Below are 54509 nucleotides of genomic sequence, written 5' to 3'. Positions count from 1 at the left end.
GTCTTCATCCCGGGTGGTGTAGGTTGCCGCCACATCGCCGGCCTTGGCGCTGTTCTCGACGAAGCTCTTGGCGACCACGTCGATGGTGGGCGCGTCGTTCACCGGCTTGACGCTAATGTTCACCTTGGCACTGTCGGTATCGCCGTCAACGTCTTCGGCCACATAGTCAAAACTGATATCGCCGTTGAAGTTCTCGTTCGGCTTGAAGGTCATGCTGCCATCGGCCGCAATCTCCACAACACCGTCCTTGACCGCGATGCTCTGCGCACCGCCCGTCAGCATGACGCCGTTGATGGAAACAATCTTCAGCCCGCCATCCGGAGCATTGTCGTTGGCCAGCAGATCCAGGCTCACCGAACCATCTTCGTTGACCTCGTACTGGTCGTTCACCGCATCGACCGACTCATCAATGTCCACGCTGCCATCGTCGGTCGCGGTGCCGGTGTTGCCGGCCGGATCGGTGACGCTGGCCGTTACTTGATAGCTGCCTTCCGCCAACGGAGTGGTGACATCCACGCTGTAACCACCACCCGGTTGCACGGTGGTAGTCAGGGTTTGCTGAGTGCCATTGGCATCGGTCACCACAAGAGTGACCGTGCTGCCTGGAACCGCATTGCTAGTACCAGTGATAGTCGGTGTGGTGTCATTGGTATTGTCAGGCGCATCGACGGTGATCGCTGGAGCCGTTACATCCACACTCCCTGAATCAGTCGCACTACCTGTATTCCCCGCAGGATCGGTCACTGTGGCGGTGACTGTATAAGAGCCTTCGGCCAAGGGGGTCACCACATCCACGGTGAAGGTGCCAGCGGGTGTGACGGTAGTGGTCAGGGTTTGTTGATTACCGTTTGCATCAGTGACCAGAAGGGTGACGATGCTGCCAACGGGAGCATCCGTGGTTCCAGTCAGGGTCGGAGTGGTGTCATTGGTGTTATCTGGCGCAACAACGGAAATGGTAGGAGGCGTAAGGTCAAATACTTCATCCTCGCCAGCAGCACCCAACGGTGGCTCACCATTGGCGTTGTAGGTGGTATCGAAGGTGGCTTCAGCAATGGTTGCGGAACCGGTACGGTCGATGGTGACAAAACCGCCGTTGCCACTGGCACCGGCGACGCCCCCAATACCGCCACCACCGGCGGCAGGTGCACCGCCAGCAGCAGAGGCTTCAAAGGCCTGGGTCGGGTCAGCGCCACCCAAAATGGCCTGTTGCAGGGCATTGATATCATCAGGAGTACCTGCAGCGCCGTTTTGCGCCAGCTGGGGAGCATCTCCCTCTTCGGCAGGCTCACTCTGCTCGCTGGCTGGTTGCACATTGAATGACTGTCCGCCGCCCATGAAACTGGCGCCATCCGGCGACATGATCACCGCCCCTTTCGGCAGCACATCACCTTCAGCCAACAGCTTCCGGCTGCCATCTGCGGCAACCAGATAAATTTGTCCTTTAAGTTGGGTTACGGTTACGCCCTGTTCCAAGGTAACGGCATTGGTGATCATGTTCTCTCCTGAATCCTGATTTGAATGCAATAAGCCACAGCCTACTTTGCAGACTGAGGGAAAAAATAACCAGCTCGAAAATTCGAAAGGATAGACCGATTTGAGGCTGAACTGTTCAGCCAGACAGAAGTGTATAAAACGAGGTTGCGAGAATGGCAAAAACCAAAATTATCAATAAATTACAGAATGATAACGGGAGCATGACAAAGCATGCTCCCGTCAGGATTAACCCTAGGCCCCCGCCCAGAGGATGATAGCCAGCAGCTGTGGCGAGATGATCCGCAGGAACATAACCAGCGGGTAGACAGTGGCGTATGAGAGCGCACTGGCGCCACTGGTCGGGTGCATGGCGTTGGCAAAGGCCAGCGCGGGAGGATCTGTCATGGAGCCGGCCAGCAAGCCGCACAGGGTCAGATAGTTCATCTTGCCGTAGAGGCGCGCCAGCACACCGACTACCAGCAGCGGGATCAGGGTAATCGCCATACCGTAGAGCATCCAGGCTGGGCCATCACCGTTGATCAGGGTATCGACGAAGCCGGCACCGGACTTGAAGCCGACCACCGCCAGAAACAGCACGATCCCGATCTCCCGCAGCGCCAGGTTGGCGCTGGGTGGCATGAACCAGTAGAGCTTGCCGATGCTGCCGATCCGCGACAGGATCAGCGCCACCACCAGCGGCCCACCCGCCAGACCCAATTTGAGAGCGGCCGGGAAGCCGGGCAGGTAGAAGGGGATGGAGCCGAGCAATACGCCTAGGCCAATCCCGATAAATACCGGCAACATCTGCACCTGTTGCAGTTTTTGCTGCACGTTGCCGACCACATTGGTCACGGCCTCGATGGCATCGAGACGACCCACCAGGTTGAGGATGTCGCCAAACTGCAGACTGGTCTGACTGGTCGGTACCAGCTCGATACCGGCCCGGTTGAGGCGGGAGATCACCACGTCATAACGCTGTTTGATATCGAGATCGCGGATCTTCTTGCCAAGAACCTGTTCGTTGGTCACCACTACCCGCTCGACGCGCAGATCGGTGCCACGGGTCGAGAGCGAGGTCTCCACCTCCTCCCCCAATACCAGCAACACCTTGTGCAGCGCGTGACGCTCTCCGACCAGGTGCAGCAAGTCACCCAATTCGATACGGGATTCCGGCCGTGGCACCATCAGCTCGTCGCCCCGTTTGAGCCGTGAACAGATGACATCAGACTCGTCGAGACTCGGGATCTCGCTCAGCATCAGGCCGTGCATATTGGGGTTGCGCACCGCGATGTTGATGGTCTGCAAGCTCTCCTTGGTTTTACCGGTTTGTAGCTCGAACTGGGCAGCTTCATCGTCGATCTTGATGCGAAAGAAGACCCTAACCAGCCACATGGTGAGCAAAATGCCACAGATACCAAACGGATAGGCAACCGCATATCCCATCCCCATCAGGCCGGTAGAACCGGGCGCGGCGCCCAGCTCGGCCAGGATCTGCTGGCCCGCACCGAGGGATGGCGTATTGGTGACGGCACCGGAGAAGACCCCCAGAATGACCGGCAACGGCACATCGAAAAATTGATGCAAGCCAGCGGCCACCACGCAGCCAAGGATGACCAGCAAAGCGGCAAAGGCGTTGAGTTTGAGACCCGAACTGCGCAATGACGAGAAGAAACCCGGCCCAACCTGGATGCCGATGGTATAGACAAACAGGATCAGGCCAAATTCTTGAATAAAGTGAAGCGTTTGTGCATCCAGCGCGAGATCGGAGGCGCCTGCAAAGTGACCCACTATGATGCCGCCGAACAGCACCCCCCCTATTCCCAAGCCAACGCCATAGACTCGCCAGTTTCCCAGCCAGAGTCCTAGCACTGCCACCAGCGACAACATGCTGATGGAAAGCGCGATTTCACTCATTTCGTGCATCCTTTGCGAATTGAACTGGCCCTAGCTTGTCAGCAAACGCTGATGCCAACTGTGTGATACCGCACGAATTTATCCTTTTACGCGCTAAAAATACCAATTAAGGGCTAGTTGCAAGACGTTAGGCGACGTAGCCGTAAATGGCCATAAAGTGACAAACGCTGCCACCCAGCACAAAGAGATGCCAGATGGCGTGGTTATAGGGGATCTGCTTGGCCACATAGAAGATGACCCCGAGGCTGTAGATAAGGCCACCGAGCCCGAGCAGCAGCAGCCCCTCACCAGCCAGATGGATATAGAGCTGATAGATGACCACCAGCGACAGCCAGCCCAACATCAGGTAGGTAAAGAGCGACAACTTCTTGAAGCGGTTGATAAACACCAGCTTGAACACCACGCCAGCCAGCGCCAGGGCCCAGATCACCACCATCAACCCCTTCGCCAGCGGCGTGTCGAGCGCCACCAGCAGGAAGGGGGTATAGGTGCCGGCAATCAGCAGATAGATGGCGCAGTGATCAAACACCTTGCACCAACGTCGGGCTCGCCCTGACCCCATGCTGTGATAGAGGGTCGAGGCGAGATAGAGCAGCACCAGACTGCCACCATAAAGGCTGTAACTCACCAGCGCCTGCATGCCCTGCCCCCATCCCTTGATGAGCAACAACACCAGCCCGACAATCCCCAGCAACAATCCCGCACCGTGACTCAGCCGGTTTGCCAGCTCCTCCCGGGGGGAGTAATCCATCACACCACTCATAACATCGACTCCACCATAACTGTGGCTCACTCTACCCAGCGCCATTTCAGAGTACAAGTGTTCGCTTAAAAAATGGAGTGGCTGTCACCTGCCAACCTTTGGTGTATGCTCTGCCGCCGATGCCCGAGACAAGCGGCATAGACACTAACACCGGTGACCTGGTCTGGAGAACCTGATGAAGTTGACTGAGCTGTTTGCACAAGCGCATCCCGCCTTTGGCGAGGCGATGAACACCTTGCTGGAGAGCTTCCACCACTCCGACGACAGTCAGGCCCCCTATCAGCGCGACCTGTTCACCCACCAGCTCGATCAATCCCGCATGCCCACCTGCGGCTGCTCGACCGAGGCCTATCTCGCCCGGCTGGCTACTCTGGTACCCGGCGCCTCGCACCTCACCTCGCCACGCTACATGGGCCATATGACGGCGCCACTGCCGGCCTATACCGCCGAGCTGTCGCGCCTGCTGGTGATGCTCAACCAGAATCCGATGAAGATGGAGTCCTCCCGCCTGCTCAGCTTTCTGGAGCGGGAGGTGCTGGGCAAGCTGCACCGCCTCATCTATGGCAGGGACGATGCCTTCTACGGCGAGCAGATGCATGCCAAGGATGCCGCTCTCGGTGTCATGACCAGCGGCGGCACCATCGCCAACGTCACGGCACTGTGGCTGGCTCGCAACCGCGCCTGTGGCGATAACCTGTTCGCCCTCTATGAGCAGGGCTATCGGGGCGCCGTCATTCTGGGCTCCCGTCTGATGCACTACTCCTTCGACAAGGGGATGGATCTGCTGGGACTGGACGCTCGCAGCGTCTGGCGCCTCGAGACCGACGAGCAGAACCGGCTCAGTCTGGCTGCGTTGGAGCGGGCGCTGCTCCAGTGCAAGGAACAGAAATTGAAAGTGCTGGCATTGGTCGGCGTGGCAGGCAGTACCGACTTTGGCTCCATCGACCCCCTGCCGGAGCTGGCCGCCATCGCCGAGCGCGAGCAGATCCACTTCCACGTGGATGCCGCCTGGGGAGGCCCGACCCTCTTCTCCCCCCGCTATCAAAACCTGCTGGCCGGGATCGAGCGCGCAGATACCGTCACTCTGGATGGCCACAAACAGCTGCTGGTGCCACTCGGTACCGGCATGCTGCTCTGCCGCCAGCCCGACATGATGATGGCGGTCAAGCGGGAGGCACCCTACGCTATTCGCGCCACCTCATTCGATCAGGGCCGCTTTACCCTGGAGGGCACCCGCCCGGCCAATGCCCTCTATCTGGATGCCGCCTTCCAGCTCTTCGGCCAGCAAGGCTATGCCGAGCTTATCGAAGCCAACTACGACCGCGCCCGGCTGATGGCAGATCTCATCGAAAGTGACCCCGCCTTCGAGCTGATGTCGGCACCGGTGATGAACCTGCTCTCCTACCGCTGCATTCCACCCCACCTGCAGGGCAAGGTGCTGGATGAAGCGGCCAATGCACAGATCAACGACTTCAACGTGGCACTGCAAAAAGCCCAGCGGGCCGAGGGGCACAGCTTTGTCTCCCGCACCCAACGAGCGGTGGTACGCTACGGTGCCCAACCGCTCACCCTGCTGCGCGCCGTGCTGCTCAACCCTCTGATTGAAGAGCGCCATATCCGCGACCTGCTGGCCGATCAGCAGCGACTGGGGATCTCCATTGCACGCCAACTGTTTGGCGACAGCGCGGAACCGGCGTAAAAATGAGCGGTCTTATTCATTTGCCGTTGTCCGCCATGCAGGTAGACTGGGCGAAATTTGCAGGCCATTTTTGAGGACTAGGCGCCAACAATGAAGCAATTTATTGAATTTATTCCACTTATCGTTTTCTTCGCGGTCTACAAGTTCTACGACATCTACATGGCTACCGGCGCACTGGTAGTGGTCACCGGTCTGCAGCTCGCCTATAGCTGGATCCGCTATCGCAAAGTCGAGAAGATGCAGCTCTTTACCTTCCTGCTGGTCGGCTTCTTTGGCGGCCTCACCGTCTTCTTCCACGATGACACCTTCATCAAGTGGAAAGTGACTGTCATCAACGTACTGTTCGCACTGGGTCTGCTCATCAGCCGCTACGGCTTTGGCAAGAATCTGATCAAACAGATGCTGGCCAAGGAGCTGCTGGCACCCGATGCAGTCTGGGACAAGGTCAATCTCGGCTGGGTCGGCTTCTTTACCGTCTGTGGCCTGCTCAACCTCTACGTGGCATTCAACATGCCGCAGGAGATGTGGGTCAACTTCAAGGTGTTCGGCCTGCTGGGGATGACGCTGGTCTTTACCCTGCTGAGCGGCGTCTACCTCTACCGCCACATCCCTGCCGAGCAGTTGTCCCAGCAAAAAGACGAACCCAAAAAGTAACCCTCATCAGAAAAGGATCCTCTCATGTGGTATCTCATCTACTCCGAAGATGTCCCCGATAGCCTGCCACTGCGCAAGCAGGTTCGCCCTGCCCATCTGGCTCGCCTGCAAGCCCTGCAGGATGAAGGTCGCCTGCTGACCGCCGGTCCCAACCCGGCCATCGATGCCGAGGATCCGGCCGATGCAGGCTTTACCGGCAGCACCGTCATCGCCGAGTTTGCCTCGCAAGCGGATGCCAAAGCCTGGGCCGATGCCGATCCCTATGTGGCAGCTGGCGTCTATGCCAAAGTGACCATCAAGCCGTTCAAGAAAGTCTTCTGACCCAAAGCGCATAGCTAAATAAAAAGGCCGGACTGGAAGTTCATTCCAGTCCGGCCTTTTTGCATCCCGATATCTCGTTTATGCCTTGGCGACAAACCAGGGATTGAGGATATCGGGCTTGTTGTAGGCAAGGGGTGAGCCATCGAGCTGGGTGACGCTGCCACCGGCCCCCTCCAGCACAGCCTGCGCCGCGCCGGTATCCCACTCGCAGGTGGGGGCGAGGCGCGGATAGAGCTCGGCGCCCCCCTCGGCGATGATGCAGAACTTGAGGGAGCTGCCCATAGAGACCAGCTCGATCTCGCCAAAAGGTGCCAAGAAATCGAGGGTCGCCTGCGACAGGTGGTTGCGACTGCCCACCACTCGCCACGCCTCGCCTTCACGATGAGCCCGGGTCTGGATGGACTCGCGCTTGCCATCGGCGATGCGCCAGGCACCGAGCCCCTTTCCGCCATACCAGAGCTTGTCCAGCACTGGGGCATAGACCAGCCCCCAGCGCGGCGCCCCCTCTTCAATCAGCGCGATATTGACGGTGAACTCGCCGTTGCGGGAGACAAACTCCTTGGTTCCGTCGAGGGGATCCACCAGCCAGTAGCGGGACCAGCCGTGGCGCGCCGCCATCACCTCGGACCCAGACTCCTCGGACAATACAGGGATGTCGGGAGTCAGTCGTGCCAACCCCAGAACGATCACCTCATGAGCCCCCTTGTCGGCCGCCGTGAGCGGGCTCTCGTCGCTCTTGTACTCCACCGCGAAGGGCTGGCTGTAGATGGCCATGATGGCCGCTCCCGCCGCGCGGGCGACAGGTTCAAGGTCGGTGATATCGGGGTGGTACAAGGGATGATCCATAACAATCTCGTCCAGCTTACAGGGTCAACCAGTGTAACCCTTTTGACATCAACTGCTTATAGCCGATTGTGCTGGGTTATTACTGCGCGGGTGCCGCCCTCGCTTGAACAGGGCCTGAAATAACAAAGGACGCCGCGGCGTCCCTTGTTATTTCTAGCGGCCGGTCTCAGGCCGCGGGCCTATTTTGCAACTCAGATCCCCTGACGGGCTTCCTGCATCAGCAGGCGCATATCGCTCACGGCTTTGGCCAGACCATCGAAGGCGGCGCGGCCGATGATGGCGTGGCCGATATTGAGCTCATAGAGCTCGGGGATGGCGGCGATGGCCTTGACGTTGTGGTAGTGTAGGCCATGGCCGGCATTGACCTTGAGCCCCTTGCCAGCGGCATAGGAGGCACCGGCGGCGATGCGCTTGAACTCGGCGTTGCGCTCGGCATCTGTGGTGGCATCGGCGTAACGGCCAGTGTGGATCTCGATAAAGGGGGCACCACTCTCGGCAGCTGCATCGATCTGGATTGGGTCGGCATCGATAAAGAGGGATACCTGCGCCCCCACCGCGGAGAGACGGGCAACGGCATCAGTCACCTTGTCCAGCTGACCGGCCACGTCCAGACCGCCTTCAGTGGTCACCTCGGTGCGCTTCTCCGGCACCAGACAGACGAAGTGTGGCTTGATGCGGCAGGCGATGCCGATCATCTCTTCTGTCACTGCCATCTCCAGGTTCATTCTGGTCTGGATAGTCTGGCGCAGGATCTCCACATCGCGGTCGGTGATATGGCGGCGATCTTCCCGCAGATGCACGGTAATGCCATCGGCCCCAGCCTGCTCGGCCACGAACGCGGCCTGTACCGGATCCGGATACTGGGTGCCACGGGCGTTGCGCAGAGTCGCGATATGGTCGATGTTCACACCCAGATAGATTTCACTCATTGAGAACTCCTTGAAAGGCTTCATCTGTTGACTGCGCGGTCAGCGAATCACACCGCGCCAATATCCGTATGTCTGTAATCTGTGTCAGCCTTGCATACTGGCCTTGCGTTTTAAAAACAGCTCCCGGCTCTTTAGCTGGCGCTTGCCCAGATAGGGTTGCAGTGCCAGTCGGCTGAAACGTTTGGCCGCCTGCAGCAAGGGAGGGGTATCGAAACGTCCCTCGGCAAAGGCGAGCAGGTGGGCACCGAGAAACAGGGTACGGGGATCCGGCGCCCGCTCGCAAGCAACAAAGCCCAATTCACGCTCGAAGCCATAGAGCAGGGTCGGCTCGATGGGCGACTCGTCGTCCGCCGTGTATTCGAAATCCACCGCATAGCCGAGCGCCTGCAACAGCAGGAACTCGAAGCGACGCAGCGGCAGCTCCGGCGTCTCGCCGTCGGCCAGCGCCATGATGGCACGGGCATAGGCATCGAACACTTCGGGGAACGGGGTGTGCGCTTCCAGCAGGTAGTAGACCAGCTCGTTGAGATAGAGGCCGTAGAAGAGGCGATCGCCGCCGAGACGCAGGGAGTGATCCGGGCATTCGACCTGGGTGAGGTTCTTGAGATCGCCCTTGCCGCGCCAGGCGATGGTGAGCAGGGTAAAGGGTTGCAGCAGCCCCTTGAGAGGGGAGCGTGGCCCGCGAGAACCGCGAGCCACCAGAGTAAATCGGCCACTATCCTGGGTGAAGACCTCGACCAGCTGGCTGGTTTCCCGATAGGGCCGACTGTGGATGACGAAAGCCGGGGTCAGCAATCAGTCGTCGCCATACCCGAGGCTGCGCAGGGCGCGCTCATCGTCAGCCCAGCCCGACTTGACCTTGACCCACAGCTCGAGGTGCACCTTGTTCTGGAACAGACGTTCCATGTCGAGGCGCGCCTCGGTGCCGATGGTCTTGATCTTCTCGCCCTTGTTGCCGATGACCATCTTCTTCTGGCCATCGCGCTCGACCAGGATCAGGCCGTGGATGTGATAGAGGCCGTTCTCTTCCACCTTGAATCGCTCGATCTCCACCGTCACCGAGTAGGGCAGCTCCTCACCGGTGAAGCGCATCAGCTTCTCGCGGATGATTTCGGAGGCCATAAAGCGGGACGAGCGGTCGGTCACGTAATCTTCCGGGAAGAAGTGGACGTTTTCCGGCAGCAGATCCTTGGCCCACTCGCGGATCTTCTCCACGTTGGTGCCCTTTTCGGCACTGATGGGCAGAATATGGGCGAAGTTCATCTGTTGGCCCAGCCACTCGAGGTGGGGCAGCAGATCTTCTTTCTCTTTGACGTTGTCAATCTTGTTGACCGCCAGCACCACGGGGCACTTGAGATTGCGCAGCTTGCCCAGCACCATCTCGTCATCTTTGGTCCAGTGGGTACCGTCGACCATGAACACCACCATGGCCACATCACCCAGCGAACTGGTGGCGGCACGGTTCATCAGGCGGTTGATGGCCCGTTTCTCTTCAATGTGCAGACCCGGGGTGTCGACATAGATGGTCTGGTAGTTATCCTCGGTGTCGATCCCCAAAATCCGGTGACGGGTGGTCTGGGGCTTCTTCGAGGTGATGCTGACCTTCTGGCCAAGCAGCTTGTTGAGCAGGGTGGACTTGCCCACATTCGGTCGGCCCACGATGGCGACAAAGCCGCAGTAGGTGGTATCTGTCATGACAGTTTTTCCAATGCTTGCTGCGCAGCGGCCTGTTCGGCCTTGCGACGGCTGGTGCCGACCCCGACGAGGGGACCATCCAGACCTTCCACGTCACACTGGACGGTGAACTCCTGGTTGTGGGCCTCGCCCTTGACGTTGGTCACAGTGTAGGTCGGCAGGGATTTGCGGCTTCCCTGCAAAATTTCTTGCAGACGGGTCTTGGGATCTTTCTGCTCGATGCCCGGCTTGATCTCTTCCAGGCGGCTGGCATACCAGCTCAGCAGCAGTGTCCGCACCGTCTCAAGATTGGTATCCAGATAGACGGCACCGATCACCGCCTCGACCGTGTCGGCCAGAATGGATTCGCGGCGAAAACCGCCGCTCTTGAGTTCGCCGGGGCCGAGGATCAGGTGATCACCAAGGTCAAACTCCCGGCCCAGTTCGGCCAAGGTCTTCTCGCGCACCAAGGTGGCGCGCATCCGGCTGAGATCCCCTTCCGCCGCTTGCGGGAAGCGGTGGAACAGATCGTCGGCAATCACCAGACTCAAAATCGAGTCACCCAGAAATTCCAGTCTTTCATTGTGACGGGAACCGGCGCTGCGGTGAGTCAGCGCCCGGGTCAGTAGTTCCAGATCCGCAAAGACATGCCCGAGACGGGACTGCAGTCTGTTCATCTTGATATTCATTTACTTGATTCCGCCAATGCGGTTGAAGCGCACACCTGTCGGTACCCAACTTGGCAGCAGGGAGCCTTCTTCGCGCTCGAATTCAAAACTTATCCAGATAGCGACCGCCTTGCCGACCAGATTCTGCTCGGGCACAAAGCCCCAGAAGCGGCTGTCGGTGCTGTTGTCGCGGTTGTCGCCCATCACGAAATACTGGCCTTCCGGTACCACCCACTCGTCGGGGTAGGTGCCGGGCTGGCGATAGTAACGACCAACCATGTCGGGCATCAGCGGATTGCGCAGGGTCTCGTGGGAGACATCACCCAACTGCTCGGTATAGCGGTCAAGGGGGATCCCCATCTGGGTAAATTCGCCTCTTTGTTCAAACTTGACGTCGAGCTTCTTGAAGCCCGGGCACGTTTTCCCTTCCTGCTCCTCGCACTTGGGCCGGATCATCAGCTCCTTGTTGCGATAGATGACCCGATCACCCGGCATGCCGACCACCCGCTTGATGTAGTCAACGCGCGGTTCAAGGGGATACTTGAACACCACCACGTCGCCACGCTTGGGCTCGCCAGTCTCGAGGAACTTGGTGTTGGTCACCGGGTCCCGCAGACCATAGGCAAATTTTTCCACCAGGATGAAGTCGCCCACCAGCAGGGTGGGCATCATGGAACCTGACGGGATCTGGAACGGTTCAAAAATGAACGAACGCAGGATCAGCACAAAGGTGATGACCGGGAAGACCCCGGCGGTCTGCTCAATCCAGACCGGCACGGGGGCGACCTTGGCCAGAGTCTTCTCATCCAGGTGGGCACCGCCATGGGCACGAGCCACGGCAATCTTGGCGGCGCGCTGCTTGGACCAAATCATCTTGTCCAGACACCAGATAACACCGGTGATCGCGCAGACCACCACCAGGATCAGGGAAAACGTGCTTGCCATCTATTAATCCTTTCCGACGTGGAGAATCGCGAGGAAGGCTTCCTGCGGCACGTCGACACGGCCGAGGGACTTCATCCGCTTCTTACCTTCTTTCTGCTTGTTCAGCAGTTTCTTCTTACGACTCACGTCACCACCGTAGCACTTGGCGGTTACGTCTTTACGCAGTGCCTTGACGGTGCTGCGAGCGATGATCTGGTTGCCGATGGCCGCCTGAATGGCGATATCGAACATCTGGCGCGGGATCAGCTCGCGCATCTTCTCCACCACCTGACGACCGCGATACTGGGCGTTGTCCTTGTGGGTGATGATAGCCAGGGCATCGACGCGCTCACCGTTGATCATGATATCCAGACGGACCATGTCGGAGGTTTCGAAACGCTTGAAGCCGTAATCCAGCGAGGCGTAACCGCGACTGGTGGACTTCAGACGGTCGAAGAAGTCGAGCACCACTTCCGCCATCGGGATTTCATAGGTCAGTGCCACCTGCTTGCCGTGGTAGACCATGTTGGTCTGCACGCCACGCTTCTCGATACAGAGGGTGATCACGTTGCCCATGTACTCCTGCGGCAGCAGGATATGACACTCGGCGATCGGCTCGCGCATCTCCTTGATGCTGGTGATGGCAGGCATCTGGGCCGGGCTGTCGATGTGGATGGTGGAACCGTCGGTCAGCTCGATCTCGTACACTACGGTCGGCGCCGTGGTGATCAGATCCAGATCGTATTCACGCTCCAGACGCTCCTGAATGATCTCCATGTGCAGCATGCCGAGGAAGCCACAACGGAAGCCGAAGCCCAGCGCCGTGGAGCTCTCCGGTTCGAAGAACAGGGAGGCATCGTTCAGGGAGAGCTTGTCGAGGGCGTCACGGAACGACTCATAGTCATCGCTGGAGATGGGGAACAGACCCGCATAAACCTGCGGCTTCACCTTCTTGAAGCCAGCCAGCGCCTTGTCGGCACCGTTCTTGGCCTGAGTCAGGGTATCGCCCACCGGCGCGCCGTGGATGTCCTTGATACCGCAGACAACCCAACCTACCTCGCCACAGCCCAGACCCTGGGTATCCACCTGCTTGGGCGTGAAGATACCGATACGATCGACACCCCACACCTGACCGGTGCTCATCACCTTGATCTTGTCGTTCTTCTTCAGGGAACCGTTCTTGATCCGCACCAAAGAGACAACGCCCAGATAGGAGTCGAACCAGGAGTCGATGATCAGCGCCTGCAGCGGGGCATCCGGATCACCTTCCGGCGCCGGGATCTTGGCGACGATCTCTTCCAGCACTAGGTCAACACCCAGGCCGGTCTTGGCAGAGCAGCGCACCGCATCGACTGCGTCGATACCGACGATGTCTTCGATCTCCTCGGCAACCCGCTCGGGTTCTGCGGCCGGCAGGTCAATCTTGTTCAGCACCGGCACCACTTCCAGATCCATTTCCATGGCGGTATAGCAGTTGGCCAGAGTCTGTGCCTCAACCCCCTGGCCGGCATCCACCACCAGCAGCGCCCCTTCACAGGCCGCCAAAGAGCGGGAGACCTCGTAGGAGAAATCCACGTGGCCCGGGGTGTCGATAAAGTTCAGCTGGTAGGTGTTACCGTCTTGTGCCTGGTAGTTCAGGGTCACACTCTGTGCTTTGATGGTAATGCCGCGCTCGCGCTCCAGATCCATGGAGTCAAGCACCTGAGCCTGCATCTCGCGGTCGGACAAGCCACCGCAAGTCTGGATCAGACGGTCCGACAGGGTCGATTTACCGTGGTCGATGTGCGCAATAATCGAAAAGTTACGAATGTGTTTCATCGAGCAAGAGTCACTCAAAATTAGTTAAGGTCAGTTATGGAGGCGCGATTTTACTGGATAACCCGGCTGACGGCCATTCTTTAGTCGCCAGCGCCAGTGAAATAGCGCCTGTTCGGTCAGGGGAGGATGCGGACAGGGACTACCACGCCGAGCATCTGCGGGCCGTAGCGCCCCTGATCCAGGCGGTTGGAAAAGTAACGAACCAGTAAAAAGCCCAGCACGCCCCCCAGCAGGCAGCAGAGAATGGTAATTCCCTCCCCGCCCGAGAGCAGCGGCGCCAGCCAGAGCTGCCCCAGCAAGGCGCCGGCCAACAGGCAGAAAAGCGGCAGCACATAGACCAGCGCAGCCCCGCGCAGCAGACTCTCCTGCGGGATACCGAGCCTCACTTGCTGGCCAACCCGCACCTCGGCGGTCAGCCTGACCCGCAAGCGGGGAGCTTTCAGGGGAAACGCCTTGGCCACGGTGCCGGTACCGCAGTTGGATTGCTGCTGACAACCACTGCAGGCGGAGCGACGCTCGCACTCCACCCAGGCATGGGCACCCTCAATGGCCACCACGGTCGCCAGCTCTTCACTCATCTCATTCACGGCAACACCTCGGGTTCACACAGTCAGGGGATCTGACCACGACTCGCCACGCTCGGCAAGCGGGGGACAACCCCACATCCCCCGTTACTGCACCGCTTCGTTGCGGGCCAGCGGCTGGACCGACTCGGCGATGCGCTTGGCGGTTTCGGCAGGCACCTCGCCGACCACGGTGATCTCGACCCCCACCTCGTTGACATAGCTCACCAGCGAGGTCGCCCCCTGGCGGATCAGCTGCTGGCGCACCGCCTGTTTGGGATCGACCCGGGAGACGTAGACCGAGAGATCCACCAGCCCGTCGGAGAGCATCATGTAATCCACCGGCATACTGGTGGTCACCAGCTGGTGCCGGTCTTGCGACAGCACCTTGAAGCCATCGGGCAACCAGGTGATCTGCCAGTTCAACTGCTGTTGCGGCGCCGGGTAGGCATCCTCCAACGCCAGCGCCGGAGGCTGCTTACTGTTGGCCAGCTTCACCAGCCAGGGGGCCGGTTTGCTCTGCAGATCCAGCTCGACACCGAGTACCTGCTCCACCAGATTGCCTTCCCGCTCGACCATGTCGATCCGCAGCAGCAAGTGGCTCTGCTCGTCAATCCAGAGCACGAAACCATATTTATCGGCCTCTTTAGGCACCAGCCTCACCACCTGTGCCACCACACCGGCAACCCGGCTGCGGCCGGCCAGCACAGGATCATAGCTCTCCAGCACCTGCGCCAGCGGCATCTTCACCAGGGTCGACCAGATGCCGGGGAAGCGGGCATCCTTCAGGGTGTAGGGATCGTGGCTGTTTTCAAAGAAGGTGTATTCGTTCTGGCGCTGGAGATACTCGATCGCCTTGCCGTCGAGGTAACTGAGGTGGGCAACTTCCTTGCCGTTGATGACGGCATGGCTGATCCGGATCGGTTCAAGACGCCCCTGACGGGCCTTGACCATGGACAACTCGAAATTCTGTTGCTGCACGGCACTCTGCATCTGCTGCAACAAGGCCTCGGCCGACTTATCGTCGGCCGAGGCCTTGGCACTGATCAGCAGGAGAGAGGCCAGCAAAATACGGCTGGACTGGCGCACGTTTGTATCCCTGACAATTCGTTATTGTTGGATCTGTCTGTCTTGCAACAGGCGCTGCTGCAACTGGTGGTCACGCAGGAAGGCATTGATCCGCTCCCGCTGCTCCTGCATCTGCTGTTCGGTCAGCCCCTGCTGACGGGCGCGGGCACCATCCTGTTGCGGATAATGAACACTCACCGGTGCCGCACTGCCACCGATTGGAATGGTATTGAGCACCGGATTGGCCGGAACGCCATCATGCCCCTGATACTGCTGCACCCCGAAGATAACGGCAGCGGCCACGGATGCCGCAATGGCATATTGACCCAGTTGCTGACCGACCCGGCGGAACAACGGAACCACATTGGCATCTGTCTTGACCGGTGCAACGACAGGTTTCAGCACAGGCAGAACCTCAACCGGCTTGGGTGCCAGTATGGTGGGCTCATCCTCCAGCGCAGCCATGATGCTGTCACTGAGATCCAGTTGCAGATTGACCGGCAGGTCACCCCGCATGGCATCGCCGATCAGGTGGTAACGACCCCAGGTATCTTGCAAGTCGGAGTCCATCTCCAGCTCGTTCAGTACCTCTGCGTCACTCAGGTCACCATCCATCAGGGCAGAGATTTGCTCTTTATTTGCCATAAGTTAACCCGTCTTTCCCCAGTTAATTCTCGATCAGAGGTTGCAGCTTTTTATCGATTGCTTCCCTCGCCCGGAAGATACGGGATCTGACCGTACCCACAGGGCAATCCATGATTTCGGCAATCTCTTCGTAGCTCAGCCCTTCCAGTTCGCGAAGGGTGATAGCTGTCCTCAGGTCTTCCGGCAATGCCTCTATGGCTGAAAACACGGTGCGTTTGATCTCGTCAGTCAGCGCCAGGTTTTCGGGGGTTGAGACCTCTTGCAAGGCTTCACCACCGCCATAAGACTCCGCTTCGTCAGCCTCCACATCACTGCTGGGCGGCCTGCGCCCCTGGGAGGTGAGATAATTCTTCGCCGTGTTCACGGCAATTCGGTACAACCAGGTGTAAAAAGCACTTTCGCCACGGAATGTCGGCAATGCACGGTAGGCTTTTATAAAGGCCTCTTGCGCCACATCGGGCACATCACCGGGATTGTTGACATACCTGGCAACCAGGTTGACCACCTTATGCTGGTATTTTTTTACCAACAGGTTGAAAGCTGCTTTATCGCCGCGCTGGACCCGTTCAACCAGCTGTTCGTCCAGTAGATTCTGGTCGCTCATCAGAGCCGTAAAACCCCCATCAGGTTATCGTTTTTCTTTTCCGGCCCTTCCTAAGCGCACAAGTTCAGACAGGGAGAATCAGAGAAAGTTCGCTTCAATTGAAAAAAATGTGATGCAGGCTGCATCCTCGCCCTCGCTTGGGCTACCATGGTGCCAGTTCTTAATCCAGGCCAATGATACTTATGAAAGCAAGTGTTGAATACCTTTGCGATGTACTGATCATTGGCAGCGGTGCCGCTGGTTTGTCCCTCGCGTTGCGATTGGCAGACCACGCCAAAGTCCTGGTTCTGAGCAAGGGGCCCATCAGTGAAGGGGCCACTTTCTATGCGCAAGGAGGCATCGCTGCCGTTTTCGACGAAACCGACAGCATCGAATCCCACGTGAGCGACACGCTCAACGCGGGCGCCGGGTTGTGTGACCCGGCAGTGGTCGAGTTCACCGCACGCCACGCCCGCGAGTCCATCCAGTGGCTCATTCAGCAAGGGGTTCCCTTCGATCAGGAGGAGAACGCCGACGGCGAGTCTCAGTACCACCTCACCCGGGAAGGGGGCCACAGCCATCGCCGCATCTTCCACGCGGCCGACGCCACCGGCAAGGCGGTGCAACTGACCCTGATCGATCAGGTGCGCGCTCACCCCAATATCCAGTTGATGGAGCGCTTCAACGCGGTCGACCTCATCACCACCCGCAAGCTCAACCTGCCGGGCAACAAGGTGCTGGGGGCCTACGTCTGGAACCGCAACGCCGAGCAGGTCGAGGTGATCCGCGCCCGTTTCGTGGCACTGGCCACCGGTGGTGCCTCCAAGGTCTACCAGTACACCTCCAACCCGGATGTGAGCTCTGGCGATGGCATCGCCATGGCATGGCGGGCCGGTTGCCGGGTGGCGAACCTGGAGTTCAACCAGTTCCACCCCACCAGCCTGTTCCACCCGGACGACCCCAACTTCCTGCTGACCGAAGCGCTGCGTGGCGAGGGGGCCTATCTGCGCCGCCCGGACGGCAGCCGCTTTATGCCGGAGTTTGACGAGCGGGCCGAGCTGGCGCCGCGCGACATCGTCGCCCGCGCCATCGACCACGAGATGAAGCGGCTCGGGGCGGATTGCATGTATCTGGATATCAGCCACAAACCGGCCGATTTCATCATCAAGCACTTCCCGACCATTTATGAACGCTGCCTCGCGGTTGGCATCGACATCACCAAGGAGCCGATGCCCATAGTGCCGGCCGCCCACTACACCTGTGGCGGCGTGATGATCGACAACAACGGCCAGACCGATATTCCCGGCCTCTACGCCATCGGTGAAGTGACCTACACCGGTCTGCACGGCGCCAACCGCATGGCCTCCAACTCCCTGCTGGAATGCGTGGTCTATGCCCATCAGGCGGGGGCCGACATTCTGGCCAAGCTGCCGATGAGCGTGGAGCCGCCGCGCCTGCCGGTGTGGGACGAGAGCAAGGTGGAAGATTCCGACGAACTGGTGGTGATCCAGCATAACTGGCACGAGCTGCGGCTGATGATGTGGGACTACGTGGGGATAGTGCGTACCAACAAACGCCTGGCCCGCGCCAAGCGCCGCATCGACCTGCTCAAGCAGGAGGTGCAGGAGTACTACGCCAACTTCCGCGTCTCCAACAACCTGCTGGAGCTGCGTAACCTGCTGCAGGTGGCCGAACTTATCGTCAACTGCGCCCTGCAGCGCAAGGAGTCGCGCGGCCTGCACTACAACCTGGATCATCCAGATATGCTGCCGGACTCCAAACCGACCGTGCTGACCCCGGAGCGGGATTAATCCCTTTCCCGCAAAGCGTTGCAGCAATCAGTGACCCCGCCCCGGCGGGGTCACTTGTTTTCAACCGCTTTTCAGCCACAAAAAGAGTACCTTCAACCACATAGCTGCGGCTTATCGCGATAACTCAGCACACGGTCATCACGGGGAAAACTCCGTCAGTACCGGGACGGCAGAAAGTGGATGGCTCGTGCCAGCAGGCGGTAATGTTCGGGGGGAAGGGCGTCGGAGAAGAGCCACAGTTGCCGTGGCGACACAGCTCCACTCTCTTGCTGCTCGGGACAAAGCGTCAGCCTGAGCGCGCCGGGCAGAATGCGGCTTTTCTTGTCGAGCTGATAGCGACGACCTTGCCACTGCAGCCACTGGCCATCCCAGACGAGCTCGAACGGGGGCGCGGCGAGCGCCCGCCAGCTCAGCCAGAGCGCCACCAGCCAGACGGGCAGCAACAGCGCCCACTGCCAACCGGCAATCAGGCCAGCCACCGGCCAGAGCAGGAACAGAAAGAGGGCCACCAGCAAATATTGCTGATGGCGGGAGGGGTGAACCGTCATGATCACCCGCTCCACGGTATTACCCCTGGCGGTCGTGGCGCGCCTGATTGCGCTCCAGGATCATCGGGATCATGGCGGCAAATGCGGGATCGGCAGGGACACCATGACCCATGCACCATTTGAACAGATCCGGATCGTCGCTCGCCAGCAGGCGGATAAAGGTCTGCTGATCGGCTTCGCTCAGGGAGTCGAACTCGTGTTCGAAAAAGGGCATAAAGATCACATCCAGCTCGAGCATACCGCGACGGCAGGCCCACTTCAGGCGGGATTTTTCAACTGGGCTCAACATGGCACTCTCCTTACAAAGACCGGGGGATGGTACCAGCTGGATTTTCCGGCTGACAAACATTAGTTACGTCTTTACCATGCAGCTCACATACTTTCTCTCTGGAATACCATCGTGAGCCTGCAACCACCTGTTTTTCCTGCCGAGCCGACCCGCTTCCCCCTGACCAAGCTGGCCATCACCCGTATCAGCGGCCAGGATCGCGCCAAATATCTGCAAGGTCAGGTCACCTGTGATGTCAACGCCCTGCAACCGGGGCAACAGACCCCGGGCGGCCACTGTGATCCCAAGGGCAAGCTGTGGAGCAATTTCCGCCTGCTCTGCCTCGACGACAGCCTGCTGCTGCTGACCAGCCCTTCAGTGTTGGAACGTCAGCTGCCGGAGCTGAAGAAATTTGCCGTCTTCTCCAAGGTCGAGATCGCCGCAGACGAACGCCACGCCACCGGGATCGCCGGTACGGGCAGCGATGGCTGGATCACTGCCCAGTTCGGCCTTGAGCAGAGCGGTCTCATCGACGGCGGCATAGCGGTGAAGATTGAACAGGATCGCTGGCTGCTGGTGAGCAATCAGCACGCCGACGCCCTGCCGCAAGGTGACGAGTCACTCTGGTGGGGGCTCGAGATCAAGGCAGGCCTGCCACACATGGAAGCGGTACATCAGGGGGAGTTCATCCCGCAGATGCTCAACCTGCAGGCACTGGACGGCATCAGCTTCAACAAGGGCTGCTACATGGGGCAGGAGACGGTGGCCCGCGCCAAGTATCGCGGCGCCAACAACCGCGCCCTGTTCCTGCTGGCGGGCACTACCGGCGAGCCGGTTGCCAGCGGCGATACTCTGGAGCTGCAACTGGGTGACAACTGGCGCCGCAGCGGCATGGTGCTCAACGCCTGGCAACAGGCCGGGCAGGTGTGGCTCACCGCCGTACTGCCGAAAGATACCGAGGCTGACGCCCAATTCCGCCTCAAGCAGGACGAAGGCTCCCGCCTCACCCTGCAACCCCTGCCTTACGCCCTGACCGAGTAAGGTCGGCTAGCGAGGCACGCGCGCCAGCAGTGCCTCCTTCAGCCAGCGCCCCGCCTGCCCCAGCGGGCGGGCGCGATGCCACTGCAGCTCCAGCGCCAGCGCGTGGCTGGCGATAAAGTCCGGCTCCAGCACCACCACTTCACCCCGCGCCAACGGTTGATGCAGCAGAAATTCCGGAATGGCGGACCAGCCAAGGCCCCGCTTGACCAGCTCCAGCACCCCGAGATCCCCCTCGACCCACCACACCTGAGCCGAGATGCGAAAACGCTGGCGCTCGCTCCCTTCCCGTCGGCCGGTCACCATCAGCTGACGTGCCCCCTGCAGGTCGACCTCCCGCAGCGGCCGCTTGCGAGCCAACGGATGATCCGGTGACACCACCAGCGGCATGGTCACCTCCCCCAGTGAACGGGCGACTATCTCCCGCTGGGGATGCACCTTCTGATAGCTGATGCCGAGCTGGGCCCGGCCGGTCACCAGCATCTCGGTCACATCCTCCATCAGCGGGAAGAGCAGCTCCAGCTCCACGGTCGGGTAACGAGTGGCGAACTCCTCCAGCAGGGTGCCGAGCCAGGGGAGGTGGGAGTCATCATCGATGGCCAGAGTGAGCCGCGTCTCCACCCCGGCCGCCAGCTCCCCGGCAATGGATTGCAATCGTTCACTCTGCGCCAGCAGGATCCCCGCCTCCTGCACCATGCGGGCCCCCGCCTCCGTCAGCTGCGGATAGCGGCCGCTGCGGTCAAACAGGGTGAGCGCCAGATCGATCTCCAGATTGGCGATGGCGCTGCTCACCACCGACTGCGCCTTGCCCAGCTTGCGGGCGGCAGCGGAAAACGAGCCGGTTTCGGCGGCCGCCAGCAAGATCCTCAGTTGTTCCAGTGATAGCGTCATCTTATGGCCCTCCGGCAAGCTCTCTCATCCATCTATTTTAGCGATGGATACCAACATGAATCTATCGCTAAAGATCTATAGATTAACCAGCAATCCGTGAATAAATCTGATTGAGAGAGTGACTTATGCGTACCCGTAACGATCGCCTGCGCCATGCCATTGGCTTTGAATTCATTGGCCTGCTGATTGCCGCCCCGCTGGCCAGCTGGGTTACCGGGGTCGGGCTCAACCATATGGGCCCGCTGGCACTGTTCTTCTCGGTGCTGGCCACGGTCTGGAACTACATCTACAACATCGGGGTCGACAAGCTGCTGCTGAAATATCAGGGCCATACCCACAAGACCCTGTGGCAACGGGTGCTGCATACCTTCGGCTTTGAGGGCGGTCTGCTGATCGTCGCGCTGCCGGTCATGTCCTGGTGGCTGAGCGTCAGCATGCTGGAGGCGCTGGTGCTGGATCTGGGCTTCGTCGTCTTCTACCTGATCTATGCCTTCGTCTACAACTGGGGCTATGACAAGGTGTTCCCCATCCCCCGCGAAGTGCCGCACGGCATGCCCCAAGAGGCGCGCTAAGGCACGAATCCGTTGGATTGAAACCGAGAAGTGAAGGTCAACGAGGGAAGGCAACAGAAGAAACGATACGGCCCCACCATGGCAGACATGATGGGGCCGCAACAGGGATCAGCGCTGGCAGGCCGGCTGATTCAGAGGTAAGGATTCAGGCCTGCCCGTCGCTCAAGCCTGGGCCTTGAGCTCTTCGCCGCTCTCGTCGGCAGCGGCAGCCTCTTCAGGCTGGGCCTGGGCAGCCTGCAGCGCTTCCAACTCGCTCTGATAATCGCTCAGGATCTGCTGGGCAACCGCCATATCTCCCTTGTGTTTGCGCTCGAACAGATGGTGCTGCACCACGCCGTTGAGATACTCCACCGTGATGGGCTGCTCCAGGGTGGCCATCAGCTCCTCTTTCTCCAGCTCGGCATTGATTTCATCGGCGGTCGTGCGCAGCAGCCCGGCCAATTGAACCAACATGCGGCGCTCACCTTCGCGCAGCAGGCTCAACATGCGGTTTCTCTGCTGCTCATTCTGTTGGGTCATACATTTCCTTACGTCAATTGGGAACAAGCCCGCTCATTCTGCCCTGTCCCCATGACAGCGTCTATCTCATGCCCCCCACAAATTTTTGGCGCTGGCTCACAAATGGCTACAGATGCTATTTGAAGCGCCTCTGGGGTATAGTAGCCGCTGATTTTCGGGCGCTTTTTTCACCTTCATCCGCAGACAGGGATGACACGGCAAGGGCGCCTGCCCGGTTTACCCCAACGAGGTGAAGATCCGCTTTATGACCGACGCCATTGTGGTGCTCTGCACCTGCCCAGATCAAACCAGTGCCGACCTTCTCTGCGAACAGCTGCTGAACCAGCGACTGGCCGCCTGCATCAATCAACTGCCGGGCATTACCTCCGTCTATCGTTGGCAAGGCAAGGTAGAGCGCGCCACCGAGATCCAGCTCATCATCAAATCCCGCCAGCCACTCTTTGCCGAGCTGCAGGCATGTATTCAAGCCAATCACCCCTATGAGGTGCCCGAGCTGCTGGCCCTGCCGGTGAGTGCCGGACTACCTGCCTATCTCGACTGGATCAATGGGGAGACCTCATGACGTTCACCCGCTTGCTCTCCCCCCTGCTGCTGCTCTGTGCCCTGTTGATGACAGCGGTGGGCAGCGCCCCAGCCCACGCCAGTGGCGCCGATCTGCTCAGCTCGCTGGGCATTGAGGCCAATGCCAAACCCAAATTTTTGCAGGTCGATGAGGCCTTTCAGATCGAGAGCGAACAGCGTGGCGATCAGCTGCTGCTAACCCTCCACATCGCCGACGACTACTACCTCTATCGCCATAGCCTGCGCTTCAAGGGGAACAACCTCACCTTCAGCGAGCCGACCCTGCCAGAAGGCACCGAGCACGAGGATGACTTCTTCGGCAAGACCCGGGTCTACTACCAGCAGGTGAGCATCGCGGTGCCGCTAAAGGAGGTGGGGGAAAATGCCACCCTGCGGGTGCGCTATCAGGGCTGTACCGACGGCCTCTGCTACCCGCCGACCGACAAGCTGATCGATGTGGCCCCGCTGGTCACGGCAACCACAGCGTCCACTGCTGAAACGGCACAAAGCGTCGCACCGGTTAGCCAGCAAGATCAGCTGGCCGCAGCCCTCGGCAATCAGGGGTTCTGGCTCAGCATCGTCGCCTTCTTCGCACTGGGGCTGGGGCTCGCCTTCACCCCCTGCGTCTTCCCCATGTACCCAATCCTGACCGGCATCATCGCCGGTGCCGGCCATCGCCTCTCCACCGGTCGCGCCTTCCTGCTCTCCTTTGTCTATGTGCAGGGGATGGCGGTCACCTACACCTTGCTGGGGCTGGTAGTGGCCTCGGCGGGTCTGAAATTCCAGGCGGCGCTGCAACATCCCTATGTGCTGATCGCCCTCTCGGTGATGTTCGTGCTGCTGGCCCTCTCCATGTTCGGGCTCTACACCCTGCAACTGCCGAGCAGTTTGCAAACCCGGCTCTCCGGTCTCTCCAACCGCCAGCAGGGCGGCTCTGTAGTCGGGGTCGCCATCATGGGGATGATCTCCGGGCTGGTCTGCTCCCCCTGCACCACGGCGCCGCTCTCGGGGGCACTGATTTATGTTGCACAGAGCGGTGACCTCTGGCTCGGCGGGGCTGCGCTCTATGCGCTGTCACTGGGGATGGGTCTGCCGTTGCTGCTGCTCGGCACCTCGGGTGGCAAGCTGCTGCCCAAGGCGGGCGCCTGGATGGATGTGATCAAGCAGCTGTTTGGTTTTGCCCTGCTGGCAGTGCCGATCCTGCTGCTGTCACGGCTCTGGAGCGATCAGATTGCCACTCTCGCCTGGCTCGGCTGGGGGCTGCTGTTGTGCGGCTACCTCTATCACCACAACCAGCACCAACCCCACTCGGTGGCCAAAAGCGTGCGCGGCTTCGTGCTGTTGCTGGCGATGATCAGCGCCGTGGTAGTGGGCAAGGATCTACTGCAACCGGCCCCCCCTGCTGCCATCACGACGGATGCCAGTCAAACGGCGCCGCAGTTTATCCGCGTCAAGACGCTGGATGATCTCAAGGTGCAGCTGGCCGCCGCCCGCGGCAAGCCGGTGCTGCTCGACCTCTACGCCGACTGGTGCGTCGCCTGCAAGGAGTTCGAGCACAAGACCTTCAGCGATCCAGCTGTGCGGGAGCGCTTCGGCCAGATGGTGCTGCTGCAGGCGGATGTTACCGCCAACGACGATGCCGATATCGAGCTGCTCAACGGCCTCAATGTGCTGGGGCTGCCGACCCTCATCTTCTTCGACCGCGAGGGCAAGGAGCTGACAGGCCAGCGGGTCACCGGTTTTATGGGGCCGGCGGAGTTTCTGGGCAGGCTCGATCAGCTACGCTGACCAACGGCGCCCCTGTAGACAGACAGGGGGCAGCCTTATACGTTACGCACTGATTTTTCTGGCAATCCCTTGTATATGACCGGCAGCATGGCAGAATTTGCCCTTCGATTGTCTCGCCCGTCCGGAGTTTTGATGAAAAAGTGGTTCATCCCCCTGCTAGCCCTCTGGCTTTATGGCTGCAGTGCAGGGCCCGGTGAAGAGGATATCCGCCAGCAGGTCACCGCCAAGCTGCTGGCCGAGACAGACGCCAACCTGTTCGATATCAGCGACTTCACCATCCTCGGCAAGGAGGAGCGGATGGAGGGGGTCTATCTGGTCAAGGTGAGTTACCAGCTCCACTTCAAGCAGGGGCTCGATCAGTTGCAGGTGTTGCACGACGAGGATCTGGTCTACGACCGGGTTGGCCCCTTCCAGCAGGAGATGGAATTGATGGAGCTCGAGCGCAAATATGGCGAGTTCGAGGCGGGCCAGGTGCTGCCGCAAGAGGCGGAGGTGTGGATGATGAAGGGCGAACAGGGGTGGCGACTGGCTGAACCGGCGCAATAAAGGGCTCCCCGCCCCTTACTCTCTGCAAGCTCTGCCGTGATTGACCAGCTCAGACTTGGGTATCGACCCGATACCCTTTTTGGTCTGCGGGTTCACCCGGCAGCTTGCTGGCCAACCCTGACAGCACATCCTTGAGGGTGATCCCGCTATCTGCCGCACCGCTGCTCTCCAGCAGCTTGGTCAGCTGGCTCTGCAAGGGGTCAATCGCGTCGTTCTGCCCCCCTTGGCTGCTCTCTTTGTCCTTCCCGTCTTGCTGAGCCAGCGTCTCCAGCAGACGCGCCAGATCCCGTTTCAGCGGGCTCTCGCTGTTGTCGGCGAGCGAAATCTTTCGCTGTTCCTGTTCTTGCCGCTGTTGTTGCTGCAATGCCAACTGTTGCTCCTGCTGCTGTTGCAGGGAGCCCATCATGGTGTTGATGAACGCTTCCAGCGAATCCCTGATTGAAACAGTGCCACCGCCGCTGCTCTCCCCTTGCGGTGACAGCCCCAGCTCATCCAGCACAGCGCCAAGGTCGCGCACCAGGCTGTCACTGCCCGTTGATGGTGAAGTCGCAGCCCGCTCCTGTGCCTGCACGGCGGGAGAACCCTGCCGTTGCGCCAGCGGGCTGAGCCCGCCTGACGCGACCACATTTATCTCCATCTTGGCCCTCCTCTCCCCGTCCTCAGCTCTTTCTCGGCAAGTATTCCGGCAAGCAGACACACCCTCGTCCCCTTGGCAGATAACCGCTCTCACACCTAAAAGATAGCGCCAACTGGACGAGATTGGCGCGAACGCATCTTTTGGTCTATCAGGCGGAACGATAGTGCTAACCCGCTATAAACAAGAGGTTGGCAAGGGGGCTGGCGTTCAGCCATCACTGCGCAGGCTGACAATGGGGGTCAGAAGATATCCTTCATCCGGTGCCACAGCATACCCAGTGCCAACAGCGGGGAGCGCAACGCCGGGCCACCCGGGAAAGTGATGTGAGGCACGCTGGCGAAGAGATCGAAACCCCGGCTCTCACCGCGGATCGCCTCGGCTACCAGCTTGCCCGCCATATGGGTGGCATTGAGGCCGTGCCCCGAGTAGGCCTGGGCGTAGAGCACATTGGGATGCTCCTTGAGACGGCCAATCTGCGGCAGCCGGTTGGCGCCGATCCCGATCATCCCGCCCCACTGAAACTCGATGGCGGTGCCAGCCAGCTCGGGGAAGACCCGCAGCATCTTGGGCAACATGAAGGCCTTGATGTCGCGGGGATCCCTTCCCGAGTAGTTGCAGGCCCCGCCAAACAGCAGGCGACCGTCGGCGGAGAGGCGGTAGTAGTCAAGCGCCACGTTCTGATCGCACACCGCCATGTTTTGCGGCAGCAAGCGCTGGCGCAAGCGGCGATCCAGCACCTCGGTGGCAAGGATGTAAGAACCGGCCGGCAGCACCCGCCCGCCCAGCTCCGGATTGAGGTCGTTGAGGTAGGCGTTGCAACCGATCACCAGATAGTCGGCAGTGACCCGCCCATGAGCCGTGGTCACCTCTACCTGCTTGCCGTAATCGATATGGGTCACTCTGGAGTGTTCAAACAGGGAAACCCCGAGGCTGGCGGCGGCGCGCGCCTCGCCGAGCGCCAGATTGAGGGGATGGAGATGGCCGGAGCCCATGTCGATAAGGCCGCCGATATAGCGATCCGACCCCACCACGCTATGGATATCTTCCCGCGGCACCAGTTTGAGTTCGTGCTCATAGCCGAGGCTCGCCAGATGGTCGAGATCTTCCTCGAAGCCTGCCAGATGGCGCTGACGGGTAGCCAGATCGCAGTAACCCCAGGTGAGGTCGCACTCGATATTGAAACGCTCGACCCGCTCGCGTACCAGTTGCACCGCCTCCAACCCCATCAAATCGAGCTCGCGCACTCCTTGCTCGCCAATCCAGCGGGCGAACTGGCTGGTATCGTGGCCGATACCGCGAATAAGCTGACCGCCGTTGCGCCCAGAGGCGCCCCAGCCGATGCGGTTGGCCTCCAGCAAGGCCACCTTGTACCCGGCATCCGCCAGATTGATGGCGGTATTGAGACCGGTAAAACCGCCGCCGATGATGCAGACGTCAGCCTTGTGCTCCCCCTCCAGCTCGGGCCACTGTTGCGAGTCGTTGCGGGTGGCCGCGTAGTAGGAGGCGACGTGCTCCTGATATCCGTTGTGCTTTCCTGCCTGCATACTCAGCATCCTGCCTTGGTTGCAAATTGTTTAATAAAATAAGCAAAGTTGTTTCGATAATACCCAGTTCCTCCTCAACTCACCAACCGGTGCGGATCACAGAAATGCAAAAGGCGCCCCGAAGGGCGCCTTTTCATGCAATCAAGGTGCTGTAACGAATTACAGTACGTCGATGGCGTTCAGGTCGGAGAATGCTTTCTCCAGACGAGCGATCATGGAAGTCTGACCTTCACGCAGCCATACGCGCGGATCGTAGTACTTCTTGTTCGGCTTGTCGGCGCCTTCCGGGTTGCCCAGCTGGCCTTGCAGGTAAGCTTCGTTCTTCTTGTAGAAGTTCAGCAGACCTTCCCAGGTTGCCCACTGGGTGTCGGTGTCGATGTTCATCTTCACTACGCCGTAGGAGATGGACTCGCGGATCTCTTCCAGAGTGGAACCTGAACCACCGTGGAATACGAAGTCCAGAGACTTGGCAGGGATGCCGAACTTCTCGGAAACGTACTTCTGGGACGCGTCCAGGATGGACGGGGTCAGCTTGACGTTACCCGGCTTGTATACACCGTGTACGTTGCCGAAGGAGGCAGCGATGGTGAAACGCGGGCTGATCTTGGACAGACGCTCGTAAGCGTAAGCAACATCTTCCGGCTGGGTGTACAGAGCGGACTGATCCATGTGGCTGTTGTCGACGCCGTCTTCTTCGCCACCGGTGCAACCCAGTTCCAGCTCCAGAGTCATGTTCATCTTGGCCATGCGGGTCAGGTACTCGCAGCAGATGTCGATGTTCTCTTCCAGAGACTCTTCGGACAGATCCAGCATGTGGGAGGAGAACAGCGGCTTGCCGGTTTCAGCAAAGTGCTTCTCGCCCGCTTCCAGCAGACCGTCGATCCACGGCAGCAGCTTCTTGGCAGCGTGGTCGGTGTGCAGGATTACCGGCACGCCGTAGGCTTCGGCAACAGCGTGAACGTGCTTGGCACCAGAGATGGCACCCAGGATGGCAGCTTTCTGACCTTCCAGCTTCAGACCCTTACCGGCGGTGAACACGGCACCACCGTTGGAGAACTGAACGATAACCGGCGCTTTAACCTTGGCGGCAGCTTCCAGTACGGCGTTAACGGAGTCGGTACCAACGCAGTTTACGGCCGGCAGAGCAAAGCCGTTCTCTTTAGCGATGGCGAACACTTTCTGAACGTCATCACCAGTGATCACGCCGGGTTTTACGAAGTCGAAAATTTTCTTAGACATGTTTAATCGTCCTGTCTCGTATGCCGTTAATAAAAAATGGGGGGTTCATCATGAACCGGCACAGCGGGCACATGATAAACGAAACGGGAGGCTTTTGCCCCCCGTTCCGGGTCAATTAGGCTTTAGCGCGCTGTTCCAGAATCGCAACAGCCGGCAGTACCTTGCCTTCTACGAACTCCAGGAAGGCGCCGCCGCCAGTGGAGATGTAGGAGACTTTGTCAGCGATGCCGAACTTGTCGATAGCAGCCAGGGTGTCACCACCGCCAGCGATGGAGAAGGCCGGAGAAGCAGCGATGGCTTCAGCGATAACCTTGGTGCCTTCGGCGAACTGGTCAAACTCGAATACACCAACCGGGCCGTTCCACAGGATGGTCTTGGCGTTCATGATGATGTCAGCCAGGGCCTTGGCAGAATCCGGGCCGATGTCGAAGATCATGTCGCCGTCGGTCACGTCAGAGACGGACTTGATGGTGGCCGGAGTGGACTCGGAGAACTCGGCACCTACAACCACGTCGGTGGTCACAGGAATGTTGGTCTCGGCAGCCAGTTTCTTGGCGGTGTCGATCAGGTCGTGCTCGCACAGGGACTTGCCGACGTTGTGACCGGCAGCAGCGATGAAGGTGTTGGCGATGCCACCACCGACAACCAGCTGGTCAGCGATTTTGGAGAGGGATTCCAGAACGGTCAGCTTGGTGGAGACCTTGGAGCCGCCAACGATGGCAACCATCGGGCGCTCGGGCTTCAGCATGGCTTTGCCCAGCGCTTCCAGTTCACCAGCCAGCAGCGGGCCGGCACAAGCGACCGGAGCGAACTGAGCCACACCGTAGGTGGAGCCTTCGGCGCGGTGAGCAGTACCGAACGCGTCCATTACAAAGACGTCACACAGGGCGGCGTATTTTTTGGCCAGCTCTTCGGTGTTCTTCTTCTCGCCTTTGTTGAAGCGGCAGTTTTCCAGCACAACCAGCTCACCGGCAGCGACTTCTACGCCATCCAGGTAATCCTTGGCCAGGCGAACCGGGCAGGACAGAGCGTCTTTCAGATAGTTGACAACCGGCAGCAGAGAGAACTCTTCGTTGTACTCGCCTTCGGTCGGACGACCCAGGTGGGAGGTGATCATCAGCTTGGCGCCCTTTTCCAGAGCCAGCTTGATGGTCGGCAGGGTAGCGACGATACGTGCATCGGAGGTGACCTTGCCGTCTTTTACCGGCACGTTCAGGTCAGCACGGATCAGAACGCGTTTGCCCGCCAGATCCAGGTCAGTCATCTTGATAACAGACATATTCAGTCCTCTATATTTTCCAGGTAATGTTAAAAACAGTAACCTTTCGCCCGGGGCAGGCTCAGCCTGCAACCATCATGGCCCGGGTGGTATCCAGCATCCGGTTTGCGAAGCCCCATTCGTTATCACACCACATCAACATCTTGACGAGGTTGGCATCGCTCACTCGGGTCTGGGTACCATCAATGATGCATGAGTGCGCATCATGATTGAAGTCTACGGAGACCAGCGGTTCTTCCGTGTAATCCAGAATACCGTGTAATGTACCTCTGGATGCCCGTTGCAGGGCTTGATTTACGTCACTAACTGTCACTTTTTTACGAACAGTAATACTGAGATCCATCGCTGTTACATTGATGGTCGGCACCCGCACCGCGATCGCCTCGAACTTGCCGGCGAAGTGGGGCAGGATACGCTCCAGCCCCTTTGCCAGCTTGGTGTCCACCGGAATGATGGACTGACTGGCAGCGCGGGTTCGGCGCAAGTCACTGTGGTAGGCATCGATGACTTGCTGATCATGCATGGCCGAATGAATTGTCGTAATAGTACCACAATTTATCTCGAATTCTCGATGCAATGTTTCAATCACCGGCACCACGCAGTTGGTGGTACAGGAGGCGTTGGAGACGATCCGCTCCGCTCCGGTGAGGGTATGATGGTTGACCCCGTAGACCACGGTGGCATCCACATCGGCATCCGCCGGGTGGGAGAAGAGCACCTTGCCCGCCCCCGCCGCCAGATGCAGCTCGGCATCGGCCCGCGAGCCGAATACCCCGGTGCAGTCGAGCACCACATTCACCCCCAGCGCCCGCCACGGCAGCTTTGACGGATCCCGCTCGGCAAACAGAGAGATGAGATCCTCCCCCACCAGCATGCTGTTGCCCGCCAGTTGCACCGGATGGTGGAAGCGACCGTGACTGGTATCGTAACGGGTCAGGTGCACCATGGCCTCGGGGGCTGCCAGCTCGTTGATGGCGACGATCTTGATGGTCTTGTCGCGCCCGCTTTCATAGAGGGCTCGCAACACGTTGCGACCGATCCGCCCGTAACCATTGATGGCAATCTTGATCATCGAGAATCCGTTTCCTTGAACCAGCAACAGGGCGGCGCACCGGCCCCCCGGGAGACCCGGCTACGACAGCAGGGCCTCCTTGAATTCACCGCGGGCCAGCAGTGCGGCCCCGAATACCCCGGCACTGTCGCCAAGGGCTGGAGCAATAATGGGGGCACTGAAACGGGGATTAAAGAGGAAGGGCAAAATTGTCTGCCGTCCGGCGCTGTAAAGGCTCTGCACATTGCCCACCCCACCACCGATGACGATCACATCCGGGTCGAGAATATTGACCACATTGGCCAGCGCCTGACCAAAAAACAGATGCAGCCGGTCGATGGTGAGCTTGGCCACATGATCGTGAGCCGTGGCGGCCGCGATTTGGGCGAGCGAGAGGTGGCGCTTGGCCTTCGCCTCGTACCAGGCCTCCAGCGCCGGGCCGCTGATCAGGGTCTCGACGCAGCCACGCTTGCCGCAGTAGCACTCGGGACCATCGGGGGAAAGCACGTTGTGGCCCCACTCACCGGCGATGCCGTGGTGGCCGTTGAGGATCTGGCCGTTGATGACGATGCCGGAGCCGACTCCGGTGCCCATGATGATGCCGAACACCACTTTCGCATCGGGATGGTGCTTGCGCACTGCACCGAGATGGGTTTCTGCCAGCGCGAAGCAGTTGGCGTCGTTAGCGATCAGCACCGGCACACCCAGCTTGCGCTCCAGATCCTCCTTGAACGGCTTGCCGTTGAGCTCGGTGGTGTTGCAGTTCTTCATCAGGCCGGTCTGCGGATCCCGCGCCCCCGGCGTCCCCATGCCGATGACGGCTGGGCGCTGGCCAATCTTCTCGGCACACTCAGCTACCAGTTTGGCGATCTGGCCGATCATATGGTCATAACCGCCAGCCCGCTCGGTGGGGATGCGGTGGCGCAGCAGCACCTCGTTACCATCCAGCACCACGCATTCGCACTTGGTACCACCAAGATCGATACCCCAATCCAGTGACTTGCTGCTCATCTTGCCTCCTGCACTGGCGCCACATTCTCGTCGTTGCAGCGCCTATTGCAATGTAAAACGGGGCCTGACGGCCCCGGATTTCAAACACACTCTTCTTCTCTCGCCCCGGCCTTAGCGACCGTGGTACTGGGCAGAGAGCTCGTGTACCGCGTTGACGAACACACCGGCATGTTCCGGGTTCACATCCTGATGGATGCCGTGGCCGAGGTTGAATACGTGACCATTGCCGTGACCGAAACCGGCCAGAATGGAGGCGACCTCTTCACGGATGCGAGCCGGAGTGGCGTAGAGCATGGAGGGATCCATGTTGCCCTGCAGCGCAACCTTGTCACCGACCCGGCGCTTGGCATCGGCGATGTCGGTGGTCCAGTCCAGACCCAGCGCATCGCAACCGGTGGCGGCGATCTGCTCCAGCCACTGACCGCCGTTCTTGGTGAACAGGGTGACCGGCACACGGCGACCGTCGTGCTCGCGGATCAGGCCATCGACAATCTTGTGCATGTACTGCAGGGAGAAGCCGCGGTAATCACGCGGGGTGAGCACGCCGCCCCAGGTGTCGAACACCATGACAGCCTGCGCCCCCGCCTTGATCTGGGCGTTGAGGTAGGCAATCACGCTGTCGGCCAGCTTGTCGAGCAGCAGGTGCAGGGTTTGCGGCTCTGCGTACATCATCTGCTTGATCTTGGTGAATGCCTTGGAGCTGCCCCCCTCCACCATGTAGGTAGCCAGGGTCCAGGGGCTGCCGGAGAAGCCGATGAGCGGCACTTCACCCTTCAGCTCGCGGCGGATGGTGCGCACCGCGTTCATCACGTAGCCCAGCTCATCTTCCGGATCCGGAATGGGCAGCGCCTGCACGTCGGCCATGGAGGTGATCGGGCGCTCGAAGCGCGGGCCTTCACCCTGCTCGAAGTAGAGACCCAACCCCATGGCATCAGGCACGGTGAGGATGTCGGAGAAGAGGATGGCGGCATCGAGCGGGTAGCGGCGCAGCGGCTGCAGGGTGACTTCACAGGCCAGCTCGGCATTGCGGCACAGGGACATGAAATCCCCCGCCTGGGCGCGAGTCGCCTTGTATTCCGGCAGATAACGGCCAGCCTGGCGCATCATCCATACCGGGGTCATATCCACGTCCTGACGCAGCAAAGCGCGCAGGTATCGATCGTTCTTCAGCTCTTTCATCCCAGTTCCTGAGTTCGTATCACGCATAAAATGGCGGCCATAATACCACTTTGCCCACCGGATCGGACTGCCCAAAACGTGGCAAATGGACGCGCGGTTGCAAAGATGTGAAGGGGCGCAAACCTGACCGCCCCGTTTTTAATAAGAAGTACAAAAGGATTGGCGAAAAGATAAGCGCCTCGTTACCCCTCGCCCGCCAGTGACAACTCGATCAAGCGCCGGGCAATGGTGCCGTGGGGTGGCAAGCGCGGCAAGCGGTCAGCAGCAAAGAAAGCTGCGGCGACCAGTTCGTCATCCTGCACCCGGATCTCGCCGCTCTCGTAGTCGGCGGTGAAGCCCATCATCAGGCTGTGGGGGAATGGCCAGGGCTGGCTCGCCACATAGCGCACATTGCACACCCGGATGCCGCTCTCCTCGAACACCTCCCGTGCCACGCACTGCTCAAGGTTCTCTCCCGCCTCCACAAAGCCGGCCAGCACGGTATACATGGGATCGTCCGCCTGATAGTGACGACGATGGGCCGCCAGCAGGATCTCCGGCCCCTTGCGCACCGCCACTATGATACAGGGTGAAATGCGCGGATAGGCCGTGTGGCCGTGGTGGCACACCTGCGCCCACTCCCCCGCCTTCGGGGTCATGGGGGCGCCGCACTCACCGCAGAAACGGTGGGTGCGGCGGAAGGTAACGAGCTGCCAGGCACGACCGGCGAGGCGAAAGCCCTCTTCGTCTCCCGCCACCATCAGCTGGCGCAGCGGGCTCATAGCGCTCGTGTCGGCCTCATCACCCAGATCGAGCAGATAGCAGGGCAGCCCCTGCCACTCATCAAAACGCTCGAAACGGGCACCGGCCAGCGCTACGGGCAGGCACGCCTTCACGCCGCTCGGCACCTGACCCGCCTCATCGAGCAGGATTTGATGGTCACCCGCCACGACAAACCAGCGGGCTTGTTCATTTAATGACATCGGATAAACACTCTCGTTAAGTCAGATTAAACAACGCCACGGTCACAGCAGGCTGCAGCAGGGGCAAAATAGCGCGAATGGGCCCCATCTTACGACTGGCAAGCGCCACTGACGACCCCGCCGCCACAACAAAATCGCCTCCGATCTTCGTCCCGCCGGGGCCAAAACCGGCGAGCAAGAGGAGCACACCAACAAAGAGGCCGCCCGAAGGCGGCCTGCTGTCAATCGTTCTCTCGCTGCGCCGATCAGGCATCGCCCATCGCCAGCAGGGAGGCGTTGCCGCCCACCGCCGTGGTGTTGATGGTACGGGTCTTCTCGGTAACAAACCGCCCGAGATAGTGGGGGCCACCCGCCTTGGGGCCGGTGCCGGAGAGCCCCTGGCCGCCGAACGGCTGCACCCCGACCATGGCGCCGATCTGGTTGCGGTTGATGTAGACGTTGCCGACGTTGATGCGGCTTGCCAGCTCCTCGGCGTGGGATTCGTTGCGGCTGTGGATCCCCAGCGTCAGACCGTAGCCGGTGCCGTTGATGTCGCTGATCACCTTGTCCAGATCCCGGGTGGCGTAGCGCACCACGTGCAGGATGGGGCCGAACTGCTCCTTGGCCAGCTCGCGGATGGAGCCGATCTCCAGTGCGGTCGGCTGGACAAAGTGCCCTTCCATGGTCGCGGCAGGCATCGGTGCTTGGGCGATCAGGCGAGCACGCGGGATCATGTAGGCGAGGTGAGCATCGAGACCGGCCTTGGCATCGGCATCGATCACCGGGCCGACGTCGGTGTTGTGCTCGGCCGGGTTGCCCACTTTCAGCTCCTGCATGGCGCCGGTGAGGATCTCCAGCACCCGCTCTGCAATCTCCTCCTGCAGATAGAGCACCCGCAGGGCCGAGCAGCGCTGACCGGCGCTCTGGAAGGCGGCGCTCACCACGTCGCGCACCACCTGCTCCGGCAGGGCGGTGGAGTCAACGATCATAGCGTTCTGGCCGCCGGTCTCGGCGATGAGTGGCAGGATGGCGCCATCGCGCTGGGCCAGGGTCATGTTGATGAGCTTGGCGGTCTCGGTGGAGCCGGTGAAGCAGACGCCGCCGATGCGCGGATCCGCTGTCAGCTTGGCACCCACGGTGGCGCCGTCACCAGGCAGCAGTTGCAGCACGTCGCCCGGAATACCGGCCTGATGGGCCAGAGTCACCGCCAGATGGGCGATAAGGCCGGTCTGCTCCGCCGGTTTGGCAATGACGGTGTTGCCAGTGGCCAGCGCCGCAGCGATTTGGCCGAGGAAAATCGCCAGCGGGAAGTTCCACGGGCTGATGCAGACAAACACCCCGCGCCCCTGCAGGAACAGCTCGTTCTGCTCGCCGGTGTAGCCGGGCAGCAGGGTCGCCTGCCCCATCAGGCTGCGGGCCTGCACCGCGTAGTAGCGGCAGAAATCGACCGCTTCACGCACCTCGTCGATGCCATCTTGCAGCAGCTTGCCCGCCTCGCGGGTACAGAGGGAGACAAACTGCTCGCGGTTCGCTTCCAGCAGATCCGCCAGCTTCTCCAGCGCGGCGGCACGCTCGCTCACCGGGGTTTCACGCCAGCGCGGGAAGGCAGCGTGAGCAGATGCCAAGGCCTGCTCCACCGCCTGCTCGTCGGCCCAGTGGATCTTGCCGACGGTGAGGCTCACATCCTGCGGGCTCAGCACGGTGCGGGCTTCGCTGCGCTTGAGGGTCTCGCCATCGACGATGGGGCCCGCCAGCCACTGCTTGCTCTCCAGCTCTTTCAAGCGGGCGAAGAAGGGTCGCTGGATGGAGAGGATGTTCATGTTGACGCCGCTGGAGTTCTTGCGGTCGCTGAACAGGTTCACCGGCTGCGGAATCCGGTCGTTGGCAAAGCCGGAGTAGCGCTTGAGGGTGCGCAGCGGATGCTCGGCCAGGGAGTCGACCGGGGTGTTGGGGTCCACCAGTTTGTGAACAAAGGAGGTGTTGGCCCCGTTCTCCAGCAGGCGGCGCACCAGATAGGGCAGCAGATCCTTGTGGGCGCCAACCGGCGCATAGATGCGGCAGTGCAGACCGGGATTGTCGTTCAGCACCGCGTTGTGCAGCTCCTCCCCCATACCGTGCAGACGCTGGAATTCAAACTGGCGATCACCGGCCATCTCCAGAATGCTGACCACGGTATTGGCATTGTGGGTGGCAAACTGGGGGGCGATAAAGCCGCGAGTCGGCTCGCTCAGCAGGTAGCGGGCGCAGGCGAGGTAGGATATATCGGTACCCGCCTTGCGGGTAAACAGCGGGTAGCCGGGCAGGCCCGCCTGCTGGGCATATTTCAGTTCGCTGTCCCAGTAGGCGCCTTTTACCAAGCGAACCGGAATGAGGTCACCCTGCTCGCGAGCCAGTGCGGTGAGCCAGCAGAGTACCGGCAGGGCGCGTTTGGAGTAGGCCTGCACCACCATGCCGAGCTTGCCCCAGCCGCGGTTGGCATCGGAGCGGTAGAGCTGCTCGAACAAGTCCAGCGACAGCTCGAGGCGGTCCATCTCCTCGGCATCGATGCTGATGGCCACATCCTTGTCGCGGGCCAGACGCACCAGCCCCACCAGCCGCTCGCACATCTCGCCGAGCACCCGTTCGCGGTTGGCCACGTCATAACGCGGATGGAGTGCCGACAGCTTGATGGAGATGGAGGGGGCCGGGCCGCCGTCGCTGATCCGCTCGTTGCCCACCGCCTCGATGGCGTTGCGGTAATCGGTCAGATATTTATCGGCATCCTGCATGGTCAGCGCCGACTCACCCAGCATGTCGTAGGTGTGGGTGTAGCCCAGCTCGCGGGATTTGCGGCTCGCCTTGAGCGCCTCTTTCATGTCGCGACCCAGCACGAACTGCTTGCCCATGATCTTCATGGCGGCGTACATGGCGGAGCGCACCACCGGCTCCCCCAGCTTGTTGACCATGCGCCCCAGCAGGTTGGCCGGGTTGCCGTCGAGCTTTTTGTCGAGCTTGATGATCTTGCCGGTCAGCATCAGCCCCCAGGTGGAGGCGTTGACCAGAGTAGAGTCGCTCTTGCGGAAATGAGATGACCAGTTGGCGCCGGAGAGCTTGTCCTTGATCAGGGCATCGGCGGTCTCGGCATCGGGAATGCGCAGTAGCGCCTCGGCAAGACACATCAGGATAATCCCCTCCTGGGTATCGAGACTGTACTCCTGCAGGAAGGCGTCGATACCGTCACCGGAGCCGCTCTCCTTGCGCACCTTGGTCACCAGAGTACGGGCACGCTGGGTCACCTGCTCCAGCGAGGCGCCATCCCCCGGCAGCATGGCCGACAGTTCGGCCAGATAGGCATTTTCATCCACCACATAGTTCTGGGTGATGGCTTCGCGCAGGGCGGCCAGATCGGAGGGGATATAGTCAGCGGCAAGCACTTGAGTAGCTTTGAACATATGGGGTCTTCCTGTACGCCCTAGGGCTGATATCGACAAAGGCGGACGCGCCGCCGAAACGCCGATAATGTATACAATGTTGCACCCTATATGAAATGAATTTGTTGCCACTCTTTAACAAAGATCGCTCATTCCCCCCATGAATTCCCTTTTGAAGCCAATACGCCAGCAAGGGTGAGGGTCATCTGACTTCATTTTGTATACGATCTGCCACCGCCTCTCTATCGCAAAGCAGTCACGCATTCCGTCCAATAGTGGATGTCTCCAATGTGCCCAAAAAAAGAAGGGCCGCCACGGCGACCCTTCTCAGCAATTCATTCAGCCAGATGCTGTCAGTTCATCCAGCGATCGCCGCGGCTGCGACGACGGGGCAGCATGGGCAGCAGGATGCCAAGCAGAATACCGGCACCCACCATTGCACCACCACGGATAAACCAATCCATCTGCATGTCGTGCTCCTGGTTGTCGTAGCTCTGGGTCAGGGCATCATTCTGCTCTTTGAGATTGCTCATCTCCTCACCCTGACTGACCAGCTGGGCCTTGAGGGCGGCGATCTCCTTGCTCTGGGCAGCGATCTGACCATCCTTCTCGGTGAAGCGTTTCTCGTTGTCACCGTTGAGGTTCTGCAGGCGATCTTTAAGCTCATCGCGCTCTTTTTCCACCTGGGGCAGACGCTCGCGCAGGCTGATCTGGCTCTGCAGTTCGCTGTTCTTGATCCACCCCTCGCGGCCACGACCGTCCACCACCTGGGTGAAACCGGCCTCGCTGTTCACCGCCTTTACCTCCAGCGGTTCACCAGCCTTGACGCTGCCAAGGATCCGGTACTGGGTACCCGGGCCATTGTGGATATAGGTAAAGATGTTGTCTGAAACATAACGGGTATCGGCCAGTGCCTGTTGGGCACACAAGCAGATCAAAATCCCGAGAAGGGCGCGCATGGTCGATCGGTTCTCTTTTTCAGGTTTGGACAAGAGGTTGAATGTTAAGCCGCCAGCAGGTTAAAGGACAAGCAAAGAAAAAGCACCTCCCCCGGATTAAAGAGCGCAGAGTTGCGAGTCACCTCGCAACTTGCCCGTCCGCGGCCTCACTTGTTTTTCAGCTCCTGCACCTCGCTGCGCAGGGCGCGGATCTCCCGCAGCAGCTCCTCTTGCTGGTTGTTGTAGTGATGACGCCACTTGTCGGTCTCGCCATCCCCCTTGTTGGGCTGCAAAAACAGGCTGGCCATAAAACCGCTGATGGCACCGAACAGACCGACCCCAAACAGGATCAGCAGGCTGGCGACAAACCGCCCCTCCTCGGTCTTGGGCACCAGATCCCCGTAACCCACTGTCGAGAGGGTCACCAGCGTCCACCAGAACGCGTCATAGGGTGTCTCAATCTGGCTGCCGGGCTGGCCCGACTCAATCCAGTACATGACGCCGGAGCCCACCCCCAGCAGCAGGAAGAAGAGGAACAGGATGCCGGAGAGGGTGGTCTCGTTGCGCTCGCGACGGAACATGGCCCAGAGATCCGGGTGCTCCTTGAACAGCTGATAGACCCGCCAAAGCTGGATCAACCGCGCCCAGCGCAACTGCTCCGCCATCGGCAGGCTACCCGGCAGATAGATCCAGTTGGCCTTGAAATAGGCCTTGCGATCGGAGGCCCGGATCCAGCCATAAGCAAAGTGCGCGAGGAAGAAGTAGCAGATCAGGCTGTCGAGGTCATAGAAGAGCTGTAGGGTCTGTGGTGTCAGGCTCTCATGGCCCCACCAGCGGGCCGTCACCAGCACAACCGAGATTATCGACAGAAATGCCATCAGCAGATCCATCGCCCGCAGATGAGTTAAGTGATGTCGCATACATTTTCCAACTTTAAGCACAGTGCAAATTAATAAAAGAGAAGATAATGCCGATAGTCCTGAGGGCAAAGGAAAAAACGGCTTTTAAAAGGAGAATGACAATGCAGCTGAACCTGCTGGAGAAAAGAATGAGCAACATCCGGTTGGTACCCAAAGTGGTGCTGCTGATGGTGTTCAGTACCCTCCTGCTACTGACAAAACTCTGGTTTGACGCCAACAATCTGGAAGCGACCCTGCTCAGCGAAGGGCTCGATCCCGCCAAGGCGGATGCGATCTCCAATCGCCTGCTCTGGACCGGTCTGATGGAGACCGCCATCATGGGGCTGCTGTTCGTGATCCTGCTGCTCACCGGCTCCCGCCTGATGGTCAAGCAGGTGCACTATCTGGTGGGCCTGCTGGAGCGCTTCGCCAAGCGGGACCTCAGCCACAAGGTACTGCTCAAGTCTCGTGACGAATTCGGTGACATCGCCAAGGCGGTCTCCCACTCGCAGGAGAATCTCAAAGAGGTGTTTGGCAACCAGCGCGCCGCCTGCAAGGAGCTCAACGACATCGCCTCCCAGGTGACCCTTTGCATGGAAGAGGCCAACGAAGCGATCAACGAAGAGTTCACCCAGATCGAACAGCTGGCCAGCGCCATGAGCCAGATGGTCGGCGCCATTCGCGAAGTGGCCGCCCATGCGGATCAGGCCTCTCACGCCACCGCCGAAACCAGCCAGCTGGCGGAAGAGGGGAGCCGCTGCGTCGCCGATACCGTCAGCACCATCGACACCCTCTCCGGCAACATCCAACGCTCCGCCACCGTGGTCAACGAGGTGGAGCAGGGGGTCGAGCGCATTGGCTCGGTAGTCGACACCATTCGCGGCATCTCGGAGCAGACCAACCTGCTGGCACTTAACGCGGCCATCGAAGCGGCTCGCGCCGGTGAAGCGGGTCGTGGCTTTGCCGTGGTGGCCTCCGAAGTGCGTGAACTGGCCAACCGGGCTCAGGCCGCCACCGTCGAGATCCAGAAGATGATCGAACAGCTGCAGGGCAATGCCCACCAGGCTGGCGAGCTGATGGCCCAAAGCGTACAGCAGGCCGACAAGGGGGTGGAACAGGTGACCCAGGCCGGTACCCAGCTCGCCACCATAGTGCAGCGGGTACAGGGTGTCGCCGACATGAACCGCCACATCGCCGCCGCCTCCGAGCAACAGAGCTCGGTCGCCGAAGAGATGCGCGGCAATCTGGAGCAGGTCAAGCAGATCGCCGAAGGCTCCGTCGTGGTGCTGCGCGAGCTGCAAGAGGCCTCCGAGCTAGTCGAGCAGCACAGCAAGGAGCTCGACAGCCAGATCCAGTCCTTCAAACTCGTCTGACTGTTTTCATGCCCCAATCCGGTTAGACTGGAAGGCCCCTTGAGGGGGCCTTTCTCATTTCCAGCGCACGGCAAGGAGCCAATATGCAGCAGAATGCAATGCACCCACCACTCGAGCTCAGTGACGACAAGGGGCGGCTCGATGTGCCGCTGATCCACCGTTTTCTCTCCGAAGAGGCTTACTGGTGCCGTGGTATTCCCCACAGCACTGTGGTGCGGGCCATCAACCACTCCCTCTGCGTTGGCGGCTATGTCGATGGTCAGCAGGTTGCCTTCGCCCGGGTCATCACCGATAAGGCCACCTTTGGCTATCTGGCCGATGTCTTCGTGCTGCCTGAGTACCGCTGCCGGGGTTACAGCAAGGCACTGGTGGCAACCATTGTCGACCATCCTGAGTTGCAGGGATTACGGCGTCTCGCTCTCGCCACCTCTGATGCTCACGGCCTCTATGCCGGTTTTGGCTTTGCGCCCCCAGCAAGTCCAGACAGCCTGATGGAGATCTACAACCCTGCCATCTACCAGCGCACCTGATTGACTGGCGGCCAATAATTCCCACCGGATCATGCTTCTCGCCCCTGCGCTGTGACGCGGGGGCCTGACAGTGCTAGATTGGCAGCCACCATTTTGAACCGGCAGCGTTGTTAACCCCGTGTCGTTAACCCGCTGTCGTGAACCACAAGGACGGCAACCGTGGCCCAGCTTTCTCCCTCTTTCTCTGCCCTCTCCCCCCTGCTGCAAGAACAGGCCGAGCGCCAATGGCAACGGCTGATCGAACTGGCCCCCGACTATGGCAACCAGCCCGAGCCCGTTCGCCAGCCCCTGCTGACCCTGCTCGGCCTCTCCGATTTTGTCGCCGACTCCCTCTTCAAACAGCCAGAGTTGCTGACCGAACTGCTCGCCTCCGGGGATCTGGAGCGCTCCGAGCGCTGGCCCGCCTACCAGAGCGATCTGACCGCCCTGCTCGCCGAGGTGAGTGATGAAGAGGCGCTCAAGCGCATCCTGCGCCAGTTCCGCCGCAGCCGCATGCTGGTGATCGCCTGGCGCGAGCTGCTGGGCCACGCTGAAGTAGAAGAGAGCTTTATCCACCTCACCAAGCTGGCAGATACGCTGATCTGCTCTGCCCGCGACTGGCTCTACGCCAAACAGTGCGGCGAGCTGGGCACCCCGATGGATGGCAATGGCAACCCGCAACCGCTGCTGATCCTCGGTATGGGCAAGCTGGGGGGCGGCGAGCTGAACTTCTCCTCGGACATCGACCTTATCTTCACCTTCCCCGAGAACGGCTACACGGTTGGCGGGCGACGCGAGCTCGCCAACCAGCAGTTCTTTATCAAGCTGGGCCAGCGCATCATCAACGCCCTCCACCAGCCCACCCAGGATGGTCAGGTGTTCCGGGTCGATATGCGCTTACGCCCCTTTGGCGATGCGGGGCCGCTCGCCATCTCCTTCGCCGCCATGGAGGATTACTACCAGCACCACGGCCGCAACTGGGAGCGCTACGCCATGGTCAAGGCGCGGGTACTGGGGCCCCAGTGCGAGCACGCGGTGGAGCTGGCCGAGATGCTTCGCCCCTTCGTGTTTCGCCGCTATATCGACTTTGGCGTTATCGACGGCCTGCGCCAGATGAAGGCGATGATCGCCGCCGAGGTGCGCCGCAAGGGGCTGGAGGGCAACATCAAGCTGGGAGCAGGCGGCATTCGCGAGGTGGAGTTTATCGCCCAGGCGCTGCAACTGATCCGAGGCGGGCGCGAGCCGGCGCTGCGGGTGCGTCACCTGCCCGAAGCGCTGGCCGCCATCGCCCAATGTGGCGCCCTCGAATCCGCCCATTGCGACCGCTTGCTGACGGCCTATCGCTTCCTGCGCCGGGTCGAAAACATCCTGCAGGAGATCGGCGATCAGCAGACCCAGACCCTGCCCACCGAGGAGCGGGATCGCCAACGGCTGATCGCAGCTCTGGGTTTTGCTGACTGGGACGCCTTTATGGCTCATCTGGACGAGGAGATGGCCGCCGTCCATCAGGAGTTCGCCGCCGTGGTGGGGGAAGAGAAGGAGGCCCCCGCCCATCTGGAGCAGCTCTGGCTCGATCTCTGGCGCACCGAGCTCGACGCCGCCGAGCTGGAAAAATTGCTGACTGCGCAGGGGGTGGCCGAGCCCGCCCCGCTCTGTGCCGCGCTGCTGCGTTTCAAGGAGGAGTACAAGCGCCGTCAGGTAGGGCCGCAGGGGCGCATCGCGCTGGACTGGCTGATGCCGGAGCTGCTGCGGCTGGTGGTCGCCAGCGAGCAACCCGCCCGCCTGTTCGAACGGGTCTGTGAGCTGCTGACCCGCATCTTCACCCGCAGCGCCTATTTGCAACTGCTGGCGGAGAACCCGGGCGCCCTGCGCCAGCTGGTGCGGCTGTGCGACGCCAGCCATCTGGTGAGCGAGCAACTGGCCCGCTACCCGATTTTGCTGGACGAGCTGCTCGATCCCCAGCACCTCTACCACCCCACCCCGCTCGACCAGTACAAGCCCCAACTGCGCCAGTTCCTGCTGCGCATCCCCGAAGAGGACGTGGAGCAGCAGATGGAGGCGCTGCGCCAGTTCAAGCAGGTGCAGCTGCTGCGCATCGTGGCCGCCGACATCGCCGGCGCCCTGCCGCTGATGAAGGTGAGCGACCACCTCACCTGGCTTGCGGAGGCGATCACCGAGGAGGTGGTCAATCAGGCGTGGGCCCAGATGAGCGAGCGCTACGGGGCGCCGCCCGAGGTGGCAACCAGCGGCCAGCGCGGCTTTGCGGTGGTGGCCTACGGCAAGCTGGGTGGCATTGAGTTGGGTTACGGCTCGGATCTCGACCTGGTATTCCTGCACGGCGGTGACCCCAACAGCTACACAGATGGTCGCAAGCCCATCGACAGCCGCCAGTTCTACCTGCGCCTCGCCCAGCGGATCCTGCACCTGTTCAGCACCCGCACCCCGTCCGGCATTCTCTACGAGATCGATATGCGGCTGCGTCCCTCCGGCGACTCCGGCCTGCTGGTCTCGTCGCTTTCGGCCTACGAGCAGTATCAGCAAAACGAGGCGTGGACCTGGGAACATCAGGCGCTGGTGCGGGCTCGCCCCATCTATGGCGATGACACCATCGTTGCCGAGTTTGCCCGTATCCGCCGCGATGTGCTGGCCAAGGAGCGGGAGCTGCCGACCTTGGCCCGCGAGGTGCGCGAGATGCGCCAGAAGATGCGGGATCACCTGCTCAAAGCCGGTGCCGGCGAGTTCGACCTCAAGCAGTCCCCCGGCGGCATGGTGGATATCGAGTTTATCGCCCAGTATCTGGTGCTGGCCCACGCCTGCGGCGAGCCCGACGCCCTCACCCGCTGGTCCGATAACGTGCGCATCTTCGATGAGTGCGTGATGGCGGGGGTGCTGACGCTGGAGCAGGCGGAGGGGCTGAAGCAGGCCTATCTGGAGATCCGCAACCTCGGCCATCGCCTCAACCTCTCGGAGATCTCCCGCAAGGTGAGCGACGATCAGTTACTGACCGAACGAGGCCATGTGCTGGCGGTCTGGCAACTACTGCTGGGGGAGTGAGATAAACCACAGCAGGTTCAACGAGAAAGGGGCGCTTGGGCGCCCCTTTTTAATATAAATGTCAGCTACAAGCTCATATTTTCTTCATATAACACTCAATAGCGGTGAGCTGGATCCTGTTTCAGGCATACCAGCCTTGGAATCGTATGGCACTTTGCTGAATATACGTAGAGATAAACCGTCTCTATGACCTCACCTGATTTTGGCCAGATATGACGGGTGAATATCAACTCAACAATTCCAGTCCCAGCGCAGAGAGGAAACAATGGATTTTTCAGAGCAGCTACAGAGTCTAGCCAAAAAGATTGCTCAACAGTCATCGATGATCACCACAGAAGAAGCAACCAAAAACGCATTTGTCATGCCATTTCTCAATCGTGTACTTGGTTATGATGTGTTTGACCCTACGGAGGTGATTCCGGAATTCACCGCAGATACAGGCATCAAAAAAGGGGAAAAGGTTGACTACGCCATTCTCAAAGATGGCCAAGTGCAAATTCTGGTTGAGTGTAAAAAATACAGTGAAAAACTCTCGGCCAAGCACTCTGGTCAACTCTTTCGCTATTTTTCAGTTACCAATGCTCGAATCGGCATTCTTACCAATGGGGCACAATATGAGTTCTACACAGACCTTGATGCCCCAAACAAAATGGACGAAAAACCTTTTTTGACACTCGATCTGGAAGACATAGATGAACACATAGTGCCTGAGGTATTAAAACTAACCAAAACCTCTTTCGATGTTGATTCAGTTGTCGATGCAGCTGGCGAACTGAAGTACCTTAGCCAGATCAAAAAATTGCTAGCCGAACAATTTGGCTCACCGGAAGAAGACTTTGTTAAGTTTTTTGCATCCAGAATCTATGACGGTGTACTGACGGCAAAGGTCAAACAGTCCTTTACCGACATCACCAAGAAGGCACTTAGCCAATTCCTGAATGACAGCATCAATGCAAGATTGAAATCTGCGATTGGTGGCAGTGTCAACTCCTCAACTATCCAACCGGCATTTGATAGTAATCCATCAAGTGATAACAATAATGGCGAAGGCTGTAGTGAGGAAAAATCAAAGGTCGATACAACGATTGAAGAGATGGAAGGCTTTAATGTTGTCAAAGCAATTCTGAGACAGCGATTTGATGTAACAAGAATTGCGGCAAGAGATACCCAAAGTTATTTTGGTATTCTCCTCGACGATAATAATCGCAAGCCGTTATGCCGGTTGCATTTCAATGCAAGGCAGAAATATATCGGTTTATTTGACGCTGACAAAAAAGAGACTAGGCATCCTATTTCCTCGATCGATGAAATTTTTACCTTTGCAGATCAGTTGCTGACCGCGACATCAGTCTATGAATAGTTGAAATTAGGAGGGGGGGATAATCCCCCCTTCATCTCGCAATGAACATCCCCGTTTTACAACTCAAGCCGTGCTCCATCACCGTCTCCACCAGCATCTGGTTGAAACGCTGATAGGCCTCTTCCTCAAGGAGCCCCGGATAGCTCAACACCCGCAGCGCATGTCCTTGATAATCAGAATGATAGGGCGGGTGCACATGAGCATAATCGTTGAGGCAAAAGCCCAGCCCCTGATAGAAGCGCAGACGACGAATGGCAATCTCATCCTCTGGCGGATCGATCTCGAGAATGACGGTTTTGCCAGCCCGATCGCAAAATTCGGCCAGCAGGCGGCTGCCGTAGTTGCGGCCGCGCAGCGCCGGATTGATGGCCAGATGTTCGATATAGATCTGCTCGCCACACGCCCACCAGAAGATAAAACCGAGCAGCAGGCCGTCCTGATAAAAGATTTGGCAGTGATAGCGAGGATCCCGCATCTTCTGGGGCTGATGCTGTGACTGGCGCTGCTCGTAGCGGGGAAAACTCTCGCCATAGACCTGCCAGACCAGCGGCCACGCCGGATGGTTTACCTCTCTAATCACTTCACCCTCAATCATCAGAACTACCTCTCATCTATTTTGCAGAACGTTCATCTATGCATGAAAAGTTCTGCCACATCATCCTCTGATAAAATAGAAGCCAGAACGCCCGATTAGCGGGCGCCATCCGGTTGCGAGACAAACTGCTGCTGGCAGCCATCGGGCAGCAGCGCCAGCACGCTTTGAGCGGCCAGTTTTATCCCTGCCAGCTCGGTGGCTGGGCCGAAGTTGGCTATCAGTCGAGTGCCATCGGCAAATTCGCTCTGCTGCACCACACCTCTTTTATCGAGCCAGCGAAAACCGGTGAGGGGCTGGTTGTAGAGCCGCTCATGCAGCGGGCGGAAGAAGGCATCGAGCCCCCTGAGGTAGGGAATGCGCGCGCTGGCACTATCCAGACTGAGGTTGAGCAGCGGCGGCACGTTGTAGAGCTGCTGCAACAGTTCGGTCACCTGACGGCTCTCCCTGAATTTGAGGCTGTCCATCGTCCAGTGGTGGGTGGTCACTATGCTGTCGTGAAAGACGCTCTGGAACAGCGGCAACCGCAGCGCCGGATCGAAGTAGAGCCCCTGATACTCAGGTTTTAGATGGCTCTGGCGAAAGAAGAACGCGGGCTGATAGTCGGGATACCAGGCTCCCAGATAGTAGGGAGAGCGCTTGTTGCGGCGCATATCGGGATCCTGCCAGCCAAAGCCGCTGGTCTGGGGGCCGTGGGCAAAGGCCGCGGTGCGGTTGGCTACCGCGCCGCCCTCCTCGGAGCCCACCAGCACACCCTGACTCCTGGCAATCCACGCCATCCCGGCCATCCGGTTTTGCGCATCCTGCGCCTGGCTGGTCGGCTTGGCCGGGTCGAAGTCGTCAAACACCATGCCGGTCGCCGCCACATCGAGGAACCAGCTGTTGTAGTGGCTCGCCTGCTGCAATTTGGGCACTCGCTGCTCCATTACCGGGCGCTCACAGGCCTGATTGGTGTAGACGCCGCTGTTTTGAAAGCCGCTCTTGCGCCGTCCGTTCTCCAGCATGATGCCGCAGCGCAGATAGATATCCTGCCCCATCTGGGCGGTGAGCCAGCTCTGCTGGCGATTCCCCTCCGGCAGCGCGGTATCGTAGGAGTCGTAAGGTGCGATGAGATAGCCCGCCTGTTTGGCAAATTCAATCCCCTCTGGCGCAGCAAAACCGGCGGTCCACTGGGGCAGCCCCAGCCAGAGTTTGGGTAGTCCAGCCTGCTTGAGAGCAGCGATCATCTTGGCAGAGCTGCCATCACCCCAACTCTGCGGCTCGTTGAGCGCAGCCCCCAGTTGCGTGGCCGCCAGCGTGCGCCGGGCAGCGAAATCGGCCGGTTGCTGACCCGGATGGCGCAGCGCCAGCGCCTGCTCAACTCCGGTCAGCACCAGATTTTGCAGATAGCGGTTGCGCTCAAGATCGGGCGCTTGCAGCGCACTCTTACTCTCCCCCTTGAGCCAGTCGGCGGGGATCAGGCGGCGCAGCGCGGGCCAGCTCTTCACATCCTGTGGCACCAGCAGTCGCTCGCCCCAGAGGTAGAGATGAGAGGCACCGATCAGCCGCTTGCCATCCGGCACCGCCGCAAGCTTGCTCTCGAGCGAGACCAGCTCGCCCCGCTCCTGCAGCCAGTTGCGATAGGCCTTGCCCGCCGCCAGCCAGTCGTTGCCCGGCTGCAGCGAGACCGCCACCTCATAGGGGGCAGCAAGATTGAGGCGATTGACGCTATGGGTCGCCGTCAGGGCAATGCCATCTTGCTTGGGGGCAAAGGTGAGCCGGTTGTTGAAGGGGTTGGCAAAGAGGATCGCCAGCTGCTGATCACCGTAATCCAGCCCGACCAGCGGCAGGGTGAGATCCTCGGTGGTGTTGATCCCCTGATACTCCTCCGCCAGCGCCTTGCGCCACGCGGGATGATCAACCGGGATGCGAAAACCCTCGTGGATCGGCAGCATCAGCGCCTGCGCCCTTGCCGGCACCCGTGGCCACACCAGTTCGCCAGCACTCGCACGACTCAAGCTGAGGATCAGACGATTGCCCTCGAGACGGGCAGAGGCTCGCACCTCGCCATCGGCACGAGTCAGCCAGCTGACACGCTCCCCCTCCTGCTGCAAGGCGGTGACCGGCTGACGCGGGCCGGGAGAGGAGATGGCAAGGTGCTTGCCCGATGGCAGCACAGCCTCGGCCGCCAGGGTGGCGGGATCCAGCTCGATGTGCCACTGATCGTTGGCCAGGGTCAGCGCCTCGACAGGCAAGGAGAACAGCGGCGCCAACAGCAGCAGCGGGCGGATCCGGCTCGTTAGCACGGGAAGAAGAGTCATGGTCGGTGATTCCTGATAAGACACGGGAATCGCCATTTCAGCAGATTGGCCGCCTGCGATTGTCAGGCCAATGTCAGGATTGCGTGCAACTGACCATCACGACGACCATTACTCAACCGGCCCAGCCTGACTGTGGCTTAGCTGCAACACCAGCTGGCCGCGCTGGCTGGTCTGCACCAGCGAAAGGGTACGCCAGCTGTCGGGCGTGGCAGCAGGCCAGTTCACCGGCTCATCGGGCGCAATGCGGTGCCACCAGAGCAGGGAATATTGCGGGCGGGCCAGCACAGTCTGCTCAAGCCAGAGCGGCGTACAGGAAGCGGGATTGGCGGGGGGATTGGCTACCGCCTGTGGCGAGCGGGAGAGCCAGTCCAGATCCTGCACCGCAGGCAGCGGCAGTGCCACCTGCCACTCCTTACCCGCCACCGTCAGCCGCAGCTGATAGAGCCCGACTGGTAAAGGCGTCGGTAGATCGGCCCCGACAACCCTGACCCCTTTATTCTCTTCCGCCTCCCACTGGGCGCCTGCCAGCCGGTCGCGGCCAGCGGGATCGATAAGTTCAGCGGCGGTGATGGGCCCCTCGCCGGTCAGCTGCACCCGATAGTCCCGCAACAGTGGCGCATCGCGCTGGATCAGCTCAAGGCGCAGCTCGCTCACCCCATCAGGCAAGGTCAGCGGGAAATCCTTGCCGCAGTGCTGGGCACTCAGCGCAGCCAGCATCCCCTGCCAGCTACGGCGCTCGGCATCACTTGTGAGCGCAGGCCAAGCCTGCTGCAAAGATTGCCAGGCGTGCCGGTTATCCCCCTGCAACAGCGCCAGGGTAGCCGGTTGCAGTGGATCGGCACGTTCAGTTGCCATAACGCAGCCAGCGCTTAGAGCCAACAGCAGCGCGGCCAGCGTTGCACGCTTCACGCTGGCACCTCCAGCCGGTAGCCGATGCCGCGCACCGTCTCGATGGCCAGCCCTGGCAGCTTCTGGCGCAGTTGCAGAATATGGGTATCAACGGTGCGGGTGGAGGGAAACGCCTGATAGCCCCATACCCGGTTGAGGATCTCCTCCCGGCTCAGCACCCGCCCCGCCATCCGCACCAGCAGGGTGAGCAGGGCAAACTCGGTGGGGGTAAAGCTCACCTCTGCATCCTGCCAGCTCGCCTGCATCCGGGCGGGATGAAGCTGCAAGCCGCCCACCGCCCGAGTGCCATCCCCCAGCTGACGCAACTGTGCCCGGATCCGCGCCAGCAGCTCATCGTGGGAGAAGGGTTTGGTCAGGTAGTCGCGCGCCCCCGCATCGAGCCCGGCCACCCGATCGCTCACCTCCACCCTGGCGGTGAGCACGATCACCGGCAGCGCCTTTCGTGCCAGCCACTGGGGCAGCCAGTCGAGGGCATCCCCCTCCGGCATGGAGCGATCCAGCAACACCAGATCCGCCGCCAGCCACTGCTGTTCCGCCGCAGCCAGAGTGTCGCACCAGAGGCAGCGATACCCTTCGCGGGTCAGATAGCGTTGCAGGTTCTCCGCCAGCAGCTCCTCGTCTTCGACAAGCAGGATGGTTTTCATGATTCGGGGTCGCTCCAGAGTTGGCAGGGCAGCGTCAGGGTAAAGGTAGTGGGCGGGCCGGATAGGGCGAGGCGCCCGCCAAGACGGCGCAGCAGATGGCGCACGATGGCAAGCCCCAGCCCCAAACCATCGGCACGGGCACCACGGCGTAGCAGGGTGGCGAGCCGGTAATTTGGCAGCTCGCCACCATCGCTGACTGCGAGGATTAAACGCCCCGCCTGCCAGCTGGCACAGATCCGAACCGGTGCGCGGCCATGTTGGTTGGCGTTGCGCAGCAGGTTGTCGAGGGCGAGATCGAGCCAGTAGAAGGGGAGCGCCAGAGTCATCTCCCGCTCAAGACAGAAGGTGGCGCCATGCCGCTCACAAGCCAGGGTGAGCCACTCGGCCATACTGACCGCCACCCGCTCATCTTCCAGAGTCTCAGCCGCCAGATAGTGGCGACTCGCCTGTGCCAGCTGATGCAGGCGGGCGACACTACCCAGCAGCTGACCCACGCTCTGTTGGGCGGAAGGGGGCAGCCGGTCGAAATCGTGGCGCAGCTCCTCGCTGATGCCGGAGAGCGCCATGATGGGGGTACGCAGCTCGTGGGTCAGCATCTGCAACGCGACGCGCCGCTCCCGCAGCAGGCACCAGCGCTGCCAGCTGGCCCACCCCAGCAGCAGGATGAAACCAAGGGAACTGGCCAGCGCCAACCACTGCCAGCCAAGCGTGGGGCGAGTATTGAAGCAAATCGCTCCGACTCGCTCTTCACAAGTACCAGCAGTGCGGCTATCCAGCGTCACACCAAGCCGCTCGGCCAGCGGCTGCCACTGCCCAGCGCCATAACGGCGCCACTGCCCATCGGCAAGCAGCCAGATCTGACCCGATTGCAGCAACCAACGCTCGCCCCGCAGCAGGGCGTCGAGGTTGTCATCGCCGAGCTCGCCAAGCTGCCCCAACCGATCGCGCCGCTCCCGCACATGGAGCAGAGCGTCGAGCCCGGCCGCCGGATGACCTGCCAGCCAGCGGGCGGCGCTGGAACCGCCCAGCGGATAGACGGGGTGAGCGGCAAACCAGCGGGTCGAGGGCGCAGCCCCTTGGCCGCAAAGCGCCCGCAGCAGCGGCAGCCACTCGGCGGGCAAGTCATTCTCTGTCCCACACTCCTGCTGGTAGCGATAGATAGCCTGCAACTGGCGCAGCGGGTAGCGCTGCCAGGCGGGAGAGAGGGAGTCGGGAACAATCAGGCGCCGGTCGAGCCGCTGCACCTCGTCAAGAGGCAGCGCCTGTTCGGGAACCTGCTTGGCCAGCGCGCCAGCCAGACGATCAGCCAGCGGCCCGGCCAGCACGGGATACGCCATGCCGTAGCAGATCAGGGAGCAGAGCAGCAGGATCAGGCGCATGGGTTCAACTCGAGATGACTCCGGATCAAGGCGCAGCAGGTCACTGCGCCATAAAAAATGTCAGCGCCATTTTTCAATGGCGCTGACATCCGGTCAACCGCTAACGGCATTGGCGCGGCTCCCGCCAGCCCATATGAACCGTCATCTATTTGAACAGCCCCTTGAGCAGCTGGTCGGCCACCCCTTTGACGGCCTCGTTGTCGGCCTTGTCACCCAGCAGCTTCTTGAGGCCGCGTTCGGCCTCCTTGCGGGCCTTATCCTCCAGCAGCTTGTTGTTGCTGAGCAGCGCCTTCACATCGAGCTGATAGTTGGGAGCTTGCCAGTGACCGCCGATCCGCACCGGAATGGTGATCTCCTTCAGCTCGTCCACATCCTTGCCTCCCTGCCCCTTGCTGCTCTCGACGATGGAGGTGAGGAACAGGAAGTCGAGGCTCTCCGGCACCAGCGCCGTCTGCCCCTCACCCTTGACCCGCAAGGCCGGGGCAAAGAGCTGGATGTCGTTGCTGCGGGCGATGCCGTTGGCAATCTGGAAGCTGGCGGTCAGGGCGCTAAAGTCGGTCTTGCGCGCCTCCTTCACCTGCTCGGCCCCCTTGCCGGTGAGGGTAGCCCGCGCCTCGCGGATCATCTCCGGCAGGTTGATGCCATGCAGGGCACCGTCGCTCAGTTTCAAGGTAACCTTGCCCTGCATCCCGTTGCGCAGTGCCAACTCAGAGAGACCACGCCCCTGCACCTGCACATCGAGATCGCCCTTGCCCTCCAGCAGATCGCTCTGGGCCAGAGTCTGCAGCAAGGGACGAATGTTCACTCCGGCCACCTGCTTGTGCACCTTGTAGGTGGCGGGCTGCTGGCGCGCGTCGAGAACTCCTTTCGCGTTTACCTGACCGCCAGCCACGGTCGCGCTGAACTGTTTGAGCGTCAGCAGTCCCTTGGCCAGAGCCACCTGCAGATCGACTGCGCCGAGATCCAGCCCTTTCAGGCGCAGGCTGCCAAGCTGCAACCGACCATCCAGATCCATCCCCTTGATCGCGCCCAGATCGGGTTCGACCGCGGAGAGGGCTTCGCTCTTGCCGGTTACCGCTTTATTGCCACTTGCAGCGGCGTTGGGGGCGCTGGCCGCCGGTTTGTCCTCTTTCGCCTGTGCGGTCGTAGTCGGTGCCGATTTGGCGAGCCATTTGTCGAGATCCAGCTTCTCCCCCTTGAGATCGAAGCTGATTGCGGGAACGGCACCAAGCTGCACGGTTCCATCACCACTCAGCAGCGCCTCATCGGCACTCATCACCAGCTTGCTCAGGGTAATCAACTGCTTGTCGATCTCGGCGCGGGCAAAGCCGGCTAGTTTCAGCTTCATCTGCGGGCGCGGCAGCGCATCACCTTCCAGCGCTGCGGTCAGCAGCACATCGGAGAGTTCGGCAAGCTTCATCTCCTTGTCGAGCCGTCCCTTGAGCGTTCCTTCCAGCGAACCAGCCAGTGAAGCTTGCTGCCCCTCTACCTTGGCACCCTTCAGCGCCAACGTGAGGTTGCTCCACTCACCCAGGGCCAGTCTGTCTCCCTTGATGGAGAAACTGTCGAGTCGCAGGGACGGGTCACTCAGGCTGCCGCTGAGGCTCAAGTCTTTCAGTTCACTCGCCATTACCTCCTGCGCCAGCTTGATCTGGGTCTGCCCTTTAACATCGAAAGCGAGCTTGTCGGCACTCCCCTTGGCGGCCAGCGTCACAGGTACCCACTGACCGGTGGCCAGCTGCCCCATATCGAGATCGAGTCGATCCAGTCGCAGCGACGTGCCGCTGCGATCATCCTGTACCAGCGCACTGGCCTGGGAGAGCGCGACACCCTGCAAGCTGATCTGCCAGGGATTGCTGTCAGCGGTTGGCGCTGGGGCTGCAGGAGCGACCGGTTCGCTTGCATCAGCAGTGGCATCTTTGAGCAGTCCGCTCAGATTGGAGCTGCCATCCGCCTTGGTCTGGATAAAGAGATGGGCGCCACTCAGGGTCACCTTGCCGATCTCCAGACGATGGGAGAGCAGCGGCAACAGGGCCACCGAGGCCTCCCCCTGTTCGAAACGAACCAGATCCGGCTCGGCAAAACCGGCCGGATTGCGCAGAGCCACCTTATCCAGCGAGAGGCCGAGACTCGGCCAGAAACGCCAGTCAATCTCCCCCGCCATCACCAGTTCCCGGCCCGTGCTCTTGCGCACCTGTTCAGCCAGTTGGGGCTTGAATTGATTGGGGTCGATGAGGCTTATCAGCGTCACTATGGCCAGCAAGGCCGCCACGGCGATGCCGAGCAAGATGAGAACTATCTTCTTCACGATATGCTCCTTGAATCCGGATCCACTGCAGACTATACCACTCACCGTCTGACGAATGGCGTCTGCGGGACAAAAGCGGACAAGGATGAGACAGGGATGGTCGCTGCCAATCCCCATCGTCATCAGCAGGGATCAGGCTTGCAAAAGGGATTGCTGCAACCGCGCCATAGCTGTGCGCGTCGATTCAAAAGCAAAGCGGGACAAGGGGATATCGCTGATCTTCAACCACTGACAGGCGGCCACATCGTCAGCCGGCTGGATGACAGGTTTTTCACTCAGCACAATGGCAAAGAAGGTGTCACAGGTGTGATAGGTGATGCCATCGTAGGGGTAGATATTGGGGAATGAGCCAAGATAGGTGCAAGGATGAGCGCTAACATCGAGCCCCAGCTCCTCCTGCAACTCGCGCACCAGCGCCCCCTCCAGCGACTCGCCGGGATCGACAAATCCGCCTGGCAGATCCAGCAACCCCTTGCCCGGATTACCGGCACGCACCGCAACCAGCACCTCGTCCTGCCAGCAAAGCGCCACCATCACCGCAGTCGCCACATTCTGGAAAAAATGAAAACCGCAGCCACAGCGAAACTCTTTGGGGCTGACGCTCTGCAGGGTTTGACCGCCGCATTTTGGACAAAACATGGGCTATCTCCGACCAAATAAAGCGCCATTTTAAGCTGTTGCGACCGTTTTTTATGAGTAAAACAGACGGGGAAGACGAGGAATTCAAAGGGAGAGGAATAAAACGGAGCAATTATCAGGCGATTTGCTGATTTTCAGGCAATAAAAAACCCCGCTCGATGAGCGGGGTTTCTTGTATTGGGTGCCTGGCAGTGTCCTACTCTCGCATGGCGAATGCCACACTACCATCG

General features: G+C 60.4%; 49 protein-coding genes. 13 read left to right on the top strand and 36 right to left on the bottom strand.

All coding sequences use genetic code 11. The annotated features are described in order from the left end of the window. From AB5Z02_RS08345 to AB5Z02_RS08335, 3 genes are all read right to left on the bottom strand, one after another. The coding region (locus AB5Z02_RS08345) for a retention module-containing protein (protein WP_368215846.1) at positions 1-1494 on the bottom strand (1494 nt) is incomplete at its 3' end. Between the two features lie 231 nt (positions 1495-1725). Next, positions 1726-3387 (bottom strand): putative transporter, encoded by a 1662-nt coding sequence (locus AB5Z02_RS08340; protein ID WP_005335335.1) that lies wholly within the window; start codon positions 3385-3387, stop codon positions 1726-1728. A 127-nt stretch (positions 3388-3514) separates the two neighbouring features. Continuing rightward, complete coding sequence (locus tag AB5Z02_RS08335; protein ID WP_263084564.1) at positions 3515-4150, bottom strand: hemolysin III family protein; 636 nt, start codon at positions 4148-4150, stop codon at positions 3515-3517. Positions 4151-4325: 175 nt separating this feature from the next. Here AB5Z02_RS08335 and AB5Z02_RS08330 point away from each other — a divergent pair, with 175 nt between their 5' ends. The 3 genes from AB5Z02_RS08330 (at position 4326) to AB5Z02_RS08320 (ending at position 6824) form a co-directional block, all read left to right on the top strand. Continuing rightward, positions 4326-5849: an aminotransferase class V-fold PLP-dependent enzyme gene (locus AB5Z02_RS08330; RefSeq protein ID WP_201944401.1), complete on the top strand. Its 1524-nt coding sequence runs from the start codon at positions 4326-4328 to the stop codon at positions 5847-5849. A gap of 90 nt (positions 5850-5939) precedes the next feature. After that, complete coding sequence (locus AB5Z02_RS08325; RefSeq protein ID WP_201944400.1) at positions 5940-6503, top strand: septation protein A; 564 nt, start codon at positions 5940-5942, stop codon at positions 6501-6503. 24 nt (positions 6504-6527) lie between these two features. Further along, complete coding sequence (locus AB5Z02_RS08320) at positions 6528-6824, top strand: YciI family protein (protein ID WP_047436050.1); 297 nt, start codon at positions 6528-6530, stop codon at positions 6822-6824. Between the two features lie 78 nt (positions 6825-6902). Here the strand turns inward: AB5Z02_RS08320 and cysQ are convergent, their stop codons facing one another. The 11 genes from cysQ to rpoE form a co-directional block, all read right to left on the bottom strand. Then, positions 6903-7658 carry a 3'(2'),5'-bisphosphate nucleotidase CysQ gene (gene cysQ / locus AB5Z02_RS08315; protein WP_368215848.1) on the bottom strand — a complete coding sequence of 252 codons (756 nt, stop codon included), beginning with the start codon at positions 7656-7658 and terminating at the stop codon, positions 6903-6905. Positions 7659-7861: 203 nt separating this feature from the next. After that, positions 7862-8599 carry a pyridoxine 5'-phosphate synthase gene (gene pdxJ, locus AB5Z02_RS08310; RefSeq protein ID WP_005335389.1) on the bottom strand — a complete coding sequence of 246 codons (738 nt, stop codon included), beginning with the start codon at positions 8597-8599 and terminating at the stop codon, positions 7862-7864. A gap of 84 nt (positions 8600-8683) precedes the next feature. Beyond that, positions 8684-9394: a DNA repair protein RecO gene (gene recO, locus AB5Z02_RS08305; RefSeq protein ID WP_005335391.1), complete on the bottom strand. Its 711-nt coding sequence runs from the start codon at positions 9392-9394 to the stop codon at positions 8684-8686. After that, complete coding sequence (era, locus tag AB5Z02_RS08300; protein WP_005335393.1) at positions 9395-10294, bottom strand: GTPase Era; 900 nt, start codon at positions 10292-10294, stop codon at positions 9395-9397. Further along, positions 10291-10962: a ribonuclease III gene (rnc, locus tag AB5Z02_RS08295; RefSeq protein ID WP_005335394.1), complete on the bottom strand. Its 672-nt coding sequence runs from the start codon at positions 10960-10962 to the stop codon at positions 10291-10293. The genes era and rnc overlap by 4 nt, the downstream gene beginning before the upstream one ends. Beyond that, entirely contained in the window at positions 10963-11886 is a 924-nt protein-coding gene (gene lepB, locus AB5Z02_RS08290; protein WP_005335395.1) for a signal peptidase I, read from the bottom strand. It lies immediately after the preceding gene. 3 nt (positions 11887-11889) lie between these two features. After that, positions 11890-13683, bottom strand: coding sequence for a translation elongation factor 4 (lepA, locus tag AB5Z02_RS08285; protein WP_005335396.1), 1794 nt, complete (start codon positions 13681-13683; stop codon positions 11890-11892). 116 nt (positions 13684-13799) lie between these two features. Continuing rightward, positions 13800-14261 (bottom strand): SoxR reducing system RseC family protein, encoded by a 462-nt coding sequence (locus AB5Z02_RS08280; RefSeq protein ID WP_139428717.1) that lies wholly within the window; start codon positions 14259-14261, stop codon positions 13800-13802. Positions 14262-14354: 93 nt separating this feature from the next. Continuing rightward, positions 14355-15335 (bottom strand): MucB/RseB C-terminal domain-containing protein, encoded by a 981-nt coding sequence (locus AB5Z02_RS08275; RefSeq protein WP_005335407.1) that lies wholly within the window; start codon positions 15333-15335, stop codon positions 14355-14357. Positions 15336-15356: 21 nt separating this feature from the next. Continuing rightward, positions 15357-15959 carry a sigma-E factor negative regulatory protein gene (locus AB5Z02_RS08270; RefSeq protein ID WP_368215845.1) on the bottom strand — a complete coding sequence of 201 codons (603 nt, stop codon included), beginning with the start codon at positions 15957-15959 and terminating at the stop codon, positions 15357-15359. A 22-nt stretch (positions 15960-15981) separates the two neighbouring features. Next, positions 15982-16563: an RNA polymerase sigma factor RpoE gene (gene rpoE, locus AB5Z02_RS08265; RefSeq protein ID WP_005335411.1), complete on the bottom strand. Its 582-nt coding sequence runs from the start codon at positions 16561-16563 to the stop codon at positions 15982-15984. 182 nt (positions 16564-16745) lie between these two features. Between rpoE and nadB the strand changes: the two genes are divergently transcribed. After that, on the top strand, positions 16746-18353 hold the full coding sequence (gene nadB / locus AB5Z02_RS08260; RefSeq protein ID WP_005335413.1) for an L-aspartate oxidase: 1608 nt from the start codon (positions 16746-16748) through the stop codon (positions 18351-18353). 155 nt (positions 18354-18508) lie between these two features. Here nadB and AB5Z02_RS08255 read toward each other — a convergent pair whose 3' ends face one another. Further along, entirely contained in the window at positions 18509-18901 is a 393-nt protein-coding gene (locus tag AB5Z02_RS08255) for a protein YgfX (protein ID WP_368215844.1), read from the bottom strand. A gap of 19 nt (positions 18902-18920) precedes the next feature. After that, positions 18921-19190, bottom strand: coding sequence for a succinate dehydrogenase assembly factor 2 (locus AB5Z02_RS08250; protein ID WP_005335417.1), 270 nt, complete (start codon positions 19188-19190; stop codon positions 18921-18923). A gap of 111 nt (positions 19191-19301) precedes the next feature. On the opposite strand from AB5Z02_RS08250, the gene ygfZ reads away from it, so the two are divergent. Then, the gene (gene ygfZ, locus AB5Z02_RS08245) at positions 19302-20210 is read left to right on the top strand and encodes a tRNA-modifying protein YgfZ (protein ID WP_368215843.1); all 909 of its coding nucleotides are present in this window, start codon (positions 19302-19304) and stop codon (positions 20208-20210) included. A gap of 6 nt (positions 20211-20216) precedes the next feature. Here the strand turns inward: ygfZ and AB5Z02_RS08240 are convergent, their stop codons facing one another. Then, positions 20217-21098, bottom strand: a complete 882-nt coding sequence (locus tag AB5Z02_RS08240) for a LysR family transcriptional regulator (protein ID WP_368215842.1) — start codon at positions 21096-21098, stop codon at positions 20217-20219. Positions 21099-21223: 125 nt separating this feature from the next. Between AB5Z02_RS08240 and AB5Z02_RS08235 the strand changes: the two genes are divergently transcribed. Next, entirely contained in the window at positions 21224-21670 is a 447-nt protein-coding gene (locus AB5Z02_RS08235; RefSeq protein ID WP_005335423.1) for a PACE efflux transporter, read from the top strand. A gap of 162 nt (positions 21671-21832) precedes the next feature. On the opposite strand, the gene AB5Z02_RS08230 is transcribed toward AB5Z02_RS08235, so the two are convergent. After that, a complete protein-coding gene (locus tag AB5Z02_RS08230; RefSeq protein ID WP_005362699.1) occupies positions 21833-22189 on the bottom strand; it encodes a hypothetical protein in 357 nt (118 codons plus the stop codon). A gap of 244 nt (positions 22190-22433) precedes the next feature. On the opposite strand from AB5Z02_RS08230, the gene cutA reads away from it, so the two are divergent. From cutA to AB5Z02_RS08215, 3 genes are all read left to right on the top strand, one after another. Continuing rightward, entirely contained in the window at positions 22434-22751 is a 318-nt protein-coding gene (gene cutA / locus AB5Z02_RS08225; RefSeq protein ID WP_151285911.1) for a divalent-cation tolerance protein CutA, read from the top strand. Then, positions 22748-24538: a protein-disulfide reductase DsbD gene (locus tag AB5Z02_RS08220; protein WP_231721378.1), complete on the top strand. Its 1791-nt coding sequence runs from the start codon at positions 22748-22750 to the stop codon at positions 24536-24538. The genes cutA and AB5Z02_RS08220 overlap by 4 nt, the downstream gene beginning before the upstream one ends. Positions 24539-24670: 132 nt before the next feature. After that, positions 24671-25084, top strand: coding sequence for a hypothetical protein (locus tag AB5Z02_RS08215; RefSeq protein WP_335830818.1), 414 nt, complete (start codon positions 24671-24673; stop codon positions 25082-25084). 49 nt (positions 25085-25133) lie between these two features. On the opposite strand, the gene AB5Z02_RS08210 is transcribed toward AB5Z02_RS08215, so the two are convergent. The 11 genes from AB5Z02_RS08210 to AB5Z02_RS08160 all read right to left on the bottom strand — a co-directional run bounded on the left by AB5Z02_RS08210 (position 25134) and on the right by AB5Z02_RS08160 (position 39233). After that, complete coding sequence (locus tag AB5Z02_RS08210; RefSeq protein WP_368215841.1) at positions 25134-25721, bottom strand: hypothetical protein; 588 nt, start codon at positions 25719-25721, stop codon at positions 25134-25136. A 239-nt stretch (positions 25722-25960) separates the two neighbouring features. Continuing rightward, entirely contained in the window at positions 25961-27265 is a 1305-nt protein-coding gene (locus AB5Z02_RS08205) for an NAD(P)/FAD-dependent oxidoreductase (RefSeq protein WP_368215840.1), read from the bottom strand. A gap of 159 nt (positions 27266-27424) precedes the next feature. Beyond that, the gene (gene fbaA / locus AB5Z02_RS08200; RefSeq protein ID WP_005335434.1) at positions 27425-28504 is read right to left on the bottom strand and encodes a class II fructose-bisphosphate aldolase; all 1080 of its coding nucleotides are present in this window, start codon (positions 28502-28504) and stop codon (positions 27425-27427) included. Positions 28505-28619: 115 nt separating this feature from the next. After that, a complete protein-coding gene (locus tag AB5Z02_RS08195) occupies positions 28620-29783 on the bottom strand; it encodes a phosphoglycerate kinase (RefSeq protein ID WP_150998234.1) in 1164 nt (387 codons plus the stop codon). A 61-nt stretch (positions 29784-29844) separates the two neighbouring features. Then, positions 29845-30855 (bottom strand): erythrose-4-phosphate dehydrogenase, encoded by a 1011-nt coding sequence (gene epd, locus AB5Z02_RS08190; protein WP_335818178.1) that lies wholly within the window; start codon positions 30853-30855, stop codon positions 29845-29847. Positions 30856-30915: 60 nt separating this feature from the next. Beyond that, the gene (locus AB5Z02_RS08185) at positions 30916-31845 is read right to left on the bottom strand and encodes an ROK family protein (protein WP_368215839.1); all 930 of its coding nucleotides are present in this window, start codon (positions 31843-31845) and stop codon (positions 30916-30918) included. Positions 31846-31956: 111 nt separating this feature from the next. Next, the gene (hemE, locus tag AB5Z02_RS08180; protein ID WP_139493885.1) at positions 31957-33024 is read right to left on the bottom strand and encodes a uroporphyrinogen decarboxylase; all 1068 of its coding nucleotides are present in this window, start codon (positions 33022-33024) and stop codon (positions 31957-31959) included. A 182-nt stretch (positions 33025-33206) separates the two neighbouring features. Then, positions 33207-33986: an NAD(+) diphosphatase gene (gene nudC, locus AB5Z02_RS08175; RefSeq protein ID WP_139493886.1), complete on the bottom strand. Its 780-nt coding sequence runs from the start codon at positions 33984-33986 to the stop codon at positions 33207-33209. 245 nt (positions 33987-34231) lie between these two features. After that, a complete protein-coding gene (gene putA / locus AB5Z02_RS08170; RefSeq protein WP_368215838.1) occupies positions 34232-37396 on the bottom strand; it encodes a bifunctional proline dehydrogenase/L-glutamate gamma-semialdehyde dehydrogenase PutA in 3165 nt (1054 codons plus the stop codon). 332 nt (positions 37397-37728) lie between these two features. Further along, positions 37729-38334: a TIGR04211 family SH3 domain-containing protein gene (locus AB5Z02_RS08165; RefSeq protein ID WP_005335443.1), complete on the bottom strand. Its 606-nt coding sequence runs from the start codon at positions 38332-38334 to the stop codon at positions 37729-37731. Positions 38335-38480: 146 nt separating this feature from the next. Then, positions 38481-39233 carry a potassium channel family protein gene (locus tag AB5Z02_RS08160; RefSeq protein WP_005354446.1) on the bottom strand — a complete coding sequence of 251 codons (753 nt, stop codon included), beginning with the start codon at positions 39231-39233 and terminating at the stop codon, positions 38481-38483. Between the two features lie 101 nt (positions 39234-39334). On the opposite strand from AB5Z02_RS08160, the gene AB5Z02_RS08155 reads away from it, so the two are divergent. The 4 genes from AB5Z02_RS08155 (at position 39335) to AB5Z02_RS08140 (ending at position 45508) form a co-directional block, all read left to right on the top strand. Further along, positions 39335-40585 (top strand): methyl-accepting chemotaxis protein, encoded by a 1251-nt coding sequence (locus tag AB5Z02_RS08155; RefSeq protein ID WP_005335445.1) that lies wholly within the window; start codon positions 39335-39337, stop codon positions 40583-40585. An 83-nt stretch (positions 40586-40668) separates the two neighbouring features. After that, positions 40669-41115: a GNAT family N-acetyltransferase gene (locus AB5Z02_RS08150; RefSeq protein ID WP_368215837.1), complete on the top strand. Its 447-nt coding sequence runs from the start codon at positions 40669-40671 to the stop codon at positions 41113-41115. Positions 41116-41274: 159 nt separating this feature from the next. Then, complete coding sequence (gene glnE, locus AB5Z02_RS08145) at positions 41275-44148, top strand: bifunctional [glutamate--ammonia ligase]-adenylyl-L-tyrosine phosphorylase/[glutamate--ammonia-ligase] adenylyltransferase (RefSeq protein WP_368215836.1); 2874 nt, start codon at positions 41275-41277, stop codon at positions 44146-44148. 265 nt (positions 44149-44413) lie between these two features. Further along, positions 44414-45508: a type I restriction endonuclease gene (locus AB5Z02_RS08140; RefSeq protein ID WP_368215835.1), complete on the top strand. Its 1095-nt coding sequence runs from the start codon at positions 44414-44416 to the stop codon at positions 45506-45508. 31 nt (positions 45509-45539) lie between these two features. Here the strand turns inward: AB5Z02_RS08140 and AB5Z02_RS08135 are convergent, their stop codons facing one another. From AB5Z02_RS08135 to AB5Z02_RS08105, 7 genes are all read right to left on the bottom strand, one after another. Further along, on the bottom strand, positions 45540-46103 hold the full coding sequence (locus AB5Z02_RS08135) for a GNAT family N-acetyltransferase (RefSeq protein ID WP_368215834.1): 564 nt from the start codon (positions 46101-46103) through the stop codon (positions 45540-45542). Positions 46104-46198: 95 nt separating this feature from the next. Further along, the gene (locus AB5Z02_RS08130) at positions 46199-48400 is read right to left on the bottom strand and encodes a glycoside hydrolase (RefSeq protein WP_368215833.1); all 2202 of its coding nucleotides are present in this window, start codon (positions 48398-48400) and stop codon (positions 46199-46201) included. 108 nt (positions 48401-48508) lie between these two features. After that, positions 48509-49309 carry a DUF2861 family protein gene (locus AB5Z02_RS08125; protein WP_100652947.1) on the bottom strand — a complete coding sequence of 267 codons (801 nt, stop codon included), beginning with the start codon at positions 49307-49309 and terminating at the stop codon, positions 48509-48511. Then, the gene (locus AB5Z02_RS08120) at positions 49306-49953 is read right to left on the bottom strand and encodes a response regulator transcription factor (protein ID WP_368215832.1); all 648 of its coding nucleotides are present in this window, start codon (positions 49951-49953) and stop codon (positions 49306-49308) included. The genes AB5Z02_RS08125 and AB5Z02_RS08120 overlap by 4 nt, the downstream gene beginning before the upstream one ends. After that, on the bottom strand, positions 49950-51332 hold the full coding sequence (locus AB5Z02_RS08115; protein WP_368215831.1) for a DUF3404 domain-containing protein: 1383 nt from the start codon (positions 51330-51332) through the stop codon (positions 49950-49952). Before AB5Z02_RS08115 ends, AB5Z02_RS08120 begins: the two co-directional genes overlap by 4 nt. A gap of 145 nt (positions 51333-51477) precedes the next feature. After that, entirely contained in the window at positions 51478-53640 is a 2163-nt protein-coding gene (locus AB5Z02_RS08110) for an AsmA family protein (RefSeq protein ID WP_368215830.1), read from the bottom strand. 132 nt (positions 53641-53772) lie between these two features. Continuing rightward, on the bottom strand, positions 53773-54279 hold the full coding sequence (locus AB5Z02_RS08105) for an NUDIX domain-containing protein (RefSeq protein WP_368215829.1): 507 nt from the start codon (positions 54277-54279) through the stop codon (positions 53773-53775). Positions 54280-54509: the final 230 nt, after the last annotated feature.

The sequence above is a fragment of the Aeromonas sp. R2-3 genome, assembly GCF_040908375.1.
GTDB lineage: Bacteria > Pseudomonadota > Gammaproteobacteria > Enterobacterales > Aeromonadaceae > Aeromonas > Aeromonas veronii.
The sequence above is the reverse complement of the archived record's forward strand: the minus strand, read 5'-3'. Positions and strand labels throughout refer to the sequence as shown.

Bases quoted from the DNA above. Each gene is read 5' to 3' on its own strand.
- AB5Z02_RS08340 (WP_005335335.1), bottom strand. From the start codon at position 3,387: ATGAGTGAAATCGCGCTTTCCATCAGCATGTTGTCGCTGGTGGCAGTG.
- AB5Z02_RS08335 (WP_263084564.1), bottom strand. From the start codon at position 4,150: ATGAGTGGTGTGATGGATTACTCCCCCCGGGAGGAGCTGGCAAACCGG.
- AB5Z02_RS08330 (WP_201944401.1), top strand. From the start codon at position 4,326: ATGAAGTTGACTGAGCTGTTTGCACAAGCGCATCCCGCCTTTGGCGAG.
- AB5Z02_RS08325 (WP_201944400.1), top strand. From the start codon at position 5,940: ATGAAGCAATTTATTGAATTTATTCCACTTATCGTTTTCTTCGCGGTC.
- AB5Z02_RS08320 (WP_047436050.1), top strand. From the start codon at position 6,528: ATGTGGTATCTCATCTACTCCGAAGATGTCCCCGATAGCCTGCCACTG.
- pdxJ (WP_005335389.1), bottom strand. From the start codon at position 8,599: ATGAGTGAAATCTATCTGGGTGTGAACATCGACCATATCGCGACTCTG.
- era (WP_005335393.1), bottom strand. From the start codon at position 10,294: ATGACAGATACCACCTACTGCGGCTTTGTCGCCATCGTGGGCCGACCG.
- rnc (WP_005335394.1), bottom strand. From the start codon at position 10,962: ATGAATATCAAGATGAACAGACTGCAGTCCCGTCTCGGGCATGTCTTT.
- lepB (WP_005335395.1), bottom strand. From the start codon at position 11,886: ATGGCAAGCACGTTTTCCCTGATCCTGGTGGTGGTCTGCGCGATCACC.
- lepA (WP_005335396.1), bottom strand. From the start codon at position 13,683: ATGAAACACATTCGTAACTTTTCGATTATTGCGCACATCGACCACGGT.
- AB5Z02_RS08280 (WP_139428717.1), bottom strand. From the start codon at position 14,261: ATGAGTGAAGAGCTGGCGACCGTGGTGGCCATTGAGGGTGCCCATGCC.
- AB5Z02_RS08270 (WP_368215845.1), bottom strand. From the start codon at position 15,959: ATGGCAAATAAAGAGCAAATCTCTGCCCTGATGGATGGTGACCTGAGT.
- rpoE (WP_005335411.1), bottom strand. From the start codon at position 16,563: ATGAGCGACCAGAATCTACTGGACGAACAGCTGGTTGAACGGGTCCAG.
- nadB (WP_005335413.1), top strand. From the start codon at position 16,746: ATGAAAGCAAGTGTTGAATACCTTTGCGATGTACTGATCATTGGCAGC.
- AB5Z02_RS08255 (WP_368215844.1), bottom strand. From the start codon at position 18,901: ATGACGGTTCACCCCTCCCGCCATCAGCAATATTTGCTGGTGGCCCTC.
- AB5Z02_RS08250 (WP_005335417.1), bottom strand. From the start codon at position 19,190: ATGTTGAGCCCAGTTGAAAAATCCCGCCTGAAGTGGGCCTGCCGTCGC.
- AB5Z02_RS08240 (WP_368215842.1), bottom strand. From the start codon at position 21,098: ATGACGCTATCACTGGAACAACTGAGGATCTTGCTGGCGGCCGCCGAA.
- AB5Z02_RS08235 (WP_005335423.1), top strand. From the start codon at position 21,224: ATGCGTACCCGTAACGATCGCCTGCGCCATGCCATTGGCTTTGAATTC.
- AB5Z02_RS08230 (WP_005362699.1), bottom strand. From the start codon at position 22,189: ATGACCCAACAGAATGAGCAGCAGAGAAACCGCATGTTGAGCCTGCTG.
- cutA (WP_151285911.1), top strand. From the start codon at position 22,434: ATGACCGACGCCATTGTGGTGCTCTGCACCTGCCCAGATCAAACCAGT.
- AB5Z02_RS08220 (WP_231721378.1), top strand. From the start codon at position 22,748: ATGACGTTCACCCGCTTGCTCTCCCCCCTGCTGCTGCTCTGTGCCCTG.
- AB5Z02_RS08215 (WP_335830818.1), top strand. From the start codon at position 24,671: ATGAAAAAGTGGTTCATCCCCCTGCTAGCCCTCTGGCTTTATGGCTGC.
- AB5Z02_RS08210 (WP_368215841.1), bottom strand. From the start codon at position 25,721: ATGGAGATAAATGTGGTCGCGTCAGGCGGGCTCAGCCCGCTGGCGCAA.
- AB5Z02_RS08205 (WP_368215840.1), bottom strand. From the start codon at position 27,265: ATGCAGGCAGGAAAGCACAACGGATATCAGGAGCACGTCGCCTCCTAC.
- fbaA (WP_005335434.1), bottom strand. From the start codon at position 28,504: ATGTCTAAGAAAATTTTCGACTTCGTAAAACCCGGCGTGATCACTGGT.
- AB5Z02_RS08195 (WP_150998234.1), bottom strand. From the start codon at position 29,783: ATGTCTGTTATCAAGATGACTGACCTGGATCTGGCGGGCAAACGCGTT.
- epd (WP_335818178.1), bottom strand. From the start codon at position 30,855: ATGATCAAGATTGCCATCAATGGTTACGGGCGGATCGGTCGCAACGTG.
- AB5Z02_RS08185 (WP_368215839.1), bottom strand. From the start codon at position 31,845: ATGAGCAGCAAGTCACTGGATTGGGGTATCGATCTTGGTGGTACCAAG.
- hemE (WP_139493885.1), bottom strand. From the start codon at position 33,024: ATGAAAGAGCTGAAGAACGATCGATACCTGCGCGCTTTGCTGCGTCAG.
- nudC (WP_139493886.1), bottom strand. From the start codon at position 33,986: ATGTCATTAAATGAACAAGCCCGCTGGTTTGTCGTGGCGGGTGACCAT.
- putA (WP_368215838.1), bottom strand. From the start codon at position 37,396: ATGTTCAAAGCTACTCAAGTGCTTGCCGCTGACTATATCCCCTCCGAT.
- AB5Z02_RS08165 (WP_005335443.1), bottom strand. From the start codon at position 38,334: ATGCGCGCCCTTCTCGGGATTTTGATCTGCTTGTGTGCCCAACAGGCA.
- AB5Z02_RS08160 (WP_005354446.1), bottom strand. From the start codon at position 39,233: ATGCGACATCACTTAACTCATCTGCGGGCGATGGATCTGCTGATGGCA.
- AB5Z02_RS08155 (WP_005335445.1), top strand. From the start codon at position 39,335: ATGCAGCTGAACCTGCTGGAGAAAAGAATGAGCAACATCCGGTTGGTA.
- AB5Z02_RS08150 (WP_368215837.1), top strand. From the start codon at position 40,669: ATGCAGCAGAATGCAATGCACCCACCACTCGAGCTCAGTGACGACAAG.
- AB5Z02_RS08140 (WP_368215835.1), top strand. From the start codon at position 44,414: ATGGATTTTTCAGAGCAGCTACAGAGTCTAGCCAAAAAGATTGCTCAA.
- AB5Z02_RS08135 (WP_368215834.1), bottom strand. From the start codon at position 46,103: ATGATTGAGGGTGAAGTGATTAGAGAGGTAAACCATCCGGCGTGGCCG.
- AB5Z02_RS08130 (WP_368215833.1), bottom strand. From the start codon at position 48,400: ATGACTCTTCTTCCCGTGCTAACGAGCCGGATCCGCCCGCTGCTGCTG.
- AB5Z02_RS08120 (WP_368215832.1), bottom strand. From the start codon at position 49,953: ATGAAAACCATCCTGCTTGTCGAAGACGAGGAGCTGCTGGCGGAGAAC.
- AB5Z02_RS08115 (WP_368215831.1), bottom strand. From the start codon at position 51,332: ATGCGCCTGATCCTGCTGCTCTGCTCCCTGATCTGCTACGGCATGGCG.
- AB5Z02_RS08105 (WP_368215829.1), bottom strand. From the start codon at position 54,279: ATGTTTTGTCCAAAATGCGGCGGTCAAACCCTGCAGAGCGTCAGCCCC.